This window comes from Parabacteroides faecis (assembly GCF_014647375.1).
Lineage (GTDB): Bacteria > Bacteroidota > Bacteroidia > Bacteroidales > Tannerellaceae > Parabacteroides > Parabacteroides faecis.
Map to the genome: position 1 here is coordinate 1 of NZ_BMPB01000015.1, position 57,671 is coordinate 57,671.

Here is a 57,671-nt window from a genome sequence, read left to right on the forward strand (position 1 = left end):
TTAGTAAGCGAGAGCTGAAAGGTAGAAGGAGTTCATTCGAAAGAGTGGACTCCTTTTTTGTTTTATTCTTCCCGATAATATTAACCTTCTTCTGATTGCACGAATCAAATAAGATATTTATCTTCGCTATCTGAATCAGTATTCATAGAAAAACATATAATGAAAAGAAGAGCCTTTCTTAAATCGTCACTATTAGCAGGTGCAGGAGTCGGATTTAATCATTCCGCTCAATCTGCTGCTTCTTCCTTAAATGAACAAAACAAAGAACAAAAGGAAATGAAAAAGAAACCCCATGTCATTTTTATTATGACCGACCAGCATCGTGGAGATGCATTGGGGTGTATGGGGAATAAAGCTGTGATTTCTCCTAATCTGGATAAATTGGCAGCAGAAGGAACTTTGTTTGTAAACGGTTATTCATCAGCTCCCAGTAGTACGCCCGGACGTGCCGGTCTGTTGACTGGTTTGTCTCCCTGGCATCATGGTATGTTAGGCTATGGCAGAATGGCGGAACAGTATAAATATGAAATGCCTCAGATGTTGCGTAATCTGGGTTATTTTACATTTGGCGTTGGAAAGATGCATTGGTTCCCACAGAAGGCTCTTCATGGTTTCCATGCCACTTTAATCGACGAAAGCGGTAGAGTTGAATCAAAAGACTTTATCAGCGATTATCGCGAATGGTTCCAGTTGAATGCTCCGGGGAAGAATCCGGACTTGACAGGCATTGGTTGGAATGATCACGGCGCCGGTATTTATAAACTGGAAGAACATTTGCATCCGACTACCTGGACCGGACAGACAGCCTGTGAACTTATCCGTAATTATGATAATGATAAGCCTTTATTCCTGAAAGTATCTTTTGCTCGCCCTCATAGTCCTTATGACCCACCGAAGCGTTATTTGGATATGTATAAGAATACAGAAATACCCAAACCGTTTATAGGTGACTGGTGTGGCCGGTATGCAGAACGTCTCGATCCGGAGAAGGTTGCATCCGATGCTCCTTTTGGTAATTTTGGAGACGAATATGCCGTTAATTCAAGAAGGCATTATTATGCAAATATTACTTTCATCGACGATCAGATAGGACAGATTATCGCTGCATTGAAAGAGAAAGGTATGTATGATGATGCTGTAATTTGCTTTACAGCTGATCATGGAGACATGCTGGGGGATCATTATCATTGGAGAAAAACTTATCCGTATGAAGGTTCGGCTCATATTCCGTATATTGTAAAATGGCCATCGTATGTTGATAAAATTGTTCCGGCTGGAACGAAGATCGAGCAACCCGTTGAACTTCGTGATTTCCTGCCTACCTTTATTGATCTGGCAGGCGGTGCAGTTCCTCCCGATATGGACGGAAGCTCGTTGCTGAAGCTGGTACAGGGGCGTGGAAATGAATGGCGTAAATATATCGACATGGAACATGCCACCTGTTACAGTGCAGATAATTATTGGTGTGCTTTGACGGATGGTAAACTGAAATATGTATGGAATCTCCATAATGGAAAAGAACAGTTGTTCGACCTGGCAAAAGATCCGGGTGAACTGGTTGATTGTTCTTCAAAACCCAAGTATGGTAAACAACTGAAAGAACTCCGTGAAGAGATGGTTAAACATCTTTCCGAACGAGGAGAAGCTTTTGTGAAAGATGGTAAATTGATGACATTGGAAAAGACAATGCTGTATAGTCCGAATTTCCCTCAAAAATAATGGTTCTTATAAATTCTTTAAACAGTGTAGTGTATGATCAGAAAATGTATGCTCCTGCTTGTTGGGGCAAGTTGTTTAATAGGTTCAGCTATGGCACAAGATAACCCGATCCTGTTGTTCCCGAAGGGGGCACCGGGTGAGACAACCAAGCTGATAGAAAAGGCTGATACCGACGGAGGTAAAACCGGTGGTGAAACAGTCTTGCGGGTTACCAATGTGAGTGAACCGACGATTACGGTTTATCCGGCTCCCGATGAAGTGGCAACGGGCGCGGCAATGGTTGTGTGCCCTGGTGGCGGCTACAATATTCTGGCTTACGACCTGGAAGGAGATGAAGTTTGTGAATGGTTGAATAATCTGGGGATAACAGCTGTACTGGTCAAATATCGTGTTCCTCGCCGGGAAGGCCGTGAGAAACATGAAGCACCATTGCAGGATCTGCAGCGTGCAATCGGTTATGTCAGAGCGCATGCAGAAGAGATGAATGTCGATCCGCAACGTATCGGTGTAATGGGATTTTCAGCAGGGGGGCATCTTTCTGCTATGGTTAGCAATAGCTTTGATAAGCGGACCTATCCGGCAGTCGATGCAGCAGATAAGGTTAGCTGTCGTCCGGACTTCTGTCTGTTGGTCTATCCGGCTTATCTGGACGGTGAAAACTTCGGGTTAGCACCGGAGATTAAAGTGACATCGGCTACACCACCGACTATGTTGATTCAGACGGAAGATGATAAATCTTATATTAACAGTAGCCTTTTCTATTATTATGCCTTGAAAGAGGCAGGTGTTCCTGTCTGGATGCACTTGTATAGCAAAGGCGGACATGGTTACGGTTTGAGGGACACGGGGGCGGCTGTCAATGAATGGCCTGACAGGGCTGAAGACTGGTTCCGTGAAATAGGGGTAATAGAATAAAAAAACTAAATAGAGTACAGAGATATGGAGATTCTTCGTATCTTTGTACTCACAAATCATGGGGCTGACCGGTTTAGACAGCGGGCAGAAGTGGTTTGTAAGCATGTAGTGCGTGGTTGGCTTGCACTTAAATCTCAGACAACGAACAATTAACTGGCGAAAACAATTACGCTCTCGCTGCTTAATCGAAGTATAGTAGATTCAAGCTTAATCCCTGCAAAAGTTGTGGGGACGTGACATCACCCGGATGCTGTTGCTCCGAAGCGTTCCGATCAGGTGGTGCAGCAATATCGGAGATAGTCTGAAATGAGCCTCGGGTTTCGGACGAAAATTTAGAGGATAAGGATTAAGTGGGTGGCTTCGGTCTTGCTTGATCCCGACAATCGAAGGCGAAGATAAACATGTAGAAAGCAGATTAGTTCCTCGTTTGGACGAGAGTTCGAATCTCTCCAGCTCCACAAAAAAAGGCTAATAATCATTGATTATTAGCCTTTTTTTGTTTCTTGATTGACTGAATTATAAGTTTATTTTCTTGTTTTTATCAGAAACCGGAATGCCTACATAAGAATATTGGTATTCACCGGCACGCTGGTGCGGTAATATATCGACCGCTTTAACAGCGATGTTTCTTCCGGTCTTGGTTGCAACCAGGCAAGTGGTATGTAATTTACGTTTTTCCAGATCGAAAACTTTATTGGGATCGAAATGTTGTCCGTTGATACGTACTTCAAAATGTAGATGTTCTGTAGTCGCTCTTCCGGTCCGGCCTGTTAATCCCACCGGATCACCTGCTTTTACACGTTCACCTACTTTTACAAGATTCTTGGAATTGTGGCTGTAAACAGTTTCCAATCCGTTATAATGACGGATGACAACTACATTACCATAAGCAGCATAAGGTTTTGCCATACGGACAATGCCGTCAAATGCTGCAACTATCGTATCGTTAGCGCATGTTTTCAGATCAACACCCGAATGATGTCTTCTGCGTCCGGCGTAAGGAGATATGACTTTTGCTCCGGGTAAAGGGAAAGCATAATCTTCTTCAGTGATAAGAGCCAGATCAATAACCAGTGAGTTATCATTGGCAAGTAACTTGGGATCGGGGACTGCTATATCTGCTTTTTCGCGGAGAGAGAAATCTTCTGTAATATCTTTGCGTGCATATTCTGTTTTTCCTAATTCCGGTGCAGGAGGAAGAAATATATAATCGACTTTGGGAAGTGGAACTTCGCTTGCCGGAGGAGCGATTGCAACTTCCTGAGCAGTTACTGGTAGTGGTGATTGCACTGATAGTACCGATGAACAGGTGCTTAGTGTTATGAGTGTAATAAATGATAATATGTAACTATAGATCTTAGGCATTATGAAAATAATTTTTTAGCTGGACAAAAATAGAAAAAACAATCCAGTCTAAAGTTCTAATCAGGAATACTTTATAGTTCTTTTTCATTTATTTATGCTTTTCAATGGTCGGGGTAGTGGAATTGACAAGTGATAAAACAGAAAAAGGCGCCAATCGGAATTGGACACCTTTTTCTATATAAATCAATAAGAAATGAAATATTTATCTCTGTTATTTCTTAAAAAGAGATTTAGCTATACCCATCTCCAAGCCGCGAAGTTCAGCTAAACCTCGCAGACGGCCGATGCAGGAATAACCGGGATTTGTTTTCTTTTTCAGGTCGTCGATCATCTGGTGGCCATGATCCGGACGCATAGCGATCGAACAACCGCGTTTTTGTTGCAATTCAAGCAGCGCTTTCATTACGCCATACATATCTACATCGCCTTCCAGGTGATTTGCTTCGTAGAAGTTTCCTTCAGCATCACGTTGTGTACTGCGGAAGTGGACGAAATCGATACGGTCGCCATAGCGTTCCATGATACCAGCCAGATCGTTGTCGCTGCGGACACCGAATGAACCGGTACATAGGCACAAGCCATTGCTTTTGTTAGGTACTGCTTCTATCAGTTTTTTGAAATCATCTTCCGTACTCAGGATACGCGGTAAACCGAGAATAGAGTAGGGAGGATCATCCGGATGGATAACCAGTTTGACACCGGCTTCGTCGGCTACCGGAGCGATTTCTTTCAGGAAATAGATAAGGTTGGCACGCAGTTTTTCTGCATCGATATCTTTATAGCGGTCTAATGCTTCCTGGAATTGTTCGACAGTGAAACTTTCTTCAGATCCGGGCAGACCGGCAATCATATTGCGGGTAAGCAACAGGCGATCGTCTTCCGTCATTATATCGAAGCGGGCTTTTGCTTTCGCTTTTTCTTCTGCCGAATAGTCGTTTTCAGCTCCCGGACGTTTCAGGATGAAAAGGTCGAATGCTATGAAAGCGGCACGTTCGAAACGAAGTGCTTTGGATCCGTCCGGCATTGTATAAGCCAGGTCGGTACGTGTCCAGTCGAGTACAGGCATAAAGTTGTATGTAACAACATTGATTCCACATTTACCCAGGTTACGTAGGCTTTCTTTGTAATTATCGATATATTTTTGAAAATCTCCGGTTTGTGTTTTAATATGTTCATGTACAGGGACACTCTCTACAACAGACCATCTTAGACCGACTTCTTCGATCATTTCTTTCCGTTTCATGATCTCTTCCACTGTCCATACTTCCCCGTTGGGGATGTGATGCAGGGCATTTACGATACCGGTAGCTCCGGCCTGTTTGATATCCCAGAGGCTGACGGGATCATTCGGCCCGTACCAACGCCACGTTTGTTCGCATAAATACATAAGTGTATCGTGTTTATGAATTATTAGATAGAGAATGCATCGAAACCGCCATCCACAATAGCAATTGTTCCGGTTACGAATTTAGATGCGTCACTGATTAAATACTGGATCGTACCGAACAATTCATCCGGTGTACCCAGACGTCTGAACGGTGTATGGGCGATAACTGATTTAGCACGTTCCGTATAAGAACCGTCCGGGTTGGTCATCAGTGTTCTGTTTTGTTCCGTCAGGAAAAATCCCGGAGCGATCGCATTTACACGCAAACCTTCACCGAATTTAATAGCCAATTCACCAGCCATGTATTTGGTCAGGTTAGAGATAGCAGCTTTGGCAGCACCATATCCGACAACACGTGTCAGCGGGCGGAGAGCCGATTCGGAAGAGAAGTTCACGATGGCACCTTCTTTTTGTTGTGCCATTACTTCGGCGAATACCATTGTCGGAAGTACGGTTCCAAACAGGTTCAGGTCTACCACTTTCTTAAAAGCATCGATCTGCAGGTCGAATATATTGCTGTCCGGACCGATGGTCGCACCTGCCATATTACCACCTGCTGCATTCAGCAATGCGTCGATCCGGCCATATTTGACAAGGATATCTTTTTTATTCTGTTCAAGTGTTTCTTTGTTCAAAACATCAGTCAGGAAGAAACAGGCTTCACCACCTTTTGCTTTAATATCGGCAACGATCTTTTCACCGGCTTCTACGGCACGGTCAAGGATTACGACTTTAGCACCTTCTTCAGCCAGATGGCCTGCGATTCCGCTACCCAAGATACCGGCTCCACCGGTAATAATGACAACTCTGTCTTTAATACAAAATAAATTAGCCATTTTATATATGATTTTTATTGTGATATTTTCATTTTATCGCCAATATGTGCGCGAGCACACATTGAATGCAAATGTATAGTATTTATTTGTCAAACAAAAAAAATATCGAAGAAAAATAATTAATTTATGCCTTTAAATATAGTTGTTGTAATACTTAATGTTCTCTTTAATAAGTATATCAATGGGCATGTAGTTGATTTGTTCGACTTTTTCCTTCAACACCAGATGGCGGAACAATGCACGGACGCAATTGAATCCTTGTACTTCCGGACGCTGTGCGATCAGGTGAGTGATATATCCGTCGTTCAGATGATTCAGGTTCGAGTCGATCACATCGTAACCGATCAGTTTAAAATGTCTGTCGATATCCTGGTTCCGGAAATAGTCTCCCAGTACATGTGCCCTGGAATTAAAGATAATACCGGCCTTGATCTCTTCGTGTGTTGCGAAGAAAGAGTCGAGTATCTCTTTATTTTCCTCCGATTCGTCGGCATGGATATGTACCGGATATATTTTCCCCAGGAAATCATGACCGTACAGATAGTCACGGAAACCTTCTTCGCGTTTCATCACCTGTGTCGAATGCATGTCTCCTTTACGGATAAAGCGGAAAATGGCAATGTTATCTTCCGGTTGTATCTGTTCGAAAAGCAGTCGTCCGGCAATGTATCCGGAATCATAGGAATTGGTTCCGTAATAAGCGATGCAGTTTGTGTTTTCGATAAAGGCATCGATCAGTACGTAGGGTATCTCCAGCTTATCGAGTTGCTGAGTGAGCTGGATGACACTCTCTTTGAAAAGAGTGGCTATGATCACTCCCTGACAATCGGCCTCTTCGATTTTCGGTATCAGATTGTCGAAACTGCTTTTATCATACTGGTTGAAGAACATTCGGTCGACCTCGATATTGTAACTGAATAGTTCCTGCTCTGCTTTGTTGATCCCTTCGGACAGTTTGGCCCAGTATTCGCCTTGTGCAAAAGAAGGTATCAGTGTTATGAACTTATACTTCTTTTTAAGTGCCAGCGAACGGGCTATCAGATTCGGATGATAGTCTATCTCTTTTAAAACTTTTTCAACCTTCTTCTGTGCTTCTTCCGATACTTTTCCGCGGTTATGTAATATGCGGTCGACAGTTCCGGTGGATACACCGGATAATTCTGCAATGTCTTTAATTCTGTAAGTCTTCCCCATAGGGCAATTTTGTTATCATAAGTAACCCGTAGACTTTAGAAATCTACGGGCTGTTTAGTGTTATTCAATTTATAATTCTTCAATAATTTGCAAAGGTGCATTAAGTTTACGGAAAACATAGCCATACATTACATAGATAAGAGGCATTGCTACAAAAATTCCTATCCCCAGCACGATAAGTCCCAGTATAAAAATACCGATCATTGCCAGCATAAGTAAAAACAACGGCATTTCTTGTCCGCGGGTTATTTCCCAGCTGCGTTTCAACGATTCGATGATCCCGGCATCTTCTTCAACAATGAAAGCTGTAAAGAACTGTAACCGTATGGCCAGGTATATACCCGGGATAACGAACAGGCAGATACCGAACAGGACGATGATCCCCATAAAAATATTAGCCACGAAATAAGTGATGATTTTACGGGCTTGCTGGCCGTAGGCCGAAAACTGCGGCTCTTCTCCATCCAGAGTCTGGAATATGTTTTTCATGTATCCCAGAGCAAAGATACATGAGATAATACAACTAATCAGATTGATAACGATTGTACCCACTATGGATTTCTGCATAGGCATAGCAAATGCACTTAGAGTGAAAGAAATTATGGTCATACCGATCAATAATCCGGACAAAACCCATATCTGAGCTTTGGTCCGTTGCCATGAAGTGCTACATACTTCCGAAATTGAAAACTTTGGTCCCATCAGCTTATTGATTAATTAAGTTTATAGATAGCTGTAAATTTAAACTAAATTATTGAATAAGCAAACCTCGTTTTAAGAATATATGCAAATTTGGACTAATTTACTTTCGATCCGTCAAAATATTGGCTATCTGTTTGATCTCTACATATAAATAAAGCTATTTTTTAGTATAAAAGAATGTATAAACGGGAAAAGTACAATAAAAAGATTTTACATTTGTACGTTTTTTAGGATATGAGTCCCCTGTTGTCGAGCCTGATAATACAAGCCTTCAAATAAAAAGTATGAAACTATTAATAGGCAGAAATATATTAAATTATAATTATGAATAAACAAATGTTGAGAACTACTATTACCCAATTAAGGCAAATTGCGTTATTTGCAGTGGGAGTGTTTTTATTAACCGCCTGTGGAAACAGCCAGGGGGGTATGAAGTTAGGCGACAGTGAATATGCTGTAATGACCGTTAATTCTTCTTCTTCCGACCAGTCAACCTCTTACCCCGCGACCATCAGAGGTACGCAGGATATCGAAGTTCGTCCACAGGTATCAGGGTTTATTGTTAAGTTATGTGTTGATGAAGGGGCAACTGTGCGTAAAGGACAGGCCTTGTTTGAAATCGATCCGACACAGTATAAAGCCGCCTACAATCAGGCGAAAGCTGCGGTAGAGATGGCACAGGCAAATGTCAGTACGTTGGAGTTGACCGAGAAGAATAAGAAAGAGTTGTATAATAAGTCCATTATCAGCTCTTTTGAGTATCAGACCGCTGTCAACCAGCTTGCTTCGGCCAGAGCCACTTTGGCACAATCGGAAGCATCTAAGGTGAGCGCAAAACAAAATCTGGATTTTTGTACGGTAACCAGCCCATCCAACGGTGTTGTCGGAACTTTCCCGTATCGTATCGGAAGTTTGGTCAGTCCGTCTATCTCCAGTCCGATGACGACAGTTTCGGAGATCGGAGAGGTATATGTTTATTTCTCCATGACGGAAAAAGAATTGTTGCAGCTGACGAAGGCTGGCGGTACTTTGAAGGAACAATTGGATAAGATGCCGGCCGTTCAGTTACAATTGGCAGATGGTACTATGCTGGATGAAAAAGGAAAGATCGATGCTGTCAGCGGTGTGATCGACCAGTCTACCGGTTCGGTAAGTATGCGTGCCGTATTCCCCAATGACAAGAATATCCTGCGAAGCGGTGGTACGGGAAATGTTGTATTCCCTTATACAATGAATGACATCATTATGATCCCGCAGTCTGCTACGGTTGAAATCCAGGACAAGAAATTTGTATATGTGCTACAATCGGATAATACGATCAAGAATACGGAAATTCAGGTATCTCCTTTGAGCGACGGACAGGTTTACCTGGTGACCGGAGGATTGAAGGCTGGCGACAAGATCGTTGTCGAAGGTGTCCAAAGTTTGCATGACGGTCAGGAAATTAAGCCAATCACTAAAAGCGAACAGGCTGAAAAATTTCAGCAGGCGATGAAAGACCAGAGCGAAGGAAATTTAAAAACAGCTTTTAATTAATTAAAGGTATAGAAAGAACCGGGTTCCCGTCCGATTCTTCCGTATATAAAAAAGTAAAATATGAAATTAGATAGATTTATTAACCGTCCGGTGCTTTCAACGGTGATCTCCATCTTGATTGTCATCCTGGGTATATTAGGTTTGCTCACACTGCCTGTTACCCAATATCCGGACATTGCCCCCCCTACCGTTTCGGTACGGGCCACTTATACAGGTGCCAATGCGCAGACTGTATTGAATAGTGTGATCGCACCTTTGGAAGACCAGATAAACGGGGTTGAGAACATGATGTATATGACATCCAATGCCTCGAACAATGGTTCTGCCGATATTTCCATATATTTTAAACAAGGAACAGACCCCGATATGGCGGCTGTCAATGTGCAGAACCGTGTATCTATGGCTCAGGGTCTGTTGCCCGCTGAAGTAACAAAGGTCGGTGTGACGACCCAGAAACGTCAGAACTCCATGTTGATCGTTTTTGCCGTTTACGATGCAGAAGACCGTTACGATCAGAAGTTCCTTGAAAACTACGCAAAGATCAACCTGATCCCGGAAGTACAACGTGTTCCTGGTGTGGGTGATGCTAACGTGTTGGGTACCGACTACTCTATGCGTATCTGGTTGAAACCGGATGTGATGGCACAATACAAACTTGTACCTAACGATGTTTCCAACGTATTGGCAGAACAGAACGTGGAAGCAGCTCCGGGTTCTTTCGGCGAACAGGGAAATCAGACGTTCCAGTACACTATCCGTTATAAAGGACGTTTGCAGACGGCTGATGAGTTTGAGAATATTGTTGTAAAAGCTCTTGCCGATGGCGAGGTGCTCCGCCTGAAAGATATTGCCGACATTGAACTGGGACGTTTGACCTATAACTTTGTCAACAAAGTAAACGGACATAGCGCTGTTACCTGTATTGTTTACCAGATGCCTGGAACGAATGCTACGGAGACTATCAATGAAATTCAGGAACTGTTGGTGAAATCGGAAAAGACGATGCCGCCGGGAATGAAGGTGGAAGTTTCCATGAATGCCAACGACTTCCTGTATGCCTCTATCCATGAAGTGTTGAAGACCTTACTCGAAGCATTTATTCTGGTGTTTATCGTTGTTTATATCTTCCTGCAGGATTTGCGTTCGACCTTGATTCCGGCTATTGCTATTCCGGTGGCCCTGATCGGTACCTTCTTCCTGTTGTCGTTGATCGGGTTTAGTGTAAACTTGCTGACACTTTGTGCGATGGTGCTTGCCATTGCGATTGTGGTCGATGATGCGATTATCGTCGTCGAGGGGGTCCATGCCAAGTTGGACCAGGGTTATAAATCGGCGAAGCAGGCATCTATCGATGCGATGAGTGAACTTGGCGGTGCTATCGTTTCAATTACACTGGTGATGATGTCCGTGTTTATCCCTGTTAGTTTCATGGGAGGTACGGCCGGTATATTCTACCGTCAGTTCGGTGTGACGATGGCTATTGCAATCGGTTTGTCAGCTTTGAATGCATTGACGCTGAGTCCGGCACTATGTTCTATCTTCCTGAAACCTCACGATGAACATGGCGAAAAGAAATCTACTTTTATATCCCGTTTCCATACCTCTTTCAATGTGGCATACGATTCGTTGCTGAAAGGTTATAAGAAGCGTGTCTTGTTTTTCATCCAGAAGAAATGGCTGGCATTTGGTACGGTAGCTGCTTCTATTGCATTGCTGATTTTCTTCATGCAGGTAACGCCGACCGGTATGGTACCGAATGAAGATACGGGTACGATCATGGGAGCTGTGACATTGCCTCCGGGTACTTCTCAGGAACGTACGCAGGAAATCATGCAACGTGTCGATAGCCTGATCGCTTCCGATCCTGCAATTAAATCGCGTACGGCAATTACCGGTTTCAGTTTTATCGGTGGCCAGGGACCGTCTTACGGTTCTTTCATCATCAAATTGAAGGACTGGGAAGAACGTTCGATGACACAAAGTTCGGATGTGGTTTATGCCAGTTTGTTTATGCGTGCCCAGAAAGTAATAAAAGATGCACAGGTTTTGTTCTTTACTCCGCCTATGATCCCGGGTTATTCGGCATCCAGCGATATCGAGTTGAACATGCAGGATAAGACAGGTGGTAGCCTGGATAGATTCTTCTCTGTTTCCAAAGAATATATGGCTGCATTGACGAATCGTCCGGAAATCAAATCGGCCCAGTCGACTTTCAATCCGAACTTCCCGCAGTATATGATCGATATCGATGCGGCAGCTTGTAAGAAAGTTGGTATCAGTCCGAGCGATATTCTTTTGACTCTGCAAGGATATTATGGTGGTTTGTATGCCTCCAATTTCAACCGTTTCGGTAAGATGTACCGTGTAATGGTGCAGGCTGATCCTTCTATGAGAGCCAATATGGAGTCTTTGAAGAACATTAAGGTAAGGAACGGTGACGAAATGGCTCCGATCTCCCAATTCATTACGATCGAGAAAGTATATGGACCGGATATTATCAGCCGTTTCAATATGTACACCTCTTTGAAAGTGATGGTTGCCCCAGCCGAAGGTTTTACCAGCGGTCAGGCGTTGAAAGCAATCGAAGAAGTCGCAAGTACGTCACTTCCTACTGGTTTCGGTTATGAATTAGGAGGTATGGCCCGTGAAGAAGCGGAGACAAGCGGAAGCACAACCGGTCTGATCTTTATCCTTTGTTTCGTTTTCGTCTACCTGTTGTTGAGTGCACAGTATGAAAGTTACATTCTTCCGTTGGCGGTAATGCTTTCAATACCGTTTGGTTTGATGGGTAGCTTCCTGTTTGTACAAGGTTGGGCTGCTTTAGGTAGCATTCCGGCATTGAAGATGATTCTGGGAACGATGTCGAACAACATTTATATGCAGATCGCATTGATCATGTTGATGGGTCTGTTGGCAAAGAACGCTATTTTGATCGTAGAGTTTGCTCTCGAACGTCGCCGTATGGGTATGAGTATTACCTGGGCTGCGGTATTAGGTGCTGCCGCTCGTCTGCGTCCGATCCTGATGACCTCTCTGGCAATGGTAGTCGGTTTGTTGCCTATGATGTTCGCTTTTGGTGTAGGTGCACACGGTAACCGTACTTTGGGTACTGCTGCTATCGGCGGTATGTTTGTCGGTATGGTCTTCCAGCTCCTCATCGTTCCGGCACTGTTCGTGGTCTTCCAGTACTTGCAGGAAAGACTGAAACCGATCGAATGGGAAGATCTGGACAACAGTGATCTGAATACGGAAATAGAACAGTACGCTAAAAAATAAGTGAGAAGACAATGAAGAAAAATCAAGTTATATATATGATGTGTGCAACCGCTCTGCTGAGCAGTTGCCACATTTACAAAGCATACGACCGTCCTGATACGATAGAGACCGCCGGTATTTACCGTGATCCGGTATCAGTAACGGACACCCTGGCTGCCGATACGACCAATATGGGAAATATACCCTGGACGGATATTTTCCGTGATCCGAAACTGCAGTCTTTGATTGAAGAAGGATTGGCAAACAATGTGGATATGCAGGCTGCAATTCTCCGTGTGGAAGAGTCGAAAGCGTTGCTGACAGCCGCCCGTTTATCTTTCCTGCCGTCTCTGAATCTGGCTCCGCAAGGTTCGACCACGACGATCGGAAGTTCCAGTTTTGCCAAAGCATATACCTTACCGGCAGCAGCAAGCTGGGAAGTCGATCTGTTCGGTAAGCTGCTGAATGCAAGCCGCGACCAGAAAACGATCTATCTGCAAAGCCAGTATTCACAGCAGGCAGTACGTTCACAGCTTATCAGCGGTATCGCCAATACCTATTTTACTTTGCTGATGCTCGATCGCCAGGTAGAGATTACAACAGAAACGGTCGATATCTATAAAGAAAATGTACGCGCGATGGAAGCTATGAAGGAGGCAGGTATGACCACCGAAGCAGCCGTTGTACAGATGAAAGCCGTATACCATCAGGTTTCTTCTTCACTGATCAACCTGAAACGTCAGGTTCGTGAAGTAGAAAACTCATTGTCGGTACTGTTGGCGAAAGCCCCCCAGCAGATCGAACGTGGCAGATTGGAAGATCAATATATTCCGGAAGAACTGATGGCAGGTGTACCTTTGCAATTGCTGGAAAACCGTCCGGACGTGAAGATCGCAGAAATGTCGCTTGCAAGCGCTTATTATACAACGAACAAAGCACGTGCTGCTTTCTATCCGGGGTTGAATATTACGGCTACTGCCGGTTGGACGAATGGTTCAGGTATTACAGTTTCCAATCCGGGACAATTCATGTTCCAGGCATTGGCATCTCTTGCACAGCCAATCTTCAACAACGGCAAGCTGATGGCTAACCTGAAAGTGTCGAAAGCGGAAGAGAAGATCGCTCAGATGAATTATCAGCAGGCTATCCTCCAGGCCGGAAAAGAGGTGAGCGACGCATTGCATCTGTACGATGCAACCAATAAAATGCTGGTTCAGGATAAAGAACAGATCGCACAACTGGAAAAAGCTGTAGAATATACGAAAGCGTTGTTCCAGTCGGCTGAGTCCACTTATCTGGAGATTCTGTCGGCCCAGCAGAGCCTTTTGAGTGCACAATTGACAGAAGTATCCGACAACGTTCAGCGTATGCAGGCTGTTATCAACCTGTATAGTGCTGTAGGTGGAGGAAGAGAGTAATAACCATTAAAACTTAGATTATTATGATTAGTCCGTTAGCTTATGTAGATGCCGGTGCAAAACTGGGAGCGAACGTTACTGTTCATCCGTTTGCATACATCGATAAGAATGTCGAGATCGGCGATAATTGCGAGATCATGCCTCATGCCAGTATCATGAGTGGTGCACGTCTGGGGAAAGGCAACCGTGTATTCAACGGGGCTGTTATTGCGGCAGAACCTCAGGATTTCAAATATAAAGGCGACAGTACGCTGGTTGTTATCGGTGACGATAATGTGATTCGTGAGAACGTAGTGATCAACCGTGCTACGACTCCGGAAGGGCAGACCTTTATCGGTAATGGTAATTTCCTACATGAAGGGGTGCATATTTCACACGATACACATATCGGAAACCATTGCGTATTGGGTTACGGTAGCAAGGTTTCCGGTAATTGTTTCTTTGAAGATTATTCGATCTTCGGCGGAAACGTCTTGGCAAGCCAGGGTAGCCGTGTCGGTACCTGGTCGATGACACAGACCGGTTGCCGTTTCCGTAAAGACGTTCCTCCTTATATTGTGGCTGCTCTGGAACCGACTACTTATTATGGCGTTAATTCTTTCATCCTGTCACACCAGGGGGTAAGCGATAAGGTTATTAAACATATCAGCCATGCCTACCGCATCATTTATCAGGGTAACACCAGCCTTTTTGATGCCTTGCTGATGATCAAGGACCAGGTGCCGATGAGTGATGAAATACAGCATATCATTGATTTTATCAATGATTCCAAACTGGGGATTATCGGAAGATAACAAGCTTGTATATAAAAGGGGACGAGGATATCTGCATAGGTATCCTCGTTTTTTTTGTCTTTACCCGGGCCATTAACCGATGAACTATCGGTTGTCTTACTAAAAACTAATTTTTATTATATGATAAACTATTTCCCGGTATATTACAAACTATTTATATGCTGTAGTACTAATGTCTGATATGTTGTACACCTTATATGTGATATCCTGTACTACTTATATGCGATAAGGTGTACAAGGTATGTATAGTTTGTTATATACCAGGAAATAGTTTCCCGTTTGTCTGAAGATACTTTCCTGTAATGTGAGTAATACTTGTTATGTAACTTCTGAATGGCATATTTATATGAATATGTATGGAGAGCTTGAAAATAAAAGTCTATCTTTAGGAGGATGATTAAGAAAATGAAGTATAACTGTACAATCTGATATAAAAAGTAAATCCATGAGTATAAGGTATAAATTTACTCCTATTTATGACAATCTGAATAAGGAAGGGGAGAAAGTAAAAGGGTATTATCCGCAAGTTGTCAGTCGCGGAACAATTCATAAAGATAAGTTATTCGACCATATTTCGCATGGTTCGGCACCGCTTCGGGCGGAGTTATCCCGTTCGTGGATGCTGATAGAAGATTCCATAATCGAGCTATTGGAAGAGGGCTTTGACGTTTGTCTGAATGATTTCGGGACTTTCTCTGTTTCAGCCGAAAGTCGCTTTGTAGAAAAGAAGAACGAGATACGTGCCGAGTCGATCACTGTAAAAGGGCTTAACTTTCGTACTTCCAAAGCGATCAACAGAAAACTGAAGAAGGCAAAGTTTGAACGCGATCCGGAAAATGGATATTGAATAGGATGCAAGAAGATTCGTTTCTTTGTAAGGTATTCAAATATCGTTGTTCTTTTTATATATCAATAATAGTAAGGTAACAAAGAACAGGAAAATATTCATTACTAATGATCGTAATATGATTGTATTACTTTCGTTGCTTTCTGTATATATATCCCTAAAGTAGTTAATTGCTGTACTGGATACAAAAGAAAGAAGCAACCAGATGATATATTCAAGATAGAGTATTTTGTTTTTTCTTTTGCACCGTGTATAAATGATAATGAAAAAGAACCAATATGAAGTACTTTCAATTGCATAGAAGAATTGAGCTTCAAACCCAAAGAATAAGTTTTTAGCGAAACTTAGAATTAATATTCCAATAAAGAATATTGTTGTAGGTAATATATATCTATTCATAGACATTTGTTTTTGCTTTTTGATACTCTATAAAACTCTCTAATATATATAAATTGATTGAGTATAAGAAAATATAGAAAAGAATATTACCATATTATGATGTTATTATCGTATGTAAAGATTCTTCCTTTTAACCTGAAATTTCTTTTATCTAATATTGTATATATAGTATTTGATGGAACTTGATGTGCATTGAATCCTGTATTTTTATTTTCTGAAATAGGAATTGAACTCCAATGGCTAATGTTCCAGTAAGCCAATTCATAATTATCAATATTGTCTATAATGTGAATTTTTGATAGATATTGGGTGAGATTAATATCTACCTTACTCTCATTGTTTATTTTATATTTTCTGATATTACCGAGAAAGTCTACCGAAAGAGGACTGTCAATTGCTTTTATTCCATTGTAATTTGTTTTAGTGATTGGTAAATATATAATAGATCGTCCCATATTATGAAAAAGGTATAACTGTTTTTCAAATAGACTTCCTTTAGAGATTTCTTTCCATTTATTATTATTGTATACTGCCAAATAGACCTCTTCGGGTATAGATTTTATTGAAATTCTGATATCTGTTGTTGGTATATAATTGTTTGTTACATCTATATAATTGTTATTGTCGAATTGTTCAGTATTACTTGATTCTGTTATTGAATATATTTGTCTAAATATTTTAGGTGGATGGGCGGCTAGCCAATTTCCTGTTTGTAGCATTACAGGGTTGCAGCATTCATCGAAATAGACAACTTCTGTATGGCCATTATCTGTACTTCCCCATAATGGGATATAGTCCTTAGTTGATGCTATACCCATAGATCGTAATGCTAATACTATAATATCGGCTATAATGGAACAATTACCTTTTTGGTAATAGAGAATTTCTTTATAATCTAATGAGGGTTTAAGATTTAAAGCATCACAGGAGTAAGATATTTGCTTATTTATATCTTTAATGATTAATTGGGAGATGTTTTTTATTGTTTTCTCATTTTTCATACTATCAATCATTGGTTTATATCGTTTTATAAAGAATGATCTCCAGTCTACTAGATTTTCTTTATTTATTCTATATGGAAGGATATATTCATAAAATATACTTTTTGTATATCCCTTAGACCATGGGAAGTTTTCCCATGCATAAAATGCGTAGTCACAATTTTCTATTAAATATTGAGCATTAATGTGTTCCATATCATTTATGGAATCTATCTCTAAATGAAAGTTTAAAGAGTCTAATATAGATTGATAATTATTCTTATCTATATGTGTATCAAATAAACAGAAATTATTCTTTCTGTTTAATGTATCTTTGACTATTAATTTGTAAGAATATTTATTCTTCATATTCTTGATTAGAAATAGTACAGCATTGTATTTTTTGTTGTCGTTTTTATAGTGCTTTAAAACTTTCTTTAGCTCTTTATTGTTTCTGCTATAAGATAGTATACTGTAATTGTTGTTTAATGTATTAATTGTACAAATTGATATTGTTATAGATAATAATACTATAAGTGTTTTTTTATTTGTTGTATATTGAAATGATTTCATTTGCTTCTTCTTTTATTTTTAGTGTTGTGTAAGATGGTATTTTGATCTTAAAATCTTTGATTAACTTGGCGGTTTTTATCATTTCATTTTTTTTATTGTATTCTTTGTATAATAGCATTAACTGATATAAAGGAAATATTCTGTTTGGAACCATTTTAAATGCATGTATATAGCAGTTTTGAGCATTGTTGAAATTATTAGTGTTTTTATAGTTGTTTCCTTTTAGTATCCAAATGAACGAAGTGTTCATATGTTTTAATACTTTTTCGAAATAAATATTACTTTCCTCATTTTTATTACAGTTAGATAATATAACCGCGTAATCATATAGAAATAGAGTGTCATATTTTAATTTATCTTCAATCGAATTGTAAATTAAAAGTTTTTCTTTATCAGGTATTGAAGTCTTTTTTGATTCTTGCCAAATAGTGTAAGCATAATTCCTGTTAATTGTCGTGTTTATAATTTCAAAGTAGCAAATCGCTAATGATATAATTATTAATTTATGATGTGTTCTGTTGAATGAAAGCAAAAATCTCTTATCAAAAGATGCTAATATACCTGTAAAGGTTGTTATTGTTAATAATGTTTCAACCCTTCTGAGTGGATAACTAAATAGTGAAAGAAGAAAAATAGATAGTATTGTATATTTTACAGGAGAGACGATGAATTTATTTTTTTCATTTTTAATCGTAAATAAGTATATTGTGAAAACGAAGGTTAATATTATACCAATTATTCCATATTCTGCTCCTATTTGTAGTATTTCATTGAATCCATATTTTGTGTTGTCAGCAAATTTTATGTATTTACTGTCAGGGTTCTTTTTAAAGTAGGTCATTTGATATTCCGGATATATAGAATAAAATGTATTATAACCAAAACCAGATATAGGTCTGTTGAATATCATATTTGTAGTTATTTTGTATATAAGAATTCGGCCATCTACCGAATCTTTTCTATGGTTAATTAGATTATATAATGAGAATATGCTAAGTAAGATTATTATTGGAGCAAAAATAATAGATTGTTTGAGGTTTATTTTTTTGATATATTCTATAAATGAATTACTATTGTTGCAGTAAATTAGTATACTGCATGTTAATACTGATAGAATACCATTTCTTGAATCTGTTAGGAATATAGTAAGAATGATTGGAAGTAATAGTATTCCAAATATTATTTTATGTATAGTATTACTGTTTAGAAGTAAATAAAATCCGATAGGATAGGTTATAGCTAAATATATACCTGTTATACCTGAGTTTCCCATTATACCGATTAAAGGCATTGTATAATTATTGACAATTGACATGACAGCATGAATGGTGCTTATCGATATGATTAGTCGTAAAATGTTAATATTCCATTTTGTTTTTGATATTGAGTAAAATAAGATAAGATAGGAAATTATTGTATAAGTGTCTTTTTCCCAATTGTTTATATGTGAAGTGATATAAACAATTCCTATGATAATATAGATGTCGTATATCTGTATATGTATTTTGTTTTTGGATAATAAATGGGGTAATATGAGAATTGCACAGGTACTAAAAACTAATATTTCTTTTATGTATATGTAATTTGTTCTATTTGATATTAAAGGAAATAAAAATAGTAAGCTTGCTAATGTTAGATTAGTAAAGATCTCAGTATTCTATTTTTGTTGAAAATTGAATCTCTTTCTCATTGAAAATAATATAATCTTAGAATTAGCCTATTCAACTAAGATGTAATAGGCTAATTCTGATAATAACTACTTTTTTATTTTATATTTCACAATACCTACTACAATTAATATGATTGTAAAAGTTAAGAATATTGCTTCTATATTGGATAATATATAGTTTTTATTTAGATTATTCACTATGTTTGATTTATAAAATATCAATGACTGTATAATATAGAATATAAATGAAAAGGAATAAAATTCTTTATATATAATCTGTTTTTTTTGTATGTATCTAGAAGTACAAATGAAAAAAAATAGACAAGGCCATGATAACATAAGACTCCTATAAATGAGATTTGTTAAATCTTTACTACCTCCTTCTATTATTAAATTGGATAGAAAGAAGAATGCATATATAAGAATGGCAAATAAAATCCATTTTAAAATATATTTCATTTTGTTCTATTTAAAATATTTTGTGTGCAGCTTCTGTTCCAGAAGCTATACATCCTCCGCCAATAGCACCGGGACCAGCTCCTATACCACCTATACTAGCTCCTCCAAGAGCGCCTAAGGCAGCACCAATAGCATCTTCTTTTGCAATATCCCATACACCATCCCAAAAGCCTTCTTCCGGATCTCCGCTTTTAGTTGTTATAGTTTTTTGTTGAGATTTATTTATCCCTAAAATATTTACTCTCCATTTTTCTAAATTTTCATTCCAGTATATTGCAGAATAGCGTGCAACAGAACAACCACAGAGAATAGGAAAACATTCATTTTCTCCAAGATTATTATTTTGTAGTATTTCGTTTTCAAGTTCTATGATGTTGTTTGTAACAGTTTTTATATCAGCCTCTTTTGGTACTGTTAAAATGTCAATTAAACGAATAAGATAGTCTTTTTGAAGATTAGATATTGGAACATCAGAGAAATTGAGAGAATCAGGAAAAGTATCGTTATATGCAGATTTTGTAATCTGTTTATTGAGTAGTTCTTTCTTTTTCATAAAGGAAATAGTCGTTTTTTTGATATACTGGATATCAAAAAATTTTGTTCCTGATTTCGTTTTGGGTAGTTTGATTATTTCATTTAAAATATAATCCATACCTTCATTGTGGAGTTGTCCTATATAATCCTGAGGATTGTTAGAAACTTTACTTTCTTGGTCAAATATTGATTGGCAAGAGAATAAAATGGCTGTAATTAGCAGCGAAGTAAGTAGGTAATAACTTTTTTTCATATTATTAAATTTTAATGTGTGACAAAATTACTGGTGATGGCTATAATGTATTCTAACTATTATCTCATAATTGAATAATCATTGATATTTATTTTAGTTATATTTGCATTCATATCAAGATATCTATGAAAGGTGCAACCTTTGTTCTTCTTTTAGGGTTCCTGTCAATTATTTTGAATCAGGGAATCTGGATTCATAATATGAAGAAGACATATTATGAAGATTATTCTCTTTTGTTTAATAACTTGCTGAATATTAGTATTCAACGAGATGATCAGGATTCTTTGTCTGTTAATTTGGAGAAAGTGGATATAAGTTTGAAAAAACATTTGGAAGAAGCTAACCTTATGCTCCCTTATAAATTAGAGTTGTGTAAAAATGAACGGATAATTAATACGGTTGGGAATTATGTGGAAAAAGCAGATGATTATATTTATCTGTCTCCACGGATAGCAATTTCAGATTCTTTATTTTTATGCTGTTCTGCCATTATTCCTTCTTCGTTTATCATAGGAAAAATGAAGAGAATTAATGATATATCATGTTGGGCAATGATATTTAGTATTGCATGTTTGATTTATTTGCTGCTAAATATCATGAAAAAGGAAAAGAAGTTGAAATCAAATGCTTTAGCAATATATGGAACTATACATGATTTGAAATCACCTTTAAGTTTGACTTATTTACTTATTTCAAGATTTGCCGGAAAGGAAAGTGATCATGTAAAGAAACAATCTTTTCTGGCATGTAAAGCACAATTATATACGTTGAGTAATGCTATAGAGACACTATTGTCTGTTTTGAAAATGACTGACCAACACGTCTCTATAAAAAAGGAACCTGTCGATTTGCGTGGGTTGATAGATTCTATTATTGAAAATTTATCAGTACTTTACTTTAATAAGCATTTTACACTATTGATAGAAGATAAAATGGAAACAGATTGGATTGAAGCAGATCTTTTTTATCTGAGGAATAGTCTTACAAACTTGTTAGATAATTCATTAAAGTATTCTGATGAAAATGTAAAGATAGAAATTCTTCTTGAAAAGAGGTTGGATACTTTTTCTATTGCTATAAAAGATACAGGTTGGGGAATTTCCGGAAAGCTTCGGAAAAAACTTTTTGCACAATGTTGTAGAGGTGATCGACATGACCAGCCAAAGGGACATGGACTCGGATTGATGTATACAGCCCGGGTTGTAAAGAATATGGGGGGAGATCTTACTTTCCAAAGTGTAGAAGGAGAAGGTAGTACATTTATTATAACATTACCATGTTGAATTCAGATAAAATAATAAAAGTGATTGTTTTTGACGATGATATTTTGTTGGGAAATATGATCGTATCTATTTTGAAAGAAGAGAAAATGGAGGCTGTTTACCAATCCTCTTTATATGGGGCAAAGGAAGCTGTCCTCTCTTTTGAGCCGGATATAATTGTGTTAGATGTCGAGATGGGGGAGGATAGTGGGATTGACTTTGCCTCCGAGATGCAATCCAGGGGGATTACAACTCCTATATTATTTGTGTCTTCACATGTTAGAGGATATGAGGTTGCCCAAGGCATACAAGCCGGAGGGAAAGTGTATATTAAAAAGCCTTTTGATATGGAAGAACTTATTGTCTATATTCGGCAATATGCTTGTTCTTCTTCTGGGCATTCTCATTTGATCAATTTTGGCAGATTACAATTAAATAAAGAAACTCGTGACCTATTTTTGGAAAATAGATTAATAAAGAAGCTTAGCAAGATTGAATACCAGATATTATTATTGTTGATAGAAAAACAGGGTGAAGTAGTTCCTCGCAGCCGTTTTTTTAAGGAGATTTGGGATGATTGTGATATTTATGATGCTAGCTTGAATAATTTTATATCCAAATTGAGAGCCTTTTTACTTTTAGATGATAGTCTGACTATAAGAACATTACCAGATATAGGATATATGCTTTTTATCGATGAACGGAACGGGAACAATTGAAATACTTCCCGTTCCGTTTGTAATTTGATGTCTGCCTGAAATCTATATCAGATTACATGGTTTGACTAAAGCAAGTCATATAACGATTGCAAGTAATTACGTACTTCTTTGAAGCGTTTTTTGCGAACGTAGGATAAATATAATGCAATGGATACCGTAATCAGTACCACAATTAATGTGAACAAAATGATTGTTCCGTGTAGGATATAATTCCGTATGATAAAGACTCCTACGATAAAGAGAGTTAGTCCGATGCTGATGTAGGTATCATATTTCTTTTGGTAAGCGATGCTTTTATCGATGTAGATTTACCTTGTGGATGATACCCTGGTAGTCGGACAGTATCCTGAGGAAATCTTCATGCGACTGTTTCATACTGAATGTTTTTTATTGAACTGTACTATATAGTCGTTGAAGCAGGTAATTTCTTACAAGATATGGAGAATTTAATTTTATACTGGGTCATTCAAGTATTAGTTCATAATCGGCAACGTCCAGCCATCGGTTGAATTTCCGTCCAACCTCATGAAAGTGGGATACCTGTTTGAAGTCCAGTCTCTCATGGAGTTTCACACTCGGCTCGTTGGGGATAGTGATACAGGCGATCAGTGCATGGTAGGAACGTTTGCGGCAGTCTTCGATCAGTTGTTCCATTAATATTCTTCCGTATCCTTTCCTGAGATGGTCCGGATGCAGGTAAATGGTCGTTTCTGCGGTGCTGCTGTAGGCTTTCTTCGTTTTCCATTCATGGGCGTAACAATAGCCTGCTATTTTACCTTCTTCCACGCAGACCCAGGCAGGACAGTTCCCGATAATAGGCAGCAGGCGTTCGCGCATCTCTGTTTCAGACGGGACTTTTGTGTCGAAAGTCACAACGGTATTATTTACGTAGTGGGCATAGATGCAGGTTATCTCACTCACATCGTTCAATGTCATCGGGCGTATCATGATTCTTTTTTGTGTAAAGTTAATGATAAAAATAAAAAGAGGATAACTCCGTGGAGCTATCCTCTTAAGATATAATCAATCGAGTTTGTTTACTGATTATAAAGCACCTACTTCTTTCAATGCTTCGTTTGTTTTCTTAACAGCTGCAGCGCTCTTAGCGAACAATTCTTTTTCTTCAGCTGTCAGTTCCAGTTCAACGATCTTTTCGATACCGTTCTTGCCAAGGATTACAGGAACACCGATGCAAAGATCTGATTCGCCGTATTCTCCTTCCAGATAAACTGAACAAGGAACCATCTTACCCTGGTTGTGGATGATAGATTCAACTACATAAGCTCCTGCTGCACCCGGTGCATACCATGCAGAAGTACCCAGCAGTTTAGTCAGTGTAGCACCACCTACCATAGTAGAAGCAACCACTTCCTGCAGTTTGTCAGCACTTAACAATTTGCTAACAGGGATACCTTTGTAAGTAGCCAGACGAGCCAACGGAATCATTGTTGTATCACCGTGACCACCGATTACCATACCTTCTACTTCGTTAGCGTTGCATCCCAAAGCCTGAGACAAGAAATATTTGAAGCGTGAGCTATCCAATGCACCACCCATACCGATGATACGGTTTTTCGGCAGACCCAGAGATTTCAATGACAGGTAAGTCATTGTATCCATCGGGTTAGAGATAACTACGATAATTGCATTCGGAGAATATTTCAGGATGTTCTGAGCTACACTTTTAACGATACCAGCGTTAACACCGATCAACTCTTCACGAGTCATACCCGGTTTACGGGGAATACCTGAAGTGATAACTACAACATCAGAATTTGCAGTTTGAGCATAGTCGTTAGTGCAACCTACAACTGTTGTATCGAAACCCAGCAGCTGAGCTGTCTGCATCATATCCATTGCTTTACCTTCGGAAACACCTTCCTTAACATCAAGCATTACAACTTCGTCTGCCACTTCATTGAAGGCAAGAACATTTGCGCAAGTAGCACCTACATTACCGGCGCCAACAACTGTTACTTTAGACATAATAATAAGTTTTATATGTTATTACTTATAAAAATACTTCCTGTTTTTATCGAGGACAAAGGTACAATGTATTGCTGAATAAAGAAATATTTCCGTAAATAATTTAATTCTCCGGATTATTAATTATCGCTAAATAGGGGGAGAACGGATTTCTTAAAAAACATTACCGGTAGCATGAACAATCGCTATTGATCAGTAGTTTTATTAAAAAGGGGTTTACTAATCTTAAATCTGTGTGCATATGGTTAAGTTATTTCATTCTTGTTTAATGATATATCCTGTCATCTTATTATTTGTTTCCGGACTGGATGGGCAGGCACAGGTAGCACCGTTATTGCCGGATACATTCAGAACGGTCGTTCCTGATACTGTGAGACTGGATGATGAGATCGCTGTCGGATATGCTACCGGCAGGCAGCAGACCATTTCCGGTTCTGTCGATAAAGTTTCCGAGAAACGTATGAACAAGGGATATGTATCCAGTTCGCTGAATGCCTTGAGCGGGCAGGCGGCGGGTGTCAGTATTTCTACCGGGGCGAACAGGGCGGCAGCGTTGAGTTCTGTCCGGGTTCGGGGAACAACCTCCCTGACAGGGGGAAACGATCCGTTGGTTATTATCGACGGTGTTTCTTCCGATCTGAATACGCTTAGTTCTATCTATCCGGCGGATATCGAAAGCTTTACCATCCTGAAAGATGCTTCCGAGACGGCTCAATACGGTTCTCGTGGTGCTTCGGGGGTTATCGAAGTCGCTACGAAGAAAGGAAAAGGCGGTGCGTTCAGTATCAGTTACGATGGCAGTTTCGGGATCGAGGCGGTCTACAAGAATATGAAGATGTTGTCAGGAGGTGACTTCCGGGCAGTGGCGGCAGACCGTAATATCGAAATACTGGATCTGGGCTTCAATACGAATTTTCCGGAAGAAATAACCCGGACCGGGATTGTGCAGAACCACCATATCGCTTTGGGGGGAGGTTCTGAAACGTCTAATTATCGTGCTTCCCTCGGGGTTATGGACCGGGATGGGGTAGTACGAACCAATGATTTGCAGAATTTTACAGTCAAGCTGGATATTGCCCAGCGTGCGTTCAACGACCGGTTGAAGATTGATCTGGGTGTTTTCGGTTCCCTTCAAAAGAATCGTTATCTGAACGATATCCAGAAGACTTTTTATTCGGCTGCGGCTTTCAACCCGACATTCCCGAATCACAGGGATGAACAGACCGGAGCATGGAATGGGGTAACCAATGCCAGCCAGATCACCAATCCGCTTGCCTGGCTGGAAGTAAAAGATGACGACTCCAATGCTCACTTTAATACGCATCTCAAGTTTACACTGAAGCTGAGCAAGCAATTGAAGTTTTCCGCCTTCGGTTCTTATACATATAATATAATAGATAACTCCCAATATCTGCCGACAACGGTATGGGCACACGGACAAGCCTATAAAGGGGAGAGGAAGATGGAAGACCTGTTGGGGAATCTGATGCTGAGTTATTCCAACGATTGGGGTGAGCATCATCTGGATGCGCTGGGTTTGGCAGAGGCACAGAAGAATATATTGACCGGATTTTATACAACGGTCACCAATTTTTCTACGGATAAGTTTGGGTATAATAATTTGCAGGCCGGTGCCGTACGGCTTTGGGAAGGAACGAACTCTTATTATGAAGATCCCCGTTTGAGTTCTTTTCTGGGGCGTGTGAATTATGTGTATGCCGGAAAATATGTCGCAACGGTCAATGCCCGTGCGGATGCTTCTTCGAAAGTCGGTAAGAATAATAAATGGGGGTTCTTTCCTTCGGTTTCGGCCGCCTGGGTGATAACGGAAGAGGATTTTATGAAACAGTTCACTTTCCTGAACAATCTGAAATTACGTGCCGGTTATGGTTTGTCCGGTAATCAGGATGCAATAGACAGCTATAATTCCCTGCAGTTGGTTAAGCCTAATGGCGTTGTATCGGTGGGAGGAAGCCCGACGGTAACGATGGGTGTGATACGGAATGCCAATCCCGATCTGAAGTGGGAGGTGAAACGTACCGTGAATGCCGGTATAGATGTCGGTTTTTTCCGTAACCGCTTGTTGATGACGATCGATTATTATAATTCGAAAACCAGCGATATGCTTTATCTTTATGATGTGAGTGTTCCTCCTTTTGCTTATAATAAGTTGTTGGCAAACCTGGGTTCTATGCGGAATAGCGGTGTAGAGTTGGGTTTCGGGGTTACTCCGTTGCAGACGAAAGATATGGAGCTGAGTGTCAATGTGAATGTGACGTTCCAGCAGAATAAACTATTATCGCTGAGTGGTATGTACAACGGTGAATATATGTCGGCTCCCGAATATACCAGTATTTCGGACCTGAACGGCGCCGGTTTTCATGGTGGATATAACCACATTGTTTACCAGGTGGTCGGACAACCGTTAGGTGTCTTTTATCTTCCTCATTGTACCGGGTTGACGCAGCGTGAAGACGGGAGTTACCAGTATGAGATTGCTGACCTGAATGGTAACGGCGTGAACCTGGAAGATGGCGAAGACCGTTACATCGCTGGACAGGCAACACCAAAGACAATGCTGGGATCGAATATCAGTTTCCGTTACAAACAGTTTGATATCTCTTTACAGATAAACGGAGCATTCGGCCATAAGATATATAACGGAACTTCTCTTACTTATATGAATATGGGGAGTTTCCCTGATTACAATGTAATGCAAGGGGCTCCTGAACGAAATATCAAGGACCAGACAGCTACAGATTACTGGCTGGAGAAAGGGGATTATATCAATTTCGATTACCTGACTGTCGGTTGGAATGTGCCTTTGGGTAAATGGAGAAAATATGTACAGAATCTGCGTTTGTCCTGTTCTGTCAACAACCTGGCGACGATCACCGGTTATTCCGGTTTGACGCCGATGATCAATAGTTATATTGTAAATAATACGCTGGGAATAGACGATAAACGGAACTATCCGGTTTACCGCTCTTATACGGTCGGTTTGAGTTTTCAATTTTAATAGTTTATGGCGATGAAGAAGTTTGTTTTGCTTTTCTGTATATTATATAGCTTTGCTTTCCTTTCCTGCAGTAAGTTTCTGGAAGAGAATCCGAAAGATCAGATATCGGAAGAAGATGCGTATGATAGTGCGACTGCTGTTTATCTGAATACGGTTGCTACGCTTTATAATTATGTGGGAGGCTATAGCGATAGTCAGGGATTACAGGGAACATACCGGGGAATATACGATCTGAATACATTTACTACCGATGAGGCTATTCTGCCTACACGTGGCGGTGACTGGTATGACGGTGGTTTCTGGCAAGGTCTTTTCCTGCATAAATGGGGGGTGAGCAGCGATGCTATACGGGCCACGTGGGAGTATTTGTATAAGGTGATAGTATTGAGTAATAAGTCACTGGAACGTCTGGACGAATTTTATAAACAGACCGGAAATAAATATATTCCGCCTTATATGGCTGAGGTACGGGCTTTCCGGGCGATGTATTATTATTATCTGGTGGATATGTTCGGACGTGTTCCTCTTGTGCTGTCATCTTCTACACCGATGAAAGAGGTCAAACAGAGTACGCGTCAGGAGGTTTTTGAATTTGTTGTGAAAGAATTGCAGGAGACAACTCCCTTATTGAGTCCGGAACGTAGCAACCAGTTCGGTGACTATTATGGTCGTATGACTCGTCCGGTAGCTTATTTCCTGTTAGCTAAATTAGCCTTAAATGCTGAGGTTTATACGAATAATAACTGGACCAGCGGTAGTCGTCCGGACGGCAGGAACCTGTTTTTTGAGGTGGGCGGGCAGCGTTTGAATGCCTGGCAGACGGTAATGGCTTATTGTGATTCCATTACCGCATCGGGTTATCGGCTTACGCCTACTTATGAAGAGAATTTTTCAGTATTCAATGAAACATCGGTGGAAAATATCTTTACTGTTCCGATGGATAAGAACTTTTATACGAATCAGATGCAATACCTGTTTCGTTCCCGTCACTATAATCATGCGAAAGCATATGGGTTATCCGGAGAAAACGGCTCTTCTGCCACTCAGGAAGTACTCCGGACTTTTGGTTATGATACGGAAGAGGTCGATGCCCGTTTCAGTAAATGTTATTTTGCCGGTGTCGTACTCGATCTGAATGGAGATACTGTCCGGCTCGATACCGGAGAGGTGCTGGAGTATCTGCCCTGGCTGGTGGATGTGGATATTACCGGCAAACCGTATGAAAAAGTGGCCGGTGCCCGTATGAAGAAATATGCGATAGATAAAACGGCGACTAAAGACGGAAAATTGTCGGATAATGATATTGTGTTGTTCCGTTATGCAGATGTCCTCTTGATGAAGAGTGAGGCCAAGGTTAGGAACGGAGAGAACGGGGATGCGGAACTGAATCAGGTACGTTCCCGTGTCGGTATGGCTGACAGGCAGGCCACATTAGAGAATCTCCTGGCGGAACGGCAAATGGAATTTGCCTGGGAAGGGTGGAGGAGACAGGATCTGGTTCGCTTCGGACTGTTTACACGTGCCTATAGCAGCCGTCCGCAGTTGCCGGATGAAAGCAGCGGTTATACGACCGTTTTCCCGATTCCGGAGAATATTTTATTATTGAATGGCAATCTGACACAGAATCCCGGATATTAGCAATCGAATAAAAAAAGGATGCCTCCCAGGGAGAGCATCCTTTTTTTACTTAGTTTATATGGAATTCTTTTTATAACTGAATCCAGCGAACATATGCGAAGTCCATGCGGTGAGGCAATTCTTTGTTTACAGGGTAAACACGGAAGCCCATCTTATGAACACCAGCTTCGCTTGAAGTCGTTTTCAGTTCGAAGAACAGTTTAGAACCTTCTTCTTTCTTCAATTCGAACGGTTTAGTGTAAAGTAATTCGAGTTGATGGTTTTCAGAATTTTCTTTGGTAACAACCACTTCGGCTCCTAACATTCCCTGAAGATCTTTACGGTCGATCACAAGGTTGAAAGAGTATTCTTTACCAACAACCGGTCCGTCGATAGCCAGGTCTTTGCTACAGGTGAATGATTCAACCTGGAAGCTATCCCAATGTTCTGCCACTTCTTCTTTCCAGGCTGCGATCTCTTTTGCTTCTGCAAAGTTTCCTTCACGTAAATGAGCGGAACGAGTAGCCAGCTTGTTATAGAAACGATTGATATAATCGTCCAACATACGTTTCATTGTATAGTCGGGAGCGATCTGTGACATGGAATTTTTGATATACTGGATCCATTCAGGAGAATATCCCTTGCTGTTCTTAGCATAATAAGTCGGGATAAGTTCTGTTTCCAGGATATGGTAGATTGTTGCAGCGTCCAATTGATCTTGGTACTGTTGGTTTTCATAAGTACGCTTGTCGGTCAATGCCCAACCAGCACCTTCTTTATAACCTTCGTACCACCATCCGTCGAGTACGGAGAAGTTCAGTACACCATTCATTTCAGCTTTTTCACCAGATGTACCGGAAGCTTCCAGCGGACGTGTCGGAGTGTTCAACCAAACATCGACACCGGCAATCAGGTGACGAGCCAGGCGCATGTCGTAGTTTTCGAGGAAGATGATCTTACCCAGGAATTCCGGACGGCGTGAGATTTCAACGATGTGTTTGATCAATCCCTGTCCACCACCGTCAGCCGGGTGAGCTTTTCCTGTAAATACAAACTGGATCGGATATTTTTCATTGTTTACGATCTTAGCCAGACGGTCGAGGTCGGTAAACAGCAGGTGAGCACGTTTGTAAGTTGCGAAACGGCGTCCGAAACCGATCAACAGTGCGTTCGGGTTGATCTTTTCAAGTACGGAAACAACCTTTGAAGGATCGCCCTGGTTTTTCAACCAGTTCTGTTTGTACTGAACTTTGATATATTCGATCAGCTTTTTCTTTAATGTCTTACGGAGATCCCAGATATCATCGTCGTTGACATTCTGGATAGCTTCCCAGTATTTTTTGTTCGACTGGTCGGTGAAGAATTTCTTGTCGAAATGTTCGTAGAAGAAACGTTTCCATTCCGTAGAAGCCCATGTCGGCATGTGTACACCATTGGTAACCCAGCTAACGTGAAGTTCATCAGGGAAATAACCTTTCCATACCGGAGCGAACATCTTCTGTGATACTTTACCGTGCAACCAGCTTACACCGTTTGCTTCCTGGCAAGTGTTCAAAGCAAATACGCTCATGGAGAACTTTTCGTTGGAACCCGGATTTTCGCGTCCCATATCGATAAATTCCTGCCAGCTGATACCCAGCTTACCTGGGAATTCACCCATATAACGACCGAACAGGCCTTCGTCGAAATAGTCGTGTCCGGCAGGAACCGGCGTATGTACTGTATAAAGAGCAGAAGCACGCACAACCTCCAACGCTTGGTTGAAAGTAAGTCCGTCGTTCTGAATATAGTCAACTAAACGTTGAGCATTGATCAATGCAGCATGACCTTCATTGCAATGGTAGATCTGCTTTTTGATACCCAATTTATTCAACATCAGGATACCACCGATACCTAACAGATATTCCTGTTTCATACGGTTTTCCCAGTCGCCACCATATAGCTGGTGAGTGATCGAGCGGTCCCATTCGCTATTCTGAGGAATATCTGTATCCATCAGATACAAAGGCACACGGCCTACGCTTACTTTCCAGATGTGAGCATATACGGTTCTGCCGGGGTAAGGAACTTCCAAAACCATCGGTTCACCGTTAGACTGTGTAACCTGAGAAAGAGGTAATGAATTGAAATTCTGTGGTTCGTAGTTCGCAATCTGCTGTCCGTCCATAGACAGGGATTGTGTGAAATATCCGTAGCGATACAGGAATCCGACAGCTGTCAGGTCGATATTACTGTCACTGGCTTCTTTCAGATAATCACCAGCCAGTACGCCCAGACCACCGGAGTAGATTTTCAGTACGTTGGTAAGTCCGTATTCCATACTGAAATAAGCAACAGAAGGTTTCGTTGCATCAGGTTTAGTATCTACATATTCCCTGAAGCCAGCGTAAACTTCCTGTATTTCGGCCATCAATACTTTGTCAGCCTGGATTTCTTCAATGCGTTTGTAAGATAAGCTTTGGAGCAAAAGTACCGGGTTACCTTCTGTAGATACCCAAAGGTCTTTGTCGATTTTTCCAAATAATTTAGCTCCTTCATGATTCCATACCCACCACAGGTTTGTCGCCATTTCGTGTAAGGGTTGCAATACTTCAGGAAGCATCGAATGTGAATAAACGTCCTTCCAGATCGGACTGTTTGCGTTATTCGCTTTGATTTTCATTATTGTGAGATTTAAAATGATTCAACTTAAAATAAGATGTAAAAAACTGTGGCAAAGATAGGATTATCTCGCTAATTATGAGCCAAATTTAACCATTTCTTTTGGCCGCAGCTGCTAGTGCATCGCTGAAAGCCTTTTGGTAAAATACGATAAATTTGCTCCATTCAGCCTGCTTTGCCAGTTTGAAACAGCGTTTGCGTATTTCTTCAACTTCCTTTTCATCTTTCTTGACGAGCGAGAGAATTGAAGTCGTGATAGCGTCGGCAACATCGAAATAATTGAAGTCTGTCCGTTCGATAACGGCAACTCCTTCACTGATGTTTTTGCCGGATACACTTTTTTCCGCCCATAAGCCGAATCCGGCCAGGTTGGTAGTTACTGTCGGTATGCCAAAAGCAACACTTTCCAGTGGTGTGTATCCCCAGGGTTCGTAGTAAGACGGATATACGGTAACATCCATACCGATCAGCAGATCGTAATAGGGTTTATTGAAGATACCGTCGCGTCCGTCCAGATAGCAGGGTACAAATATGATTTTGAGCTTCTCGGAAGCCTGGTTTGTAAATCCTGCATGTGAGATATAATTTAATACCTTGTCCTGATCCATCAGGTTCAGCCAGTGGGTAATAAAAGGCATTTGCATGGGAGAGGTCGTCGGAATATTCTTTTCAATGACCTCTTTCAGATCGGCACGTGCATCACGGACCCAGGCAGGGACCATCAGGAATGCAACGACTTCGCGCTGTAATTCTCCTGAGTTGCGCACGCGGTTCATGGCCTCGATGAAAACATCGATCCCTTTGTTGCGGTATTCGTAACGTCCGCTGGTCGATACCAGTAATGCATCCGGAGAGATGGAACATCCCAGGAGTTTTTCAGCTACATTGATCAATGTCTTGCGGGCTTCTGCACGTTTCTTTGTATATTCTTTTCCTTCGGGAACAAAATTCGGTTCGAAGCCGTTCGGAGTAACAATATCCGGTGCTTTATCCAGTAATTGTTTACACTCCCTGGCTGTGATATCACTGACCGTCGTGAAGCAGTCGACATGGTGTGCAGCCTGTTTCTCGAGCGAGTGTTTGGCTTCCATGTTCAGTTCTTTTGCCATCTGGTCGCCGTTGTATCCGTCCATATAGGCATATAAAGCCTTGTTATTACCGGCAATGGAACGCCCGATGGAAGTAGCATGTGTAGTGAACAGCGTAGCTATGGCAGGAAGTTGCTTTTGAATGTAAAGTGCTCCCATACCCAGCATCCATTCATTGAATAGAGCTGTTACTTTTTTGTCGGAGAGATTATAGAAGTTGTAAAAACTTTCTATCACTTTTCCTACGGCATAGGCAAAAATACAGGATTCGTCATAGTCACCGTAAGCGTGCATCGAATCTACCCGGAAATTTTCCCACATGGAGTAGAAAAAAGCGTCTCTCTCACTGAAGAAAGGCTTGAAGTCGACCAAAACGACCGGAGGTGTACCTGGCACGTTCCAGCGTCCGACTTTCATTTTTAGCTTATCAGTGGTTCTCGCATGTTTTTTCCAATCAGCAAACAGAGTATCATCTTCGATAAAGTCCGGAGCATTTGCGGGGCCCCACACATCAGGTCCGATAAAAATAACTTTATCATTGAACATCTGTTGCAGAGTATGCGCTTTTGTAGACAGCACTGTGTAAATTCCTCCCACTTTATTACAGACTTCCCAACTGCTTTCAAAGAGATATTCTGGCGTTGTTGTCTTTGTATCCATAAACGATTTTGTTTATAATCAGAGAATTTGAAGCTGCAAAGATACATTATTTTTATCTTTTTTCCCGCGGTATGAGTTATTTAATAAAGGATTTTGTAGATTTGTAGATAATTTAATTTGAAAATTATGGCTAAGAGAAGAATTTTAAAGAAAGAAATCGGCTATGTAGCAGGTGAACTATTTTCTGAAGTATTGGTTTGTAGGCTATTTATTCCTGGTGTAGAGGAGGAAAAAGCTGATGTTCTGTTGACTAGAATATTGGATATGCAGGATGAGTTTATCCGCCGTGCCGGTAGCCCGGATGGCAAAGACAACAAAACGCTGGTGAAAGAGTATTATCGTAAGTTGCGTGTGGATTTGCAGACGGAAGTAAATGCTATTGCAAACGAAATAGGAGAGCTAAGCAAAGAAAAGTAAATAATGAAGAAAGCTATTAGTAAGGCACTTCTTCGCATGGCCGGATGGAAAGTGGGTCCAATGTGCGAAGATGTGCCTAAATGTGTGATATGCGTTGCCCCGCATACCAGCAATTGGGATTTTATTGTCGGAAAGTTACTTTATACGGCATTAGGGCGTAACGCCAGTTTCCTGATCAAAAAGGACTGGTTTTTTTTCCCCTTTAATTTATTCTTTTCGTGGTTGGGTGGTGTACCGGTCGACCGGCAGAAACATACTTCTGTGACCGACCAGATGGTTGAGGTATTCAATAAACGTAAGATATTTCAACTGGCTATAACACCGGAAGGCACACGGAAAAGGGCAGAAGAGTGGAAAAAAGGTTTTTATTATATAGCACAGAAAGCACAGGTTCCTATCATGATCGCTTATTTCGATTATGCAAAGAAGGAAGCTGGTATCAAAGGATTGTTCTATCCGACTGGTGACGCAGAAAAGGATATTCATACAATCCGCGAATATTACAGAGATGTGACAGCTTGTCACCCGGAAAATTTCGTACAAGTTTAATTTACTATTATGGCAGACAGTTTACGTATCAGTATGATCCAGTCCCATATCATTTGGGAAGACAGGGATGAGAATCTTGGTTATTACGGAGAATTACTCCGGCGTGTGAGTGGAAAAACGGATATTGCCGTGTTACCGGAAACATTTACGACCGGTTTTTCCATGGAGGTGGAAAGGTTGGCTGATACGATGGACGGGCCAACTGTTCCGGCTATAAAAGGCTGGGCTAGTAAATATAACCTTGCTGTTGTGGGTAGCTTTATTGTGAAAGACAATGGAAGCTACTTCAACCGTGCCTTTTTTATCACTCCCGAAGGGGACGAGTATTATTATGACAAACGTCATTTATTCCGTATGGCTGCTGAAGATAAGCATTTTACTGCCGGGGATAAGCGTACGATCATTAGCTATAAAGACTGGAATATCTGCTTACAGGTATGTTATGATCTTCGCTTTCCTGTCTGGAGCCGTAACCGGAATAATGAATATGACTTACTAATATATGTAGCCAACTGGCCGGAGGCACGTAAGAAGGTATGGAAGGCATTACTTCCTGCCCGTGCTATTGAGAATATGGCTTATGTTTGTGGGGTTAACCGGGTGGGGATCGATGGAAAAGGGTTTACTTACCGTGGCGACTCAATGACTTTTTCTCCGAAAGGAAAGAAGTTGGCGGATGCCGGTAAACGGGAAGAGATAACCCGTACCTGTACCTTGAACAAGGGAGACCTGGAGGAACTGCGTGCAAAGTTCCCGGCGTGGAAAGATGCCGATACTTTCTCGATAGGATAATGATTGTTTTTTCTGAATCAAATTTATAAAGGCAGGGCTATTGTAAAGCAACTGCCTTTTCCTTTTTCAGACTGAAGCCTTATTTCTCCTCCGAAACGTTTGATGATGACCTGGCAGATTGCCAGTCCCAATCCTGTCCCCTGGGCAAATTCATCCAGTTTATTAAAGCGTTCGAATACGGCTTGTTGTTTTTCTTTAGGTATTCCTATCCCCGTATCTTTTACGTAAATATCAACTGTTTCTTCCGTGATATCGTATGTGTAACCAATTCTGATGTAACCCTCGTGTGTGAACTTGGATGCATTGTTGATAAAGTTTGTAATGACCTGCGTCAATCGGAGGGCATCTGTTTCTATCACAATCGGTTTTTCCGGAATATCTATTTGTAACTTAACCTCCGCCGGCATCAGTACCTGGTGAGTATGATAGATATTTTTCATCAGATCGGTTAAATTGCAGGACTTGAACGAAAAGTCCATTTTACCCGATTCGATACGTGACAGATCCAGAATATCATTGATCAATTTCAGCAGTAACTCAGAATTGGAATTGATCAGCCCTAGAAACTCTTTCCGTTCTTCCGTAGACAGTTCAACCTCTTCCTCCTCTGCTATTATGTTGGAAAAACCGACGATTGCATTTAAAGGTGTACGTATCTCATGGCTCATATTCGCCAGGAAAGCAGATTTCATCTTATCCGATTCTTCCGCTTTCTGCCGGGCATTGATCAGTTCCTGCTCTGCTTCTTTACTCTGTTGTATGTTCAGGCAAAGTCCGTTGAAGATATCCTCTTCCAGATTGTATGTATAGCGGAATTCCCACCATTGATAACCCTTCCCGTCAAAGTTACAGCGTATCTGTGAAATGTTCTTTTGTATTTTTCCTTGCCGTGCGTTTATAACGTCGTTATTAAAATTTTCCAGATTGGCAGGATGGACACAAGCTTTGAATTCGTCTGTGGGAAGCATTTTTTCTTCTATTCCGGCATCTATATAGAATTCTTTATCGAAAGAGAACATGTTGTCTCTGAACTGAAAAGCATATACTTTGCCTCCGGTAAGTGCCAAGGATAAAAAGCGTTCTCCTTTCTTCAGATTTTCCTGAGCGATCTGTTTATTCCTGTTTTCCCGTAAATAGAGATATATCAGATAGGATATGATAAGAATAATGGCAATACCTGTCAGGATACCTATAATTATGATCTGTAGCTTATATCGTTCGTAAAAAGGCATTTTTATGATATGAAAGGAACCTGGAATACTGCTTTTGGATATATTCCAGCGTTCTATTTCAGTCCAGTCTAACAGGTATTCTTTGGGACTGGGGATAATGGGGATATCTTCTACCTTTTTACCTTGTAGAATTTCTGTTGCCAGATTTACGGATTGGCATATTTGTGTTTCAGGAGATGTTAAATAGCCACCGAGGATCCCTTCTTTCAGACCGAAGCCTTCATTGACAACAGACAGTGTGGGACCATTAGCGAATAGGCCCAGTCGTTTGGATGCAAAATCTCTTTTGCTTTGTACAAACACGGTATAGCGGGCTAGCCCTGAAAGTGACCATAACAAACCGCTGGAAGTGGATTCGCGGGCATCAATTAATCTGAATTTGGTTTTCGCTGGCTTTTTGAGTATCCGGCTTTTATCTTTTATTGTTGTGATACTATCCAATGTAAATGAATAGGCTCCATCTCTGTCAATGGTAAAGAGTTTTTCGTTTACTCTTTCTATACCCGCATTTTTCGCATCATCTAAAAAAACTTTTGTCGTTTTCCTTCCGAGAAATGTATTGTCTGTCCATATATTGAAGTACATAGGACCGAATATTGTTTCCCCTAGCTGAACGGTTTTCATATACTCAGGTTTATCCCAAAAGCCTGTTATATTGGGGTACTGTTTTAATAATTCCCAGTTGGGGAAATTGACGCCGTCGAAAACGACGGGGATCTCTCTGATGAGATGATGTTTGCAAGCCATTATCGAATATGCCGCTTGATCATCATAAACCAGGATAAGTTCGGGATTCCAGATAGAGACCGTATCGAGAAATTCATACATTCTGACTTTTTCTTCTGCATCCAGATAAGAATCACAATCCAGGTAGAATGTTTTCAGGTTAGCATCTATGTTATGTTTCTTAAATTCCTGATGTATTTTTTCTTTTCTTCCTTCATAGCCTGTGTATTCGGGCTCAAAAGATTCAATTACCAAAATTCTGTGTTTTTCTTTCTGGCGATCTTTGCTACATGATGTGGTAATTATTAGTAATAATATCCACGTGATTTTAATAATATGTTGAAAAAAAGGTTGCTGCATACATTTGCTTGATAGCTGCAAATATATGAAAGACTATTTGAATCTCAATGGTTCTTTGTTTATTTATTTAGGAAGCAGGCAGAATAAAAAAAGCGACTGCCGGATTTGCATCCGACAATCGCTTTCATCTTATGTGGAAAATGTAATTTAATTATTTAACTTCCTCGAAGTCAACATCTGTAACACCGCCGTCTTTGTTTCCGCCGGCATTGTTATTTGCCTGCTGCTGTCCGAAGTCAGGACCCGGCTGTGCACCACCCTGAGCGTTCTGAGCATTATACATTTCCTGGCTTGCAGCCTGGAATACGGTGTTCAGTTCTGTCATAGCGGCATCGATACCGGCAATATCCTGAGCTTTGTGAGCCTCTTTCAGCTTGTTCAATGCAGCTTCGATCGGAGCTTTCTTGTCTGCCGGAAGTTTGTCACCCAGGTCTTTCAGCTGTTTTTCAGTCTGGAAGATCATACTGTCAGCCTGGTTCAGCTTGTCGATACGTTCTTTTTCTTTCTTATCAGCTTCAGCGTTGGCTGCAGCTTCATCTTTCATCCGTTTTACTTCGTCATCGCTCAAACCACTGGATGCTTCGATACGGATACTCTGTACTTTACCGGTTCCTTTATCTTTTGCAGATACATTCAGGATACCGTTGGCATCGATATCGAATGTTACTTCGATCTGAGGTACGCCACGCTGTGCAGCAGGGATTCCATCCAGGTGGAAACGGCCGATAGACTTATTATCTTTTGCCAAAGAGCGTTCACCCTGCAGGATGTGGATTTCTACAGACGGCTGGTTGTCGACAGCTGTTGTAAATGTTTCCGATTTCTTAGTCGGGATAGTTGTGTTGGCTTCGATCAACTTGGTCATTACACCACCCATTGTTTCGATACCCAGAGACAGCGGAGTCACATCCAGCAACAGTACGTCTTTTACTTCACCGGTCAATACACCACCCTGAATGGCAGCACCTACGGCTACTACTTCATCCGGGTTAACACCTTTGGACGGAGCTTTACCGAAGAATTTTTCAACGATAGCCTGTACAGCCGGGATACGTGTAGAACCACCTACCAGGATTACTTCGTCAATATCGGAAGTACTCAAACCGGCATCTTTCAATGACTGACGGCACGGTTCGATACAAGCCTGGATCAGACTGTCTGCCAGTTGTTCGAATTTAGCACGTGTCAATGTTTTTACCAAGTGCTTTGGAATACCGTTAACCGGCATGATATATGGCAGATTGATCTCTGTGCTTGTTGTGCTTGACAGTTCGATCTTCGCTTTTTCAGCAGCTTCTTTCAAACGTTGTAAAGCCATCGGGTCTTTACGCAGGTCGACACCTTCTTCACGCAGGAATTCTTCTGCCAACCAGTCGATAATCACATGGTCGAAGTCATCACCACCCAGGTGTGTATCACCGTTTGTTGATTTTACTTCGAATACACCGTCGCCCAGTTCAAGGATTGAAATATCGAATGTACCACCACCAAGGTCGAATACAGCGATCTTCATATCTTTGCTGGTCTTGTCAAGGCCGTAAGCCAAAGAAGCGGCAGTCGGTTCGTTTACGATACGGCGAACATTCAAACCTGCAATTTCACCTGCTTCTTTTGTTGCCTGACGCTGAGCATCGCTAAAGTAAGCCGGAACAGTGATAACGGCATCTGTTACTTCCTGACCTAAATAATCTTCAGCAGTTTTCTTCATTTTCTGAAGAACCATAGCTGAAATTTCCTGCGGGGTGTACAGACGGCCTTCGATATCCACACGCGGAGTGTTGTTATCGCCACGTACAACTTTATAAGGTACGCGATTGATTTCTTTCTGAACCTGGTCGTATGTTTCACCCATGAAACGTTTGATAGAGAATATAGTCTTTTCCGGATTGGTGATAGCCTGACGTTTTGCGGGATCACCAACTTTACGTTCGCCGCCTTCAACGAATGCAACGATTGAAGGAGTTGTTCTTTTACCTTCGCTGTTTGCAATAACAACCGGTTCGTTACCTTCCAGTACGGCAACACATGAGTTGGTTGTTCCTAAGTCGATTCCAATAATTTTTCCCATAATTCGATAATATTTTAATTGTTATTATTTTTCGTCTTTGCTTTTTCTCTTGTCGAGTTGCACCAATTAGTATACAAAACGTATGCCAAAGTAACAATGAACAGTTCTGAATTGTTTTTGCTGTCAGAAATAATGACAATACGGCAGTTGTTAAAACGATATATTTTTATCTTTGTGCCATAGGAGGAATTATGTCCTAATTTATATGTAAAGAAGAGACTATTATCAATTAAATCATTTATAAAATGAAAAACTATCTAGTTTTTACCATGGCTACACTTTTATTAGGAACTTCCTGTTCCTCTAAAAAAGAGCAGGCTGAAAGTTTTACCGGTGCTCCGGGAGAGGTAAAGCTTATAACGCTCGATCCCGGTCATTTTCATGCGGCATTGGTACAGAAGGTGTCTTATCCGCAGGTTTCTAAAGATGTTTTTGTGTACGCCCCCACCGGCTTCGATGTGAATGAACATCTAAAGCGTATCGAAGGATTTAATTCGCGTGCAGAGAATCCGACAGCGTGGAATGAGGTTGTTTATACAGGGCCGGATTATCTGGAGAAAATGCTATCCGAAAAGAAGGGGAATGTGATGGTCCAGGCCGGAAATAATGGCAAAAAGACCGAATATATAAAGAAAACCCTGGAAGCCGGTATCCATGTTCTTTCTGACAAGCCGATGGCGATCAACAGTCAGAATTTCCAACTGCTGGAAGAGTGTTTTGATATTGCAAAGCAGAAGAATATTCTGTTGTATGACATTATGACTGAAAGGAATGAGATCACAACGATGTTGCAGCGTGAACTTTCAACAATCCCCGCGATATATGGCGAACAGTTGAAAGGTTCTCCTGAGGAACCGGCTATTGTGAAAGAAAGTGTACATCATTTATTTAAACTGGTAGATAACAAACCGCTGACCCGTCCGGTGTGGTATTTTGATGTAACTCAGCAGGGGGAAGGTATCGTGGATGTGACGACCCATCTGGTGGATCTCGTTCAGTGGGAAGCTTTTCCGGAACAAATTATCGATTATAAAAAAGATATAGAATTGGTCGATGCGAACCGTTGGACGACTTCGATTAGTCCGGAAGAGTTTAAGCAGGTGACGGGCACAGATGCTTATCCCGATTTCCTGAAAAAAGATGTCGTAAACGATACGCTGAAAGTGTATTGTAATGGTGATATCGTCTATAAGATCAAAGGGGTGACAGCCAAAGTTTCCGTTATCTGGAATTATACCTTTCCGGAAGGTGGCGGCGATACGCATTTTTCTGTTATGAAAGGAAGTAAAGCCGACCTGGTGATCCGTCAGGGACAGGAGCAGGGGTATAAACCGGAATTATTTGTAGAGGCTGTTAAGGGGATTGACCTGGCTGCTTATGAAAAGGATTTGGCAGGTGCCATGTCTACCGTTGCTGATAAATATCCGGGAGTTGCTTTAAATAAGATTTCAGATAATGTATGGCAGGTTCAGATTCCGGCAAAATACAGAGTAGGGCATGAAGCTCATTTCGGACAGGTAATGGAAAATTATCTGCAATATTTGCAGGACGGGAAGTTACCGAACTGGGAAGTGCCGAATATGATCGCCAAATATTATGTGACAACGCATGCGTTGGAGGTGGCGAAGACAAAGAAGTAAGGAAAGGCTGGCTATTAGGGAACGTAGAATGTTTGAAATCATCTGCGTTCCTTAATATTCTGTAGCCAACCAATCGGCAAAAAAATAGTCGTATACCCGATAAACGCCATCTGTTTGCGTGATAAGGTCTTTCTCTATCAGTCCTTTGACTGCCGCTTGTACGGAACTGGCAGAAGGCAAATTGTATTTTTTGATAAAGGCAGAAGATGTTATCCCTTGTGCTTCCCGCTCTTTGGCTATGGCCTGCAGTACCTGTTTTTGCTTGGTTGCCAGGTTTGCTAATATTTCCCGGTAAAGGCTGTCTTGTGTTTGGATAACATTTTTTCGTGCTGTTTCGATCTTATCTGTTTTACACCATTCCCCATGAGCGGTCAGAGCAAATAATTCGTTCATCATCATTTGAACGAACCAGGTATAACCGGCAAACATCGAATAAACTTTCTCAGTAACTGTTCTTTCAATATGTTTCCCACGTTCCTCAAACATACGATTTGCAAATTTGATATAAGTTTCTTGTGGGATAGCTTTCAATCCCATACCTATGGAACTTTGATAGAAGGGTTTTGAGGGTGAATTGAACATATTATTCATAAGATGTCGTTTACTACCGGCAAAAATAAACATAGTATGGCTGCATTGCTGAATTTTCGTACGTAGCAGAGCCTCGACATTTTTCTCTTCGTAACCGGCTATTTGCTGAAATTCGTCTATCGCCACAATACAAGGTCTGTCTGCTGATTCTAAATAGTTGAAAATCTCGTCCAGTGTGATTTGTGGCGTCTGAATATCTCCCAATCCGATATCGAAGCCGGGTTCTCCCGTCAATGCATCCAGTTTAAATCCAACACGTAATGAACTTATTATTTGAAAGAACTTTTCGCTCCAGGACGTTTTCAAAGGTTTTAGCTCATCATAAATAGATTTCCCCAATAAATAGACAAATTCAGCTAGTGAGGTCGTTGCATAGATATCAATAAAAAAAGTATAATAACTTTCCTTGATTTGTTTCTGACGGAAACAGTGATTTATCAGCCCTGTTTTTCCTAGACGACGAGGAGAAATCAGAGCGACATTGCGGCCATTCTCAATCTGTTTAATCAAAAAGTCCGTTTCTTGTTCACGATCACAGAAATACTTGTCAGAAATATACCTTCCTACGACAAAAGGATTCGTCACTGCTATATCCATATTTTCTTTTTATTGCAAATGTAATTATTATGTTTATAATAAAAGTGCGTTCTTGGAATATTTTAGGTGTGTAGCTGTCTTAAATAATAAAAGATGATGTATTATGTGACAACGCATGCGTTGGAGATGGCGAAAGCGAAGAGTAAGTAAAGAAGGGAAAATAATTTATCAGGAGTACAGAGTTACTCCTGATAAATTATGAGATTTAAAATAGATTAAGAGCTTTTGCTTTCCGGAAAGATTGCTATCAAATCTTTACTTTAAAAACTTTGGTTCCAATTTGTACCAAATAAATTTGATTTGTGGACAAGCGAATTTTACAGTCACTAGTCTCTGTTTTTTGGGAATAGACCTGAATGCCAAAAAGATTATAGACCTTTATCTGTTCGCCGGGTGTTATATTATTAATTAATAGACCATCGGAAAGGGCTGATATTTGTATATTGAATTTATCTTCAATTATTTCATTAGATGTAGCCAACTGATCCTTCATTATGATTTCCAGTTTAGAGTCTCGATTAATATTCAAATAAAGCAACTTATTTTCTGTCAGTTGTGAAGTTATATCTTTACCATTTAAAAAGATAGATTCAATCTGCCAATTAGCAAAATAAGTATTCTCCTCGGCTATATGAAAAACAACTGTTTCATTTTTTTCCACTTCTATAAAATAATCATTTCCCGGATCAATATATGACACAATAGCTCCACCTATCCCTTCATAGTCAGGATAAAGCTGCTAGGCAAAAGTTCCTCCGACCAAATTAACTTGTAAAGAATAAGTCGGTTCTACATATTCTTCACGGATATTATCGAAATTGAGCCAGCCATCAGAAAAGGCATACTTCTTCTTACACCCTTCCGGTACATAAAGAATACAAGTTTCATAAAGTCCTTCAAAAGATTCCTGTTTGCAATCAGGAGGGATAGCTCCCATACAATGTATTTCCTGTAAATTCCCACATAATAAAAATGATTGTGTACCTACAGATTGTACACGCCAACCTAATGTAACAGATGTTAATGAAGAACATACTCTAAAAGAGTTTCTTATTTTTTTAACAGAAAAAGGAAGATCTATATTCGTAAGGTTTGAGCAATCATAAAAAGCGTACCATCCTGTATCTATTAAATATTTAGGAAGTTTTATCTCCTTCAAATTTGAACATCCCTCAAATGCCCTTTCCGAAATAATGGATGTTGCAGTATTTTCAATGTCTATCACTTCCAAATTATATTGTATAAGCATTGTTTTCAATACAGAAAAATCTTCTTTAATTAAAGAGTTACCATAAATAATTATTTTTTCTGTCTTTTCAATCTCACTATCTGTCAGTAAGTCCAACAAGGTTCCGCTCTCTCGAAGTTCTATATGGGTGGTAACTTGAGCTTTTATATTCAAACACAAACATAATCCCAATAAAACAAATAAAATTTTTTCATTCTTTTCTCTCCTTATCCTCCCTGTCCCCTTCGGTCGGTTCGTTAAAAAAAGAAGCATGGGAACCATCGTCTATCACTGTTCTGAGGCTCTCGACTGCCCACCACACAATAATAAGACAATGATCCCACGCTTTATGTAGGTATATAGTTCACCTGTCACTAGGTAAGTTTATATACACGAACACAAGCGTAGGAGACATTTGCTTATTATCTTGTGTGGTTGAAATTGTCGAGATTTCAGAACAAGATAATATCGAAACGCTTCTACGTTATTTTCTAATACTCTACAAATGTCGTATTTTTAAAGGATAAACAAAAACTTCTGCCTGTTTTTTTATTACCGTTCTGAATAAATCGGTTAATTATAGAAACGATTTTTGTTCATAATTAGCTGAAAAATTTCTTATTAATTTTCATCTTATTTTTGGGTATTTAACTATCATACTGTCATTTTTGTAGTTTGTTGTTTGTGTATCAGTCGTATAACTTATGATAGTATCTCTTTTTAACTATCATATGACTATCATTCAACTATCACAATCTTGTTCAAAAAGACTCAGATGCTTGATTTTATATAAAGTAAGGTGTTTGTATTCAGTAAGTTACTGACTTGTATTGCTTGACACCCGGGTCTTAACAGAACCGAGACCCGGGTGTGAGCATCGTCGAGACCGGGGTGTAAAAAGGGGGTAAATGGGCATCTCAAACACAATAAGCAGGCATTTTCAATAAAAAAGATAGCTGGTTCCTTGAAATAAGATAGGGGGTAAGTTGAATGACTACAAAGTATATAATGACATATATGAGTAAGGATCGACACATTTGAGACTGAAAAGTGACGATGCTATGTTAAAAATATGGTTAAATGCTGGTGTTATGATAGATGAATGATAGTTTAAAATCGGAACTATCATTGATTATGATATTGATTTGTATTGATTTATGTCTTGGTCTGATAGTATGATAGTTGATTTCATATAAACCTTTCCCGGAAAAATGATTGAAAGAGAAGTTTACCTGTTAAATAACATAAAAAAGCCCCGAAGCGATAAACTCCGGGGCCTCTATCCTTACTTCATTTCCTTTTCTTCCATCATGTCGAGTTCATTCTTGTCGGAATCGATAAATTTATATTCCAGAAAACCCAGACTTTGATTAGGAATGACTTTCATACTCATAGAGTATTTCAGTTTCCATTTCATACTAAGGGGGTAAAGCCCCTTGTTTACGAACGCTGCAACGTAGGGATGTACGTGCAGGGCGAATTTCTTCACATTGTGTTTGTTTACCAGACAGTCGATCTTTCCTTCCAGATTGTCGGTGAATAAGATCGAAGGTTTGATTGTTCCTGTGCCAAAACAGGTAGGACATGATTCTGTCGTATCCACATCCATTGCCGGGCGTACCCTCTGACGGGTAATCTGCATCAGGCCAAACTTGCTTAGAGGCAGGATGTTGTGTTTGGCCCGGTCGTTTGCCATTGCTTTGCTCATGTGTTCGAACAGCTTTTGCCGGTTGGCGGCTTCTGCCATATCGATGAAATCGACTACAATAATACCGCCCATATCACGAAGACGAAGCTGGCGTGCGATTTCGTCGGCGGCAGCAGTATTTACATCGATAGCTGTTTTTTCCTGGGCATCGCTTCCTTTGGAACGGTTGCCGCTGTTCACATCTATTACGTGCATGGCCTCGGTATGCTCGATGATCAGGTAAGCTCCACTTTTATACGTAACCGTCCGTCCAAACAACGATTTAACTTGCTTGGTGATACCGAAATTGTCGAAGATCGGTAGTTCGCCGGTATATCGCTGTACAATCTCTTCCCTCCCGGGAGCGATCAGGCTGACATAATCGCGTATGTTATGGTAAACATCCGCATCGTTTACGTAAATATTCTGGAAAGAAGGGTTGAAAATATCACGGAGCAAGGCCACAGTACGTGCCGTTTCTTCATATACGATCGACGGTACTTTTAATTTAGGGACCTTGACGATGTTTTCTTCCCATCGTTTCACTAATGTCTTTAATTCATGGTCGAGTTCAGCCACGCGTTTTCCTTCGGAGGAAGTACGTACGATCACGCTGAAGTTTTTCGGCTTGATGCTCTGGATTAACTGCCGCAAACGGGCGCGTTCCTCGCTCGACTTGATTTTTGTGGAGACAGAGACCTTGTCGGCAAATGGTATCAGAACGATGTATCTTCCGGCAAAAGACAGCTCGGAAGTCAATCGCGGACCCTTTGTTGAGATCGGCTCTTTGGCAATCTGTACCAACACCTCCTGTCCGACTTTAAGCACATTGCTGATGCTTCCGTCCTTTTCTATTTCAGGAAGTATCTGCATTTTAGAAATGGCGGGCATTTTTTTCTGGTCGCCAAGTGCTTGTTTGAGGAACTTTTGTTGGGTGTTGAAGTTCGGACCTAAGTCCAGGTAGTGAAGAAATGCGTCCTTTTTATACCCTACATCAATGAAAGCAGCGTTCAGACCCGGCATCAGTTTTTTAACTTTGCCAAGATAGATATCGCCTACGGCAAACGAGACATTGCGGGCCTCCTTCTGGAGTTCCACAAGGTTCTTGTCTTCCAATACGGCAATAGATACCTCTTTGGGTTGTACATCAACTACTAATTCACTTATCACTAAAAAAGGGTTTTTTTATTCAGACCTTTCTAAATACGCAAAGAACAAACTTAAAAGGTCACTTATTAAGTTTGTTCTTTAGAGTTTCTTGATAGACTTATTTCTTTTTATGTCTATTCTTTTTCAGTCTCTTTTTGCGCTTGTGCGTAGACATTTTATGTCTTTTTCTTTTTTTTCCGCTAGGCATCGTTTCTAAATTTTAAATTAAACTATAATTACTAATTACTTAACTTCGTTCAGGAAAGTTTTAGCCGGTTTGAATGAAGGGATATTATGCTCCGGAATGATGATCGTAGTATTCTTTGAAATATTACGAGCAGTTTTCTGAGCTCTCTTCTTAATAACGAAACTTCCGAATCCTCTCAGGTAAACGTTTTCACCCTGAGATAATGAACTTTTCACGATGTCCATGAAAGATTCTACGCTACTCAATACCGTCTGCTTATCGATACCGGTACTTTTTGAAATCTCGCTAACAATATCTGCTTTAGTCATGTCTATAAATTAATTAATGATTTGGACCTATTAATTTTTTGGAATGCAAATATATAGCTTTTTATTTAAGTGGAAAAAGAATTGCCTGCCATTTTTTAATAAAAAAGATTCCTTACAATTCATTATATCTGTGTATGTTTGCATTAATCAACGAGTTGAGAGTTTGAAAACGTACAAAAAGAGGACACGATATAGTAAATGGAAAACGAATTGGAAGTCAGTCATATTTTACAGACCTGGTATAAAACAAATAAGAGGATGCTGCCCTGGAGGGAATCGTCCGATCCGTATATTATCTGGATATCAGAAATTATTCTTCAACAGACCCGTGTTGTTCAGGGGATGGATTATTTTCTCCGCTTCACCGGGCGTTTCCCTGATGTCGCTTCTCTGGCTTCGGCAGAAGAGGATGAGGTATTGAAATACTGGCAGGGATTGGGGTATTACAGCCGGGCACGGAATCTGCATGCTGCCGCTAAAGAGATCATGGAAAAGTTCGGTGGCGTTTTTCCGGAGAAGCATAAAGATATATTGTCCTTGAAAGGTATTGGCGACTATACGGCAGCGGCGATCGTCTCTTTTGTATGGAATAAACCTTATCCGGTCGTAGACGGGAATGTGTTTCGTGTATTGGCACGTTTGTTTGCGATGGATGTGCCTATCGACACTACACAGGGGAAGAAACAGTTTACAGAACTGGCAGGGATCGTTATGGATCCCAAACAGGCGGGACAGCATAACCAGGCAATCATGGAGTTCGGTGCATTGCAATGTGTTCCGCAGAATCCGGACTGCGAAGTCTGCCCGTTGAAAGAACGGTGTATGGCGTATGCTTCCGGCACTGTACAGGATTTACCTGTCAAGCAGAATAAGACAAAGACGCGTGCCCGTTATTTTCATTACTTATACATTATATATAGAGGACAAACCTGGCTTTCCCGCCGGGGTAAAAAAGATATCTGGGAAGGATTATACGAGTTCCCTCTGATCGAGACGGAAAAACCGATGGATTTTGCCGGATTGCAGGAAACGGAGGCATTCCGGAAATTGTTTACCGGGGCCGGCAGATTAAATATATCTTCCGACATGGCAGAAGTAAAACATGTCCTTTCCCATCAGGTCCTGTACACTACTTTTTACCGGGTAGAGATTGAAAAAATACCGGAGGCACTGAATTCGTATCTGGCTGTTCCGTATGAAGATATAGAACGTTATGCCGTTCCCCGGCTGATACATATTTATTTAGAGAAATTAAACGGAAATTTGTCTGAATGATCGAATTTATGTTTCTTTGTAAGATATTAAAAGAATTACTACTATGTCATTGAATAAAGTCATATTGATCGGTAACGTGGGTAAAGATCCCGACGTTCGTTATTTCGACAGCGGTACGGCTGTTGCAAACTTCCCTTTAGCAACATCTGAAAGAGGTTATACACTGGCTAATGGTACGGTTGTTCCGGAAAGAACGGAATGGCACAATATCGTTGTCCGCCGCGACCAGGTTGCTTTTGTAGAAAAATGGGTGAAGAAAGGTTCAGGTGTTTATGTGGAAGGTAAGATCCGTACCCGCAGTTATGACGACCAGAGTGGCGTGAAGCGTTATGTTACCGAAATTCATGCGGACCGTATTGAATTTTATAATACGGGTACACGGCCAGCCGATGGTACGACAACGAATGCCGGAACCGGTTTCCAGCAGGGAGGACAGGCACAACAGACGACTTCTTATCAGCAGCCGGCGCAACCGGATATTTCATCAGAATCAAACAGTGCGGATGATCTTCCGTTCTGATATTGTTTAACTAATACGGTTCCCCTTGGACTCAGACTATTATTTATCGGGCTTATTTGACCAGGTAACTATGCAGGCACTTACAGCAGGTCCTGTTATAGCATTAAGCCTTGCTTGTTTACTGCTGTTAGTGTCCGGTTTCGTATCGGCTTCAGAAGTGGCATTTTTTTCTCTTACCCCGGGTGATATCAATGACATCCGGGAGGAGAATTCGCCTTCAGATCCGCTTATCCGGAAATTACTGGACCGCTCCGAATATTTACTGGCGGCTATTTTGATTGCCAATAACTTTGTGAACGTAGCCGTGGTCATGCTTTGTACTTACGGCATCAATTCTTTGATCAATTTCTCGGTTGTCCCGGTTTTGGGTTTTGTTCTTGAAACGATCGTGCTGACCTTTTTACTTTTACTTTTTGGCGAGATCATGCCTAAGATCTATGCACAAAAAAATTCACTTCGCTTTGTCCGTCGTTCGGCTTCCGTGTTGAACATGGTGGAACGTATCTGTCACCCGCTTTCGACCGTGCTGGTAAATTCTACATCTATTATCAACAAGGCGTTGGTAAAGAAGAAATATGACTTGTCGGTCGACGAGTTATCCAAAGCGTTGGAGTTGACATCTAAAGAGATTCCGGAAGAGAAAGAGATGTTGGCCGAGATCATCAAATTTTATAATAAAACAGCCGATGAGATCATGACACCGCGACTGGATATGGAGGATCTGGAGATAAAGACCAGCTTTCGTAATGTCATAGATTTTATTATCAAATCAGGTTACTCACGAATTCCGGTGTATGCTGATTCGGAAGATAATATTAAAGGTATCCTTTATATAAAAGACTTGCTTCCTTATATTGACAAACCGGATACATTCCGTTGGCAGAGCCTGATCCGTCCGGCTTACTTTGTTCCTGAAACCAAAAAGATTGACGACCTGCTGGAAGAATTCCGTACGAATAAGATCCATATGGCAATCGTTGTGGATGAGTTTGGCGGTACGTCCGGTATTGTGACGATGGAAGATATTCTGGAGGAAATTGTCGGAGAAATATCGGATGAATACGATGATGATGAAAAGCAGTTTGTCCGTTTGGCGGATGGAAGCCTGATCTTCGAAGCTAAGATATTATTAACCGATTTCTTCCGTGTGATCAATGTCGATCCGACGGAATTTGGAAAACTGACCGAAGATGTAGAAACATTAGCCGGACTTTTACTGGAAATAAAGGGTGACTTTCCACGTCGCAGGGAGATCCTGGATTATGGAAAGTATCGTTTCCAGGTGCTGGAAATGGACAACAGAAGAATCCTGAAAGTAAAATTTAACTGTATTACGGATACAGTGAAAAAAGGGGAGGACTGATGAAGCGAGTACTGTCCGTTGCGCTTTTCCTATATCTCCTGATTGGTTCGTCTTGTACGGATTATACGCCGAAACCACGTGGTTATTTTCGTATCGAACCACCCGCGGCGCGTTATCAGGTTTTGTCGTTGGACAGTTTGCCTTATTCTTTTAATGTATCCCAACTGGCTACTGTCGAGTTGCCGGAAGCCGGAAGTCCGGAAGGATGGATTAATTTATCTTATCCATCTCTGGGAGTAAAGATTTATTGCAGTTATTTGCCGGTAACACCGGCTACTTTACCGGTCGCCGCGAGTGAATCCCGTTCGCTGGTTTCCCGTCAGATAAAAACGGCGAATGAGGTAAAGGTGCAGGAATATAGTAATTCGGAAGAACGGGTTTATGGCTCTCTGTTTCTGTTGGGTGGAGAAGCTGCTTCTCCTGTTCAGTTCATGCTGACCGACAGTATTTCAAATTTCTTTCGTGGTGCTTTGTATTATGATTGCGTGCCGAATGCCGATTCGCTGGCTCCCGTAACAGATTATCTGCGGAAAGATATTATAGAGTTGATACAATCTTTTAGCTGGAAAAAATAATGCCTCTCCTGTTTAAACATACAGAACCGTTACTGGGTGTGTGGAAGATCGAAGAAAGTTCGGATGAATTGCTCGCTATGCTGGGATTACAATCTGAATACCTCCCTTTTCTGCAAGGGATAAAAACGGAAAAACGTCGTCAGGAATGGCTGGCGTCGCGTGTTCTTCTAAAAGAGTTGGTAGGAGAGGAGTTGCTGATCGCTTATCATGACGATGGTGCTCCTTACTTATCCGGTTCGTCTCTTTCCCTGAGTATTTCCCATACAAACGGTTATGCGGCAGTGCTGTTGCAGGATCAGGAGACTGCCGGTATAGACATTGAATATCATTCCAATCGTGTGTTGAAGATCTGTAGCCGTTTTATGTCTCCAGAAGAAGGTGCATCAATCGGCTCCGAATATGAAGTAGAACATCTTCTTGTTTATTGGTGTGCCAAGGAAGCTTTATTCAAAATGATCCGGCAACAAGATATTGACTTTATCGAACATTTGCATATTGAACCTTTTCAATTTTCTGTTTCAGGAAAACTGAATGTGCATGAAACCAAAACATTAGAGCAAAGGTCTTATGTTTTAAAGTATGAAGTCTTACCAGACTTTGTATTGGTTTATAGTGTCTGACTCCTTTTAGGAGATTGACTTTTTTCCATGTATTCACTGGGAGTCATATTGAATTCCTTTTTGAAATTAACACTGAAATAACGAGCGTCTTTGAATCCGACTTGATAAGCAATTTCGGATATATTCCCTTTTTTCTGTCGTAATAGTTCCGTCGCTGTTTTTAGGCGTATATTCCGGATAAATTCATTGGGAGAAAGGTTGGTCAGTGCCTTCAGCTTACGATATAGCATTGAGTTGGAAACCTGCATTTCTTCCAAGAGTTGTTTTACGTCAAACTCCGGATCCTCTATGTGCTTTTTTACTATTTCAATTGCGTTTACCAAGAACTTCTCTTCATAAGAAGATACGGAAAGATTGATTTCTTGTGTGAGAGGGCTGGAACGGAATTTTTCGACAGTTCTTTTGCGGTTAGAAAGGATCGTTTCTATTTGCGCCTCTAAAAGAGTATAGTTGAAAGGCTTTGTTATGTAACTGTCTGCACCGCATTTCAGACCCACCAGATGGTCGGAACCATCGATTTTTGCAGTTAGTAAGATAATGGGGATATGGCTGATGTTAATATTCTCTTTTATTCTTTTACACAGTTCGAAACCATCCATCTTAGGCATCATAACATCACTGATAATCAAATCCGGATTGATTTGTGTTGCGATCTCCAATCCTTCTTGTCCGTTTGAAGCAACGACTGTATGGTATCTGCAGGAAAGGAGGTGTTGAAGGGAGGTTTGTAGTTCGGTGTCATCTTCAATCAGCAACAAAGAATACTTGTCCGTTGTATTATTTATATTTATTATCGATGGGTCTTTTTCTTCGATAAGGGTTTGTATAGAAATAATTTCATCTTGTTTTTCATCCTCAATTTGTTCTTCACGGAACGCTTTTCTACTAATTGGGATATGGATTGTAAATTCAGTCCATCCATCGGGTTCGCTGTCGACCATGATGGTGCCGTTATGTAGCTCTACCAAGCTTTTGGTCAGAGCTAATCCGATGCCATTCCCTTTTCCGGATTGTCTGAAGTTTTTCTCATAGAAACGGTTGAAAATCAGAGGTAATTCTTCTTTTTCGATCCCTTTACCCGAATTCCTGACTTTAATGATTAGCAGTTTATGCTGGTATTCATTTTCTGGCTCTTCAGCTGTCAATGCTACAACTATTTTACCACGACCATCTGTGTGGCTGAATTTTATTGCATTGGATAGTAAGTTATATAGAATCTTGTCGATTTTATCTTTATCGAACCAGGCTGCAATATGTTCGGGGGCACAATGTACATCTAGAGTGATATTCTTATTTTTTACCAGTAAAGAAAAGTTTTCATGACATATTTCGTGAATGAAGGCAGCTATATCTCCATAAGTGATTTTTAGTTTTAATTTGTTATTTTCTGCTTTTTGGAATTCCAGTATCTCTTCAATTAGTTTGTTTAACCTGAATACATTGGACTCAGCTGCTTTAATGGTTTGATTATCGATATGAAACCTCCGTTTCAGTTCTTCGAAAGAACAGCTGATGATGGATAAAGGGGTAAGGAATTCATGTGATATGTTTGTGAAGAATCTGAATTTGGATTGATTCAATTCTTCTGATTTAATACGTTCTATCTGTTCGATTTTAATAGCTTCCTGTAACCGGAAACGATATAACTGGAAGCGATACAAAAGATAGGCTATACTTGCGATTAACAAAAAGTAGAAAAAATAAGCATAGCCTGTTTTATAGATCGGAGGAAGGACATTGATATAAAATAGTTCATCATGTGAACTTTCAATCCCACTGCTGTTGATACATTTTACATGGAATTTATATGAACCGGCAGAAAGATTCGTATAGTAAGCTGTTCGTTGTGAAGCGTCTGTATATATCCAGTTTTTGTCGAATCCATCTAATTTAAATTTGTATCTCTTCTTTTCGGGATGAATGTAGGACAAAGCGGCAAATTCGATACCTATATTGTTGTCTGCAGGCGTTAATGTGACTTGTTTGGTATAAAGGGGATGAAAGTCTCCTGACAGTTGTTTTTGTTTTTTGGCTGGTAATTCATCGAATGACTTATGGAATATCTTGAAATCTGTCACGACTGTCTTTACATCGGTCGAATCAGGATCCAGTTTGTCGGGATGAAAAATATAGAATCCTTTAGGTGTTCCATAGTATATTTCACCTCTTCCGGTGTTCAGCATGGCATTCATCATACAATTATTATCCATTAAACCGTCCATATCGGTTAGAATGGTTGATTGGTAAGTTGTATTATCGTATAAAACTAATCCTTGATTAGTTCCGAGAATAAGTTTACCGTTCACTTCTGTTATATTGTAAATAATATTACCTTGTATATCTTCCATATCAGGAGCTGGTTCAAACCAGTTTTTTTCCCGGTTATATTTTTGGAGCCCGCATTCTTTGGTTCCAACCCATAAGTTTTGATGGGAATCTTCGAAAATACATAGTATTTCATTGGCATTGATCAGTTTATTATTATTGTTGTATATTTCGAAAGATAGTTTGCGAATATCGAATCCGGGACGTAAACGATAAATACCATCGAAATAGGTGCCGAGCCAGATTGCTCCGGTATGATCCTGACAGATTGATTGTATCCGGTTGTATGTTCTGTACGATAATGTATCGTCGTTTGCTGTAATTATATTTAATCCTTCGTCGGATCCGATCCATATATTGTGATCTTTATCCATTACAATGGAGTTTATAGTCGTTCCGATCGGAGTTTGCCCCAGTTTATGAAAATAGTAACGGGAAGATATGATTTCATTTTTCTCAACTTGGCATATAATCAGTCCTCCGAATTGTGTCCCGAACCATAATTCATTTTTATACGGATGTTTGAATATAAATTGCAAGTTTCCGGGCCATTCCCGGAATATGTTATTATAGTTCTGTTTCTTTTTGTAAGAAATGAGTTCTTGTTTATTTTTGTCGTAAAAAGCAAAACAGATCTTGTCTGCTCCAAGTAAAAGTTCATTTTGATTCCATTCATAAAATGAATTGACTTTTAGTGATTGATGGGAACTGGTTGTCATGTTTAACGGATAATTTGTAAACGGATTTTTTTCCGAAGAAGCGACATAAACTCCAGAGTTCTGGGTCGCAATCCATATATTGTGTTCTTTATCCGTATATAAGTAGTTGATCTCATTATTTAAAATCTGGGTATATAGAGGATTTTTTTGTTTATTTGAGACCTGTAGAGAATTGTCTGATGTGATTGAGTATAATCCTTGGCTGGTTCCGGCTATAATTTCTCCATTGTTCAGCTGTTGCAGGCTGCGAAAAATACATTCGTATGTCGATTCTTTTTGTATATGTGTATAGACAGGATAATAACTGTCATTTTTGTTTTCTATTTTGACAATGCCGTCTCCCCATAAACAGACCCATAGATTTTTATCTTTATCCTGAAATAAATAATTGGCACGGTTTAATGGTGCAAGTGACGGATAATGGATGAATTTTTCCGTTTGAGTATTCAGTCTACATATTCCATAGCCATAAGTGGCGACCCATATATCTCCGGATTCATCTTCCAGCAATGCTTTTATTGCATTTCCACAGATGGAAGTGTTGTCATTGGGGCGATTTTTGTAAGTCGTGAAATTTCGTGAATCTCTGTTGTAGCGAAGTAGTCCGACTTGAGTGCCGATCCACAGGGTGCTGTCGCTAGAGAGAAGAAAAGAGTGAATATATGAATTTTGAAGACTATCGTTACTTATCGTTTCGATTTTGTTTGTTGATTTGTCCAGAATATTTATACCTTGTTCTGTTCCTATCCAGATACGATGGTCTATATCTTCAATTATAGCATTTACGATATTGCTTTGCAATAGCTTCGGGTGCTGATTGGAGGATTTGTATATTTTCAGGGAATATCCGTTGTAAGAACATAGTCCGTTGTTGGTTGCAAACCATATATATCCTTCACTATCCTGGAGTATTTGGTTAACTTGCTTACCGGGAAGTTTGTCCTGATTATTAATAGGACGTATCTTGTAGTTGCTCCATTCTGTTTCTGCATGATTATATAATGAAAATACAGATAAGAGCAATAGTAAAATTATTCTTTTCATTATAAGTAGTATTTTTCAAAATTGTATGACAAATATATAAAATAAGGTAACCTGAAAATCCTGAATTTCTTCATTTGTTTCAGGTTACGAAAAAGCATTCTAAATCTAAGGTATATAAATCTTTGTAAAATAGTTTTTTACATGAAGATCACAATATATGTAAAAATGTTACTTTTTAAAAAATGAATCGATGGCTTCGTTGTCGACTGTCGTTATTCTTCCGGCAGAGATGTTGGCCGTACGGAGGAACGGTTTTAATGACTCAAAGCCTGAAAGATCGTTCTTGATCATATTACTGTAAGTCTCATTTTCGAACTTTGCAGTTTTATCTTCCGGGATATTCTGGATATCTCCCAAATAATAATTGTTTTCGAATTGATTATTCGTGGATGTACCTAAATGGAAAGTACTGATTTCGCTGACATAGAATAAATTATCCCGTACTATCGTACTGTCTGCATCGCCGTAAGAAGGAGTGATGCAGATCAGGCTGCGCTGTACTTCTGGTGCTTTCTTTTTGTTGACGTGAATGATATTATTGTAAATCATCGTTTTTTTTGCCGGACCAGCTATATGGATAGTGGGGGAGAAGTAGCCCGATTTTGTTAATCTGGTCCGATTACCGTCGTTGATACTTATATTTCCCCGGATGATTGTATTATTTGTCCCTACATTTTCCGGCATAGTGGACTCTCCCGTGTCACAGACCAATAGGAAACCTCCTTCATTGTCATGACTGTAATTATATTGTATAACTGTGTTGTTACAATTGTTATCAGAATCATACCCTTGTGCATCTCCCGGAGCTTTGTGATCGGAAACTTCATTATATTGAATGAGAGTATTATCGCAACTCCATGGCCAGATACCAGCAGCATATTCTCCTTCCGGTAGCATATCTGTACAATTTCTCATTATGTTATATTCTATTAGCGCTCCGTCACATCCTATAGGAACGATACCATCGCCGGGAACTTCTTCAATAAGGTTGTTTTTGACTACAACATTTCGGTTCGGATACCAGAAATCGCGTGTTGAGTATCCCCACCAGATCATGGCATTGCGTTCGCAACGGCGAATCGTACAATCTTCTATGGTCAAACCGTCGAATGTACTGGGGATTTTTCCTTCATTTACGATATAGATACCAGATCCACCACCTTCTTTTTTCATCAGACTTCCGTTTACGTCATGGATGTAAAGTCCTTTCAGCAGGATGGAATGTGCTGTTCCGTAGTTATCCAGATGAACTTTAATACCTGTTCTGTTCGGTAGGCGTTCTTTTCCGGTATTAATGATTTCTAGATTTTGAATAGTTATATATGAAGAGTTATATACGTATACGGCATAGGCAGAGTTATCATATCCGACTATGCACGGATTATTCCCTCTATCCCCATAAGCATCGATGATGATCTGCTGTTCAGGAGTACCTGTTCCTTTTATGTGAAGTTCTCCGGTAAATATTTCTCCTTTCTTTAAGAGAACTTTATCTCCGGCTTTTAAATTAAGTGATTGAATTTTATTGAGACTTTTCCAGGCTTCTTCCGGTGAAGTCCCTTGATTGTTATCATTTCCTGCGGTAGCATCTAAATAATAGGTATGAGAACAGGATGTAAAATAGCCGGTTGAAGGGGAACATGCACAGAAAAGAATAACGAGAAGAAATGTCAATGATTTAGTCTTTTTCCATTGCATAAACAACTTATTATTAAATCGGGCAAATGTTATCCCTTTCATAGGAATAGTTTGAATAGAGAATATGGATGTTACCAGTTTCATTCGTTTTATTATTGAGTAAATTAGTGAAAGATAATCAGGAGAACTCTGT

At 40.3% G+C, this 57,671-nt stretch carries 41 protein-coding genes and 1 other RNA gene; 21 read left to right on the top strand and 21 right to left on the bottom strand.

Annotation, left to right across the window (positions count from 1 at the left end):
- The first annotated feature begins 159 nt into the window (after positions 1-159).
- From IEY67_RS20200 to ssrA, 3 genes are all read left to right on the top strand, one after another.
- The gene (locus tag IEY67_RS20200) at positions 160-1,719 is read left to right on the top strand and encodes an arylsulfatase (protein WP_183672190.1); all 1,560 of its coding nucleotides are present in this window, start codon (positions 160-162) and stop codon (positions 1,717-1,719) included.
- 33 nt (positions 1,720-1,752) lie between these two features.
- Entirely contained in the window at positions 1,753-2,634 is an 882-nt protein-coding gene (locus IEY67_RS20205; RefSeq protein WP_122375463.1) for an alpha/beta hydrolase, read from the top strand.
- Positions 2,635-2,694: 60 nt separating this feature from the next.
- Positions 2,695-3,095: a transfer-messenger RNA gene (gene ssrA, locus IEY67_RS20210) on the top strand.
- Positions 3,096-3,150: 55 nt separating this feature from the next.
- Here the strand turns inward: ssrA and IEY67_RS20215 are convergent.
- The 5 genes from IEY67_RS20215 to IEY67_RS20235 all read right to left on the bottom strand — a co-directional run bounded on the left by IEY67_RS20215 (position 3,151) and on the right by IEY67_RS20235 (position 8,118).
- A complete protein-coding gene (locus IEY67_RS20215; protein WP_229801154.1) occupies positions 3,151-4,002 on the bottom strand; it encodes a M23 family metallopeptidase in 852 nt (283 codons plus the stop codon).
- A gap of 208 nt (positions 4,003-4,210) precedes the next feature.
- On the bottom strand, positions 4,211-5,386 hold the full coding sequence (gene uxuA, locus IEY67_RS20220) for a mannonate dehydratase (RefSeq protein WP_122352170.1): 1,176 nt from the start codon (positions 5,384-5,386) through the stop codon (positions 4,211-4,213).
- A 23-nt stretch (positions 5,387-5,409) separates the two neighbouring features.
- Positions 5,410-6,222: an SDR family oxidoreductase gene (locus IEY67_RS20225; RefSeq protein WP_183672191.1), complete on the bottom strand. Its 813-nt coding sequence runs from the start codon at positions 6,220-6,222 to the stop codon at positions 5,410-5,412.
- 132 nt (positions 6,223-6,354) lie between these two features.
- The gene (locus tag IEY67_RS20230) at positions 6,355-7,416 is read right to left on the bottom strand and encodes a LacI family DNA-binding transcriptional regulator (protein WP_122352172.1); all 1,062 of its coding nucleotides are present in this window, start codon (positions 7,414-7,416) and stop codon (positions 6,355-6,357) included.
- Positions 7,417-7,485: 69 nt separating this feature from the next.
- Positions 7,486-8,118, bottom strand: coding sequence for a DUF7847 domain-containing protein (locus tag IEY67_RS20235; RefSeq protein WP_122352173.1), 633 nt, complete (start codon positions 8,116-8,118; stop codon positions 7,486-7,488).
- Between the two features lie 324 nt (positions 8,119-8,442).
- Here IEY67_RS20235 and IEY67_RS20240 point away from each other — a divergent pair, with 324 nt between their 5' ends.
- From IEY67_RS20240 to IEY67_RS20260, 5 genes are all read left to right on the top strand, one after another.
- Positions 8,443-9,654 carry an efflux RND transporter periplasmic adaptor subunit gene (locus tag IEY67_RS20240; RefSeq protein WP_183672192.1) on the top strand — a complete coding sequence of 404 codons (1,212 nt, stop codon included), beginning with the start codon at positions 8,443-8,445 and terminating at the stop codon, positions 9,652-9,654.
- Positions 9,655-9,714: 60 nt separating this feature from the next.
- Entirely contained in the window at positions 9,715-12,930 is a 3,216-nt protein-coding gene (locus tag IEY67_RS20245; protein ID WP_122375468.1) for an efflux RND transporter permease subunit, read from the top strand.
- Between the two features lie 11 nt (positions 12,931-12,941).
- Positions 12,942-14,327, top strand: coding sequence for a TolC family protein (locus IEY67_RS20250; RefSeq protein ID WP_183672193.1), 1,386 nt, complete (start codon positions 12,942-12,944; stop codon positions 14,325-14,327).
- Positions 14,328-14,350: 23 nt separating this feature from the next.
- Positions 14,351-15,121 (top strand): acyl-ACP--UDP-N-acetylglucosamine O-acyltransferase, encoded by a 771-nt coding sequence (lpxA, locus tag IEY67_RS20255; RefSeq protein ID WP_183672194.1) that lies wholly within the window; start codon positions 14,351-14,353, stop codon positions 15,119-15,121.
- Between the two features lie 445 nt (positions 15,122-15,566).
- Positions 15,567-15,968 carry an HU family DNA-binding protein gene (locus tag IEY67_RS20260; protein WP_183672195.1) on the top strand — a complete coding sequence of 134 codons (402 nt, stop codon included), beginning with the start codon at positions 15,567-15,569 and terminating at the stop codon, positions 15,966-15,968.
- 485 nt (positions 15,969-16,453) lie between these two features.
- On the opposite strand, the gene IEY67_RS20265 is transcribed toward IEY67_RS20260, so the two are convergent.
- The 3 genes from IEY67_RS20265 to IEY67_RS20275 all read right to left on the bottom strand — a co-directional run bounded on the left by IEY67_RS20265 (position 16,454) and on the right by IEY67_RS20275 (position 20,835).
- Positions 16,454-17,920 (bottom strand): transglutaminase domain-containing protein, encoded by a 1,467-nt coding sequence (locus tag IEY67_RS20265; protein WP_183672196.1) that lies wholly within the window; start codon positions 17,918-17,920, stop codon positions 16,454-16,456.
- Positions 17,892-19,193: an O-antigen ligase family protein gene (locus IEY67_RS20270; RefSeq protein ID WP_229801148.1), complete on the bottom strand. Its 1,302-nt coding sequence runs from the start codon at positions 19,191-19,193 to the stop codon at positions 17,892-17,894. The genes IEY67_RS20265 and IEY67_RS20270 overlap by 29 nt, the downstream gene beginning before the upstream one ends.
- A gap of 865 nt (positions 19,194-20,058) precedes the next feature.
- Positions 20,059-20,835: a hypothetical protein gene (locus IEY67_RS20275; protein ID WP_183672197.1), complete on the bottom strand. Its 777-nt coding sequence runs from the start codon at positions 20,833-20,835 to the stop codon at positions 20,059-20,061.
- A 125-nt stretch (positions 20,836-20,960) separates the two neighbouring features.
- Between IEY67_RS20275 and IEY67_RS20280 the strand changes: the two genes are divergently transcribed.
- Together IEY67_RS20280 and IEY67_RS20285 are read left to right on the top strand one after the other, a co-directional pair.
- Entirely contained in the window at positions 20,961-22,118 is a 1,158-nt protein-coding gene (locus IEY67_RS20280) for a sensor histidine kinase (RefSeq protein WP_183672198.1), read from the top strand.
- Entirely contained in the window at positions 22,112-22,816 is a 705-nt protein-coding gene (locus tag IEY67_RS20285; protein WP_122375477.1) for a response regulator transcription factor, read from the top strand. The genes IEY67_RS20280 and IEY67_RS20285 overlap by 7 nt, the downstream gene beginning before the upstream one ends.
- A 462-nt stretch (positions 22,817-23,278) precedes the next feature.
- Here IEY67_RS20285 and IEY67_RS20290 read toward each other — a convergent pair whose 3' ends face one another.
- Both IEY67_RS20290 and mdh read right to left on the bottom strand, forming a co-directional pair.
- Positions 23,279-23,764 (bottom strand): GNAT family N-acetyltransferase, encoded by a 486-nt coding sequence (locus IEY67_RS20290; protein WP_183672199.1) that lies wholly within the window; start codon positions 23,762-23,764, stop codon positions 23,279-23,281.
- Positions 23,765-23,860: 96 nt separating this feature from the next.
- A complete protein-coding gene (gene mdh / locus IEY67_RS20295; RefSeq protein ID WP_122352179.1) occupies positions 23,861-24,802 on the bottom strand; it encodes a malate dehydrogenase in 942 nt (313 codons plus the stop codon).
- Between the two features lie 241 nt (positions 24,803-25,043).
- On the opposite strand from mdh, the gene IEY67_RS20300 reads away from it, so the two are divergent.
- Both IEY67_RS20300 and IEY67_RS20305 read left to right on the top strand, forming a co-directional pair.
- Positions 25,044-27,821, top strand: coding sequence for a SusC/RagA family TonB-linked outer membrane protein (locus IEY67_RS20300; RefSeq protein ID WP_183672200.1), 2,778 nt, complete (start codon positions 25,044-25,046; stop codon positions 27,819-27,821).
- A 12-nt stretch (positions 27,822-27,833) separates the two neighbouring features.
- A complete protein-coding gene (locus IEY67_RS20305; RefSeq protein WP_122375543.1) occupies positions 27,834-29,459 on the top strand; it encodes a RagB/SusD family nutrient uptake outer membrane protein in 1,626 nt (541 codons plus the stop codon).
- A gap of 70 nt (positions 29,460-29,529) precedes the next feature.
- On the opposite strand, the gene glgP is transcribed toward IEY67_RS20305, so the two are convergent.
- Together glgP and IEY67_RS20315 are read right to left on the bottom strand one after the other, a co-directional pair.
- Complete coding sequence (glgP, locus tag IEY67_RS20310; protein ID WP_122375480.1) at positions 29,530-32,100, bottom strand: alpha-glucan family phosphorylase; 2,571 nt, start codon at positions 32,098-32,100, stop codon at positions 29,530-29,532.
- An 88-nt stretch (positions 32,101-32,188) separates the two neighbouring features.
- Complete coding sequence (locus tag IEY67_RS20315; RefSeq protein ID WP_122375481.1) at positions 32,189-33,847, bottom strand: glycosyltransferase; 1,659 nt, start codon at positions 33,845-33,847, stop codon at positions 32,189-32,191.
- 126 nt (positions 33,848-33,973) lie between these two features.
- On the opposite strand from IEY67_RS20315, the gene IEY67_RS20320 reads away from it, so the two are divergent.
- The 3 genes from IEY67_RS20320 to IEY67_RS20330 are packed head-to-tail and all read left to right on the top strand — an operon-like array spanning position 33,974 to position 35,605.
- Positions 33,974-34,264 carry a hypothetical protein gene (locus tag IEY67_RS20320; RefSeq protein ID WP_122352183.1) on the top strand — a complete coding sequence of 97 codons (291 nt, stop codon included), beginning with the start codon at positions 33,974-33,976 and terminating at the stop codon, positions 34,262-34,264.
- A 3-nt stretch (positions 34,265-34,267) separates the two neighbouring features.
- Positions 34,268-34,813, top strand: coding sequence for a 1-acyl-sn-glycerol-3-phosphate acyltransferase (locus tag IEY67_RS20325; protein WP_122352184.1), 546 nt, complete (start codon positions 34,268-34,270; stop codon positions 34,811-34,813).
- A gap of 9 nt (positions 34,814-34,822) precedes the next feature.
- Positions 34,823-35,605, top strand: coding sequence for an amidohydrolase (locus IEY67_RS20330; RefSeq protein WP_183672201.1), 783 nt, complete (start codon positions 34,823-34,825; stop codon positions 35,603-35,605).
- 23 nt (positions 35,606-35,628) lie between these two features.
- On the opposite strand, the gene IEY67_RS20335 is transcribed toward IEY67_RS20330, so the two are convergent.
- Complete coding sequence (locus IEY67_RS20335; protein WP_183672202.1) at positions 35,629-37,818, bottom strand: sensor histidine kinase; 2,190 nt, start codon at positions 37,816-37,818, stop codon at positions 35,629-35,631.
- Positions 37,819-38,074: 256 nt separating this feature from the next.
- A complete protein-coding gene (dnaK, locus tag IEY67_RS20340) occupies positions 38,075-39,991 on the bottom strand; it encodes a molecular chaperone DnaK (RefSeq protein WP_122352187.1) in 1,917 nt (638 codons plus the stop codon).
- Between the two features lie 245 nt (positions 39,992-40,236).
- On the opposite strand from dnaK, the gene IEY67_RS20345 reads away from it, so the two are divergent.
- Positions 40,237-41,631 carry a putative oxidoreductase C-terminal domain-containing protein gene (locus tag IEY67_RS20345; protein WP_183672203.1) on the top strand — a complete coding sequence of 465 codons (1,395 nt, stop codon included), beginning with the start codon at positions 40,237-40,239 and terminating at the stop codon, positions 41,629-41,631.
- A gap of 51 nt (positions 41,632-41,682) precedes the next feature.
- Here IEY67_RS20345 and IEY67_RS20350 read toward each other — a convergent pair whose 3' ends face one another.
- From IEY67_RS20350 to IEY67_RS20370, 5 genes are all read right to left on the bottom strand, one after another.
- A complete protein-coding gene (locus IEY67_RS20350; RefSeq protein ID WP_183672204.1) occupies positions 41,683-42,819 on the bottom strand; it encodes an AAA family ATPase in 1,137 nt (378 codons plus the stop codon).
- Positions 42,820-43,066: 247 nt separating this feature from the next.
- On the bottom strand, positions 43,067-43,519 hold the full coding sequence (locus IEY67_RS20355; protein ID WP_189086832.1) for a hypothetical protein: 453 nt from the start codon (positions 43,517-43,519) through the stop codon (positions 43,067-43,069).
- 39 nt (positions 43,520-43,558) lie between these two features.
- Positions 43,559-44,221 (bottom strand): leucine-rich repeat domain-containing protein, encoded by a 663-nt coding sequence (locus IEY67_RS20360; protein ID WP_183672206.1) that lies wholly within the window; start codon positions 44,219-44,221, stop codon positions 43,559-43,561.
- A gap of 1,111 nt (positions 44,222-45,332) precedes the next feature.
- Positions 45,333-46,904 carry an Rne/Rng family ribonuclease gene (locus tag IEY67_RS20365; RefSeq protein WP_122352191.1) on the bottom strand — a complete coding sequence of 524 codons (1,572 nt, stop codon included), beginning with the start codon at positions 46,902-46,904 and terminating at the stop codon, positions 45,333-45,335.
- Positions 46,905-47,126: 222 nt separating this feature from the next.
- Positions 47,127-47,399, bottom strand: a complete 273-nt coding sequence (locus IEY67_RS20370; protein WP_008148996.1) for an HU family DNA-binding protein — start codon at positions 47,397-47,399, stop codon at positions 47,127-47,129.
- Positions 47,400-47,597: 198 nt separating this feature from the next.
- On the opposite strand from IEY67_RS20370, the gene mutY reads away from it, so the two are divergent.
- From mutY to IEY67_RS20395, 5 genes are read left to right on the top strand one after another with little or no spacing between them, the layout of a single operon-like run.
- A complete protein-coding gene (gene mutY / locus IEY67_RS20375; RefSeq protein WP_183672207.1) occupies positions 47,598-48,674 on the top strand; it encodes an A/G-specific adenine glycosylase in 1,077 nt (358 codons plus the stop codon).
- A gap of 43 nt (positions 48,675-48,717) precedes the next feature.
- Positions 48,718-49,194, top strand: coding sequence for a single-stranded DNA-binding protein (locus tag IEY67_RS20380; RefSeq protein WP_122352193.1), 477 nt, complete (start codon positions 48,718-48,720; stop codon positions 49,192-49,194).
- Between the two features lie 25 nt (positions 49,195-49,219).
- A complete protein-coding gene (gene gldE / locus IEY67_RS20385; protein WP_183672208.1) occupies positions 49,220-50,557 on the top strand; it encodes a gliding motility-associated protein GldE in 1,338 nt (445 codons plus the stop codon).
- Positions 50,557-51,132 carry a gliding motility lipoprotein GldD gene (gene gldD, locus IEY67_RS20390; protein ID WP_122352195.1) on the top strand — a complete coding sequence of 192 codons (576 nt, stop codon included), beginning with the start codon at positions 50,557-50,559 and terminating at the stop codon, positions 51,130-51,132. The genes gldE and gldD overlap by 1 nt, the downstream gene beginning before the upstream one ends.
- On the top strand, positions 51,132-51,752 hold the full coding sequence (locus IEY67_RS20395; protein WP_183672209.1) for a 4'-phosphopantetheinyl transferase family protein: 621 nt from the start codon (positions 51,132-51,134) through the stop codon (positions 51,750-51,752). The genes gldD and IEY67_RS20395 overlap by 1 nt, the downstream gene beginning before the upstream one ends.
- Here the strand turns inward: IEY67_RS20395 and IEY67_RS20400 are convergent.
- Positions 51,740-55,840: a two-component regulator propeller domain-containing protein gene (locus IEY67_RS20400; RefSeq protein WP_183672210.1), complete on the bottom strand. Its 4,101-nt coding sequence runs from the start codon at positions 55,838-55,840 to the stop codon at positions 51,740-51,742. The genes IEY67_RS20395 and IEY67_RS20400 overlap by 13 nt on opposite strands.
- 168 nt (positions 55,841-56,008) lie before the next feature.
- A complete protein-coding gene (locus IEY67_RS20405) occupies positions 56,009-57,580 on the bottom strand; it encodes a right-handed parallel beta-helix repeat-containing protein (protein ID WP_373292272.1) in 1,572 nt (523 codons plus the stop codon).
- Between the last annotated feature and the right edge of the window lie 91 nt (positions 57,581-57,671).

Bases quoted from the DNA above. Each gene is read 5' to 3' on its own strand.
- lpxA (WP_183672194.1), top strand. From the start codon at position 14,351: ATGATTAGTCCGTTAGCTTATGTAGATGCCGGTGCAAAACTGGGAGCG.
- IEY67_RS20275 (WP_183672197.1), bottom strand. From the start codon at position 20,835: ATGAAAAAAAGTTATTACCTACTTACTTCGCTGCTAATTACAGCCATT.
- IEY67_RS20305 (WP_122375543.1), top strand. From the start codon at position 27,834: ATGAAGAAGTTTGTTTTGCTTTTCTGTATATTATATAGCTTTGCTTTC.
- IEY67_RS20270 (WP_229801148.1), bottom strand. From the start codon at position 19,193: ATGGGAAACTCAGGTATAACAGGTATATATTTAGCTATAACCTATCCT.
- IEY67_RS20290 (WP_183672199.1), bottom strand. From the start codon at position 23,764: ATGATACGCCCGATGACATTGAACGATGTGAGTGAGATAACCTGCATC.
- IEY67_RS20400 (WP_183672210.1), bottom strand. From the start codon at position 55,840: ATGAAAAGAATAATTTTACTATTGCTCTTATCTGTATTTTCATTATAT.
- IEY67_RS20345 (WP_183672203.1), top strand. From the start codon at position 40,237: ATGAAAAACTATCTAGTTTTTACCATGGCTACACTTTTATTAGGAACT.
- IEY67_RS20405 (WP_373292272.1), bottom strand. From the start codon at position 57,580: ATGAAAGGGATAACATTTGCCCGATTTAATAATAAGTTGTTTATGCAA.
- IEY67_RS20315 (WP_122375481.1), bottom strand. From the start codon at position 33,847: ATGGATACAAAGACAACAACGCCAGAATATCTCTTTGAAAGCAGTTGG.
- IEY67_RS20300 (WP_183672200.1), top strand. From the start codon at position 25,044: ATGGTTAAGTTATTTCATTCTTGTTTAATGATATATCCTGTCATCTTA.
- IEY67_RS20250 (WP_183672193.1), top strand. From the start codon at position 12,942: ATGAAGAAAAATCAAGTTATATATATGATGTGTGCAACCGCTCTGCTG.
- dnaK (WP_122352187.1), bottom strand. From the start codon at position 39,991: ATGGGAAAAATTATTGGAATCGACTTAGGAACAACCAACTCATGTGTT.
- IEY67_RS20200 (WP_183672190.1), top strand. From the start codon at position 160: ATGAAAAGAAGAGCCTTTCTTAAATCGTCACTATTAGCAGGTGCAGGA.
- gldD (WP_122352195.1), top strand. From the start codon at position 50,557: ATGAAGCGAGTACTGTCCGTTGCGCTTTTCCTATATCTCCTGATTGGT.
- mdh (WP_122352179.1), bottom strand. From the start codon at position 24,802: ATGTCTAAAGTAACAGTTGTTGGCGCCGGTAATGTAGGTGCTACTTGC.
- IEY67_RS20285 (WP_122375477.1), top strand. From the start codon at position 22,112: ATGTTGAATTCAGATAAAATAATAAAAGTGATTGTTTTTGACGATGAT.
- IEY67_RS20325 (WP_122352184.1), top strand. From the start codon at position 34,268: ATGAAGAAAGCTATTAGTAAGGCACTTCTTCGCATGGCCGGATGGAAA.
- IEY67_RS20225 (WP_183672191.1), bottom strand. From the start codon at position 6,222: ATGGCTAATTTATTTTGTATTAAAGACAGAGTTGTCATTATTACCGGT.
- IEY67_RS20230 (WP_122352172.1), bottom strand. From the start codon at position 7,416: ATGGGGAAGACTTACAGAATTAAAGACATTGCAGAATTATCCGGTGTA.
- IEY67_RS20235 (WP_122352173.1), bottom strand. From the start codon at position 8,118: ATGGGACCAAAGTTTTCAATTTCGGAAGTATGTAGCACTTCATGGCAA.
- IEY67_RS20395 (WP_183672209.1), top strand. From the start codon at position 51,132: ATGCCTCTCCTGTTTAAACATACAGAACCGTTACTGGGTGTGTGGAAG.
- IEY67_RS20380 (WP_122352193.1), top strand. From the start codon at position 48,718: ATGTCATTGAATAAAGTCATATTGATCGGTAACGTGGGTAAAGATCCC.
- IEY67_RS20240 (WP_183672192.1), top strand. From the start codon at position 8,443: ATGAATAAACAAATGTTGAGAACTACTATTACCCAATTAAGGCAAATT.
- IEY67_RS20370 (WP_008148996.1), bottom strand. From the start codon at position 47,399: ATGACTAAAGCAGATATTGTTAGCGAGATTTCAAAAAGTACCGGTATC.
- glgP (WP_122375480.1), bottom strand. From the start codon at position 32,100: ATGAAAATCAAAGCGAATAACGCAAACAGTCCGATCTGGAAGGACGTT.
- IEY67_RS20205 (WP_122375463.1), top strand. From the start codon at position 1,753: ATGATCAGAAAATGTATGCTCCTGCTTGTTGGGGCAAGTTGTTTAATA.
- IEY67_RS20350 (WP_183672204.1), bottom strand. From the start codon at position 42,819: ATGGATATAGCAGTGACGAATCCTTTTGTCGTAGGAAGGTATATTTCT.
- uxuA (WP_122352170.1), bottom strand. From the start codon at position 5,386: ATGTATTTATGCGAACAAACGTGGCGTTGGTACGGGCCGAATGATCCC.
- IEY67_RS20320 (WP_122352183.1), top strand. From the start codon at position 33,974: ATGGCTAAGAGAAGAATTTTAAAGAAAGAAATCGGCTATGTAGCAGGT.
- IEY67_RS20260 (WP_183672195.1), top strand. From the start codon at position 15,567: ATGAGTATAAGGTATAAATTTACTCCTATTTATGACAATCTGAATAAG.
- mutY (WP_183672207.1), top strand. From the start codon at position 47,598: ATGGAAAACGAATTGGAAGTCAGTCATATTTTACAGACCTGGTATAAA.
- IEY67_RS20280 (WP_183672198.1), top strand. From the start codon at position 20,961: ATGAAAGGTGCAACCTTTGTTCTTCTTTTAGGGTTCCTGTCAATTATT.
- IEY67_RS20265 (WP_183672196.1), bottom strand. From the start codon at position 17,920: ATGAAATCATTTCAATATACAACAAATAAAAAAACACTTATAGTATTA.
- IEY67_RS20245 (WP_122375468.1), top strand. From the start codon at position 9,715: ATGAAATTAGATAGATTTATTAACCGTCCGGTGCTTTCAACGGTGATC.
- IEY67_RS20330 (WP_183672201.1), top strand. From the start codon at position 34,823: ATGGCAGACAGTTTACGTATCAGTATGATCCAGTCCCATATCATTTGG.